At 58.5% G+C, this 57,671-nt stretch carries 52 protein-coding genes and 4 pseudogenes (1 of these 56 running past the window's edge); 32 read left to right on the top strand and 24 right to left on the bottom strand.

The genetic code is table 11. The features are described from left to right. Positions 1-134: biotin carboxylase N-terminal domain-containing protein (locus tag AC3WL8_RS30015; RefSeq protein ID WP_492379494.1), on the bottom strand; the 134-nt coding region annotated here is incomplete at its 3' end. Between the two features lie 291 nt (positions 135-425). Here AC3WL8_RS30015 and AC3WL8_RS30020 point away from each other — a divergent pair. Further along, entirely contained in the window at positions 426-608 is a 183-nt protein-coding gene (locus AC3WL8_RS30020; protein ID WP_492379433.1) for a hypothetical protein, read from the top strand. A gap of 97 nt (positions 609-705) precedes the next feature. Here the strand turns inward: AC3WL8_RS30020 and AC3WL8_RS30025 are convergent, their stop codons facing one another. Next, positions 706-1,683 (bottom strand): Bug family tripartite tricarboxylate transporter substrate binding protein, encoded by a 978-nt coding sequence (locus AC3WL8_RS30025; protein ID WP_492379434.1) that lies wholly within the window; start codon positions 1,681-1,683, stop codon positions 706-708. A 716-nt stretch (positions 1,684-2,399) separates the two neighbouring features. Between AC3WL8_RS30025 and AC3WL8_RS30030 the strand changes: the two are divergent. Beyond that, positions 2,400-3,486: pseudogene (locus AC3WL8_RS30030) on the top strand (IS630 family transposase). A gap of 64 nt (positions 3,487-3,550) precedes the next feature. On the opposite strand, the gene AC3WL8_RS30035 reads toward AC3WL8_RS30030, so the two are convergent. The 5 genes from AC3WL8_RS30035 to AC3WL8_RS30055 all read right to left on the bottom strand — a co-directional run bounded on the left by AC3WL8_RS30035 (position 3,551) and on the right by AC3WL8_RS30055 (position 8,824). Further along, the gene (locus AC3WL8_RS30035) at positions 3,551-4,873 is read right to left on the bottom strand and encodes an MFS transporter (protein ID WP_492379435.1); all 1,323 of its coding nucleotides are present in this window, start codon (positions 4,871-4,873) and stop codon (positions 3,551-3,553) included. A 200-nt stretch (positions 4,874-5,073) separates the two neighbouring features. Further along, complete coding sequence (locus AC3WL8_RS30040) at positions 5,074-6,708, bottom strand: acyl-CoA synthetase (protein ID WP_492379436.1); 1,635 nt, start codon at positions 6,706-6,708, stop codon at positions 5,074-5,076. A gap of 142 nt (positions 6,709-6,850) precedes the next feature. Next, complete coding sequence (locus tag AC3WL8_RS30045; protein WP_492379437.1) at positions 6,851-8,476, bottom strand: xanthine dehydrogenase family protein molybdopterin-binding subunit; 1,626 nt, start codon at positions 8,474-8,476, stop codon at positions 6,851-6,853. A 37-nt stretch (positions 8,477-8,513) separates the two neighbouring features. Continuing rightward, positions 8,514-8,687, bottom strand: a complete 174-nt coding sequence (locus tag AC3WL8_RS30050; protein WP_492379438.1) for a hypothetical protein — start codon at positions 8,685-8,687, stop codon at positions 8,514-8,516. After that, positions 8,678-8,824, bottom strand: coding sequence for an NAD(P)-binding protein (locus AC3WL8_RS30055; protein ID WP_492379439.1), 147 nt, complete (start codon positions 8,822-8,824; stop codon positions 8,678-8,680). Before AC3WL8_RS30055 ends, AC3WL8_RS30050 begins: the two co-directional genes overlap by 10 nt. 291 nt (positions 8,825-9,115) lie before the next feature. On the opposite strand from AC3WL8_RS30055, the gene AC3WL8_RS30060 reads away from it, so the two are divergent. From AC3WL8_RS30060 to leuD, 6 genes are all read left to right on the top strand, one after another. Further along, entirely contained in the window at positions 9,116-9,277 is a 162-nt protein-coding gene (locus AC3WL8_RS30060) for a hypothetical protein (protein ID WP_492379440.1), read from the top strand. An 83-nt stretch (positions 9,278-9,360) separates the two neighbouring features. Further along, positions 9,361-9,648 (top strand): isochorismatase family protein, encoded by a 288-nt coding sequence (locus tag AC3WL8_RS30065; RefSeq protein ID WP_492379495.1) that lies wholly within the window; start codon positions 9,361-9,363, stop codon positions 9,646-9,648. A 46-nt stretch (positions 9,649-9,694) separates the two neighbouring features. Beyond that, on the top strand, positions 9,695-10,735 hold the full coding sequence (locus AC3WL8_RS30070; RefSeq protein WP_492379441.1) for a 2,5-dihydroxypyridine 5,6-dioxygenase NicX family protein: 1,041 nt from the start codon (positions 9,695-9,697) through the stop codon (positions 10,733-10,735). Between the two features lie 222 nt (positions 10,736-10,957). Next, positions 10,958-11,752 (top strand): isocitrate lyase/PEP mutase family protein, encoded by a 795-nt coding sequence (locus AC3WL8_RS30075; RefSeq protein WP_492379496.1) that lies wholly within the window; start codon positions 10,958-10,960, stop codon positions 11,750-11,752. Positions 11,753-11,764: 12 nt separating this feature from the next. Further along, positions 11,765-13,201 (top strand): 3-isopropylmalate dehydratase large subunit, encoded by a 1,437-nt coding sequence (gene leuC, locus AC3WL8_RS30080; RefSeq protein ID WP_492379442.1) that lies wholly within the window; start codon positions 11,765-11,767, stop codon positions 13,199-13,201. 2 nt (positions 13,202-13,203) lie between these two features. Further along, the gene (gene leuD, locus AC3WL8_RS30085) at positions 13,204-13,812 is read left to right on the top strand and encodes a 3-isopropylmalate dehydratase small subunit (protein WP_492379497.1); all 609 of its coding nucleotides are present in this window, start codon (positions 13,204-13,206) and stop codon (positions 13,810-13,812) included. Between the two features lie 305 nt (positions 13,813-14,117). On the opposite strand, the gene AC3WL8_RS30090 is transcribed toward leuD, so the two are convergent. Next, positions 14,118-15,002, bottom strand: a complete 885-nt coding sequence (locus AC3WL8_RS30090) for a LysR family transcriptional regulator (protein WP_492379443.1) — start codon at positions 15,000-15,002, stop codon at positions 14,118-14,120. 344 nt (positions 15,003-15,346) lie between these two features. Here AC3WL8_RS30090 and AC3WL8_RS30095 point away from each other — a divergent pair, with 344 nt between their 5' ends. From AC3WL8_RS30095 to AC3WL8_RS30115, 5 genes are all read left to right on the top strand, one after another. Beyond that, the gene (locus AC3WL8_RS30095; RefSeq protein WP_492379444.1) at positions 15,347-16,108 is read left to right on the top strand and encodes an isochorismatase family protein; all 762 of its coding nucleotides are present in this window, start codon (positions 15,347-15,349) and stop codon (positions 16,106-16,108) included. A gap of 1,647 nt (positions 16,109-17,755) precedes the next feature. Continuing rightward, positions 17,756-17,932 (top strand): cyclase family protein, encoded by a 177-nt coding sequence (locus AC3WL8_RS30100; RefSeq protein WP_492379498.1) that lies wholly within the window; start codon positions 17,756-17,758, stop codon positions 17,930-17,932. Positions 17,933-18,029: 97 nt separating this feature from the next. Next, a complete protein-coding gene (locus tag AC3WL8_RS30105; RefSeq protein ID WP_492379445.1) occupies positions 18,030-18,176 on the top strand; it encodes a hypothetical protein in 147 nt (48 codons plus the stop codon). A gap of 41 nt (positions 18,177-18,217) precedes the next feature. Next, entirely contained in the window at positions 18,218-18,601 is a 384-nt protein-coding gene (locus AC3WL8_RS30110) for a transporter (RefSeq protein WP_492379446.1), read from the top strand. After that, complete coding sequence (locus tag AC3WL8_RS30115; protein WP_492379447.1) at positions 18,573-19,811, top strand: adenylate/guanylate cyclase domain-containing protein; 1,239 nt, start codon at positions 18,573-18,575, stop codon at positions 19,809-19,811. Before AC3WL8_RS30110 ends, AC3WL8_RS30115 begins: the two co-directional genes overlap by 29 nt. A 67-nt stretch (positions 19,812-19,878) precedes the next feature. Here the strand turns inward: AC3WL8_RS30115 and AC3WL8_RS30120 are convergent. Next, positions 19,879-20,046 (bottom strand): annotated as a pseudogene (locus AC3WL8_RS30120) (acyl-CoA dehydrogenase family protein); the annotation flags it as partial. A gap of 287 nt (positions 20,047-20,333) precedes the next feature. Here AC3WL8_RS30120 and AC3WL8_RS30125 point away from each other — a divergent pair. The 3 genes and pseudogenes from AC3WL8_RS30125 to AC3WL8_RS30135 form a co-directional block, all read left to right on the top strand. Beyond that, positions 20,334-20,573 (top strand): annotated as a pseudogene (locus tag AC3WL8_RS30125) (3-alpha,7-alpha,12-alpha-trihydroxy-5-beta-cholest-24-enoyl-CoA hydratase); the annotation flags it as partial. A gap of 134 nt (positions 20,574-20,707) precedes the next feature. After that, positions 20,708-21,289 (top strand): DUF2889 domain-containing protein, encoded by a 582-nt coding sequence (locus tag AC3WL8_RS30130; protein WP_492379448.1) that lies wholly within the window; start codon positions 20,708-20,710, stop codon positions 21,287-21,289. 399 nt (positions 21,290-21,688) lie between these two features. Then, the gene (locus tag AC3WL8_RS30135; RefSeq protein WP_492379449.1) at positions 21,689-22,906 is read left to right on the top strand and encodes an MFS transporter; all 1,218 of its coding nucleotides are present in this window, start codon (positions 21,689-21,691) and stop codon (positions 22,904-22,906) included. Positions 22,907-23,203: 297 nt separating this feature from the next. Here AC3WL8_RS30135 and AC3WL8_RS30140 read toward each other — a convergent pair. From AC3WL8_RS30140 to AC3WL8_RS30155, 4 genes and pseudogenes are all read right to left on the bottom strand, one after another. Further along, positions 23,204-24,172, bottom strand: a pseudogene (locus AC3WL8_RS30140) (IS630 family transposase); the annotation flags it as partial. A gap of 35 nt (positions 24,173-24,207) precedes the next feature. Beyond that, the gene (locus tag AC3WL8_RS30145) at positions 24,208-24,894 is read right to left on the bottom strand and encodes a nitroreductase (RefSeq protein ID WP_492379450.1); all 687 of its coding nucleotides are present in this window, start codon (positions 24,892-24,894) and stop codon (positions 24,208-24,210) included. A gap of 245 nt (positions 24,895-25,139) precedes the next feature. After that, positions 25,140-26,369: a CaiB/BaiF CoA transferase family protein gene (locus AC3WL8_RS30150; RefSeq protein ID WP_492379451.1), complete on the bottom strand. Its 1,230-nt coding sequence runs from the start codon at positions 26,367-26,369 to the stop codon at positions 25,140-25,142. Positions 26,370-26,428: 59 nt separating this feature from the next. Further along, positions 26,429-27,379 (bottom strand): Bug family tripartite tricarboxylate transporter substrate binding protein, encoded by a 951-nt coding sequence (locus tag AC3WL8_RS30155; protein ID WP_492379499.1) that lies wholly within the window; start codon positions 27,377-27,379, stop codon positions 26,429-26,431. A gap of 749 nt (positions 27,380-28,128) precedes the next feature. On the opposite strand from AC3WL8_RS30155, the gene AC3WL8_RS30160 reads away from it, so the two are divergent. Beyond that, positions 28,129-29,184, top strand: a complete 1,056-nt coding sequence (locus AC3WL8_RS30160; protein WP_492379452.1) for a Bug family tripartite tricarboxylate transporter substrate binding protein — start codon at positions 28,129-28,131, stop codon at positions 29,182-29,184. 642 nt (positions 29,185-29,826) lie between these two features. After that, positions 29,827-30,909 (top strand): porin, encoded by a 1,083-nt coding sequence (locus AC3WL8_RS30165; protein WP_492379453.1) that lies wholly within the window; start codon positions 29,827-29,829, stop codon positions 30,907-30,909. A gap of 316 nt (positions 30,910-31,225) precedes the next feature. On the opposite strand, the gene AC3WL8_RS30170 is transcribed toward AC3WL8_RS30165, so the two are convergent. Continuing rightward, on the bottom strand, positions 31,226-32,044 hold the full coding sequence (locus AC3WL8_RS30170) for a FadR/GntR family transcriptional regulator (protein WP_492379454.1): 819 nt from the start codon (positions 32,042-32,044) through the stop codon (positions 31,226-31,228). Positions 32,045-32,340: 296 nt separating this feature from the next. Here AC3WL8_RS30170 and AC3WL8_RS30175 point away from each other — a divergent pair, with 296 nt between their 5' ends. From AC3WL8_RS30175 to AC3WL8_RS30235, 13 genes are all read left to right on the top strand, one after another. Next, positions 32,341-33,501 (top strand): acyl-CoA dehydrogenase family protein, encoded by a 1,161-nt coding sequence (locus AC3WL8_RS30175; protein WP_492379455.1) that lies wholly within the window; start codon positions 32,341-32,343, stop codon positions 33,499-33,501. 122 nt (positions 33,502-33,623) lie between these two features. Continuing rightward, entirely contained in the window at positions 33,624-34,556 is a 933-nt protein-coding gene (kce, locus tag AC3WL8_RS30180) for a 3,5-dioxohexanoate:acetyl-CoA acetone transferase (protein ID WP_492379456.1), read from the top strand. A gap of 69 nt (positions 34,557-34,625) precedes the next feature. Beyond that, on the top strand, positions 34,626-35,747 hold the full coding sequence (locus AC3WL8_RS30185; RefSeq protein WP_492379457.1) for a CaiB/BaiF CoA transferase family protein: 1,122 nt from the start codon (positions 34,626-34,628) through the stop codon (positions 35,745-35,747). Positions 35,748-35,791: 44 nt separating this feature from the next. Continuing rightward, positions 35,792-36,577 carry an enoyl-CoA hydratase/isomerase family protein gene (locus tag AC3WL8_RS30190; protein WP_492379458.1) on the top strand — a complete coding sequence of 262 codons (786 nt, stop codon included), beginning with the start codon at positions 35,792-35,794 and terminating at the stop codon, positions 36,575-36,577. Between the two features lie 12 nt (positions 36,578-36,589). After that, a complete protein-coding gene (locus AC3WL8_RS30195; protein ID WP_492379459.1) occupies positions 36,590-37,564 on the top strand; it encodes a hydroxymethylglutaryl-CoA lyase in 975 nt (324 codons plus the stop codon). A 69-nt stretch (positions 37,565-37,633) separates the two neighbouring features. Then, a complete protein-coding gene (locus AC3WL8_RS30200; RefSeq protein ID WP_492379460.1) occupies positions 37,634-38,407 on the top strand; it encodes an enoyl-CoA hydratase/isomerase family protein in 774 nt (257 codons plus the stop codon). A 9-nt stretch (positions 38,408-38,416) separates the two neighbouring features. Beyond that, on the top strand, positions 38,417-40,036 hold the full coding sequence (locus AC3WL8_RS30205) for an AMP-binding protein (RefSeq protein ID WP_492379461.1): 1,620 nt from the start codon (positions 38,417-38,419) through the stop codon (positions 40,034-40,036). 27 nt (positions 40,037-40,063) lie between these two features. Then, positions 40,064-41,416 (top strand): acetyl-CoA hydrolase/transferase family protein, encoded by a 1,353-nt coding sequence (locus AC3WL8_RS30210; protein WP_492379462.1) that lies wholly within the window; start codon positions 40,064-40,066, stop codon positions 41,414-41,416. Between the two features lie 133 nt (positions 41,417-41,549). After that, the gene (locus AC3WL8_RS30215; RefSeq protein ID WP_492379463.1) at positions 41,550-42,740 is read left to right on the top strand and encodes an acyl-CoA dehydrogenase family protein; all 1,191 of its coding nucleotides are present in this window, start codon (positions 41,550-41,552) and stop codon (positions 42,738-42,740) included. Then, positions 42,737-43,519, top strand: a complete 783-nt coding sequence (locus tag AC3WL8_RS30220) for an SDR family NAD(P)-dependent oxidoreductase (RefSeq protein WP_492379464.1) — start codon at positions 42,737-42,739, stop codon at positions 43,517-43,519. The genes AC3WL8_RS30215 and AC3WL8_RS30220 overlap by 4 nt, the downstream gene beginning before the upstream one ends. Beyond that, positions 43,516-44,562 (top strand): phosphotransferase family protein, encoded by a 1,047-nt coding sequence (locus AC3WL8_RS30225; RefSeq protein ID WP_492379465.1) that lies wholly within the window; start codon positions 43,516-43,518, stop codon positions 44,560-44,562. Before AC3WL8_RS30220 ends, AC3WL8_RS30225 begins: the two co-directional genes overlap by 4 nt. Before the next feature lie 182 nt (positions 44,563-44,744). Beyond that, positions 44,745-45,386, top strand: a complete 642-nt coding sequence (locus tag AC3WL8_RS30230) for a hypothetical protein (protein ID WP_492379466.1) — start codon at positions 44,745-44,747, stop codon at positions 45,384-45,386. A gap of 144 nt (positions 45,387-45,530) precedes the next feature. Next, the gene (locus AC3WL8_RS30235) at positions 45,531-46,142 is read left to right on the top strand and encodes a hotdog family protein (RefSeq protein WP_492379467.1); all 612 of its coding nucleotides are present in this window, start codon (positions 45,531-45,533) and stop codon (positions 46,140-46,142) included. A 152-nt stretch (positions 46,143-46,294) separates the two neighbouring features. On the opposite strand, the gene AC3WL8_RS30240 is transcribed toward AC3WL8_RS30235, so the two are convergent. From AC3WL8_RS30240 to AC3WL8_RS30255, 4 genes are all read right to left on the bottom strand, one after another. Then, positions 46,295-46,594, bottom strand: coding sequence for a tripartite tricarboxylate transporter substrate-binding protein (locus tag AC3WL8_RS30240; protein WP_492379500.1), 300 nt, complete (start codon positions 46,592-46,594; stop codon positions 46,295-46,297). 318 nt (positions 46,595-46,912) lie between these two features. Beyond that, on the bottom strand, positions 46,913-47,473 hold the full coding sequence (locus tag AC3WL8_RS30245) for a hypothetical protein (protein ID WP_492379468.1): 561 nt from the start codon (positions 47,471-47,473) through the stop codon (positions 46,913-46,915). A 284-nt stretch (positions 47,474-47,757) separates the two neighbouring features. After that, a complete protein-coding gene (locus AC3WL8_RS30250; RefSeq protein WP_492379469.1) occupies positions 47,758-48,813 on the bottom strand; it encodes a tripartite tricarboxylate transporter substrate binding protein in 1,056 nt (351 codons plus the stop codon). Between the two features lie 78 nt (positions 48,814-48,891). Continuing rightward, a complete protein-coding gene (locus AC3WL8_RS30255; protein WP_492379470.1) occupies positions 48,892-50,316 on the bottom strand; it encodes an MmgE/PrpD family protein in 1,425 nt (474 codons plus the stop codon). Positions 50,317-50,571: 255 nt separating this feature from the next. On the opposite strand from AC3WL8_RS30255, the gene AC3WL8_RS30260 reads away from it, so the two are divergent. Next, complete coding sequence (locus AC3WL8_RS30260; RefSeq protein WP_492379471.1) at positions 50,572-51,531, top strand: LysR substrate-binding domain-containing protein; 960 nt, start codon at positions 50,572-50,574, stop codon at positions 51,529-51,531. 164 nt (positions 51,532-51,695) lie between these two features. On the opposite strand, the gene AC3WL8_RS30265 is transcribed toward AC3WL8_RS30260, so the two are convergent. From AC3WL8_RS30265 to AC3WL8_RS30290, 6 genes are all read right to left on the bottom strand, one after another. Further along, the gene (locus AC3WL8_RS30265) at positions 51,696-52,172 is read right to left on the bottom strand and encodes a tyrosine-type recombinase/integrase (RefSeq protein ID WP_492379472.1); all 477 of its coding nucleotides are present in this window, start codon (positions 52,170-52,172) and stop codon (positions 51,696-51,698) included. After that, positions 52,173-52,436, bottom strand: a complete 264-nt coding sequence (locus AC3WL8_RS30270) for a hypothetical protein (RefSeq protein WP_492379473.1) — start codon at positions 52,434-52,436, stop codon at positions 52,173-52,175. Positions 52,437-52,608: 172 nt separating this feature from the next. Further along, complete coding sequence (locus AC3WL8_RS30275; protein WP_492379474.1) at positions 52,609-53,862, bottom strand: MFS transporter; 1,254 nt, start codon at positions 53,860-53,862, stop codon at positions 52,609-52,611. 445 nt (positions 53,863-54,307) lie between these two features. Beyond that, a complete protein-coding gene (locus AC3WL8_RS30280) occupies positions 54,308-55,456 on the bottom strand; it encodes an IclR family transcriptional regulator (RefSeq protein WP_492379475.1) in 1,149 nt (382 codons plus the stop codon). A 20-nt stretch (positions 55,457-55,476) separates the two neighbouring features. After that, a complete protein-coding gene (locus AC3WL8_RS30285; protein WP_492379501.1) occupies positions 55,477-56,079 on the bottom strand; it encodes a helix-turn-helix domain-containing protein in 603 nt (200 codons plus the stop codon). A 295-nt stretch (positions 56,080-56,374) separates the two neighbouring features. Further along, on the bottom strand, positions 56,375-57,671 hold the 3' portion of the coding sequence (locus tag AC3WL8_RS30290) for an MmgE/PrpD family protein (protein WP_492379502.1). It continues 119 nt past the right edge of the window; the window shows 1,297 of its 1,416 coding nt (coding positions 120-1,416); its start codon lies off the right edge, out of view; its stop codon occupies positions 56,375-56,377.

The following is a 57,671-nucleotide window of genomic DNA, read 5'->3' on the forward strand; positions in this document are numbered from 1 at the left end:
TGGAGCGCGAGGCGGTCTTCCTTCGAATAGATCGCCACCGTGCGCACATTCATCTCGGCGGCGGCGCGCATCACGCGAATGGCGATCTCGGAACGGTTGGCAATCAGCAGTGATTTGATCGGGGCGTAGTCCATGGGGCATACAGGAGAGCGGGCCGCCCGCGCGCGGGTGCGCATAGCGTGGCCGGAGAATCGGAAATTCGGTGCCAGGCGTGGGCTCACGCCTGGCCGCTAGTCGTAATGGGAAACGGGGGGGCGAATCCATCCAGTTGTCATGCCGGCTCACGGCGTCCGGTGCTCACGTTTCATACGATATCTGGGCTGATCGAGGGCCTCTTGCGCCTAGCATTACGCCATATGTGTTCGTTGCAGCCGGTCGTTCCAGTAAATTCAGCATTCTGCAATCGCAGTTCAAATGAAAAGATCTTGACAAAAAAAAATCCCAACGCAAGCTGGGATGTGAAGGCCTGGCGCCGCCCCAATAGCATAGGCCAGGCTGGAGACTTCGCGCGGCAAGAATCGGTGACGGACCCCAACCGCTGCACCGAACTGATTGTCGCTGCCTGGCGCAAGGAAGTAACCGCTGGCAAAGCCGTTTGCCGGATGTAAGGGAGTGCTCTCGCGAAATGCGGAGCAATTGCACTCACCCCTGGATCCATTGGCAGAATCACGCCCCAAGAGTGATACACCAATGCGCGCCTAGTGGTTACTCCGCCGTGATGCCCATCGCTTTGATGATTCTTCCGAAATGCTCTACATCCGAGGCGTTCATCTTGCTCAAGGTATCCGGGGTGCCTCCAATCGGGGACGCACCCTGCACAGCCATGCGCGCGATAACATCGGGCATCTTCAAAATTTCATTCAATTGATCATTTAGCCTCTTCACGACATCTGCCGGCAGCCCTTTGGGACCGAAGATCCCATACCCAGAGCCCAAGTCGACATTTTTGTAGCCGAGTTCGCTCAACGTGGGGACATCCGGCGCGAGTGGCGTGCGGCTACGACTCGAGACAGCCAACATAACCAGCTTGCCGCTGGCCAAAAATGGCTTGATTGTACTCAGTGAGGCATAGGCGAACGGAATTTGCCCCCCCAGCACGTCAGCGACCGCTTGCGAGACGCCTTTGTAAGGAACGTGCAAGAGATTGGCACCGGTCTCTTTGTTGACGACTTCACCGATGATGTGGAGGATGGATCCGGAACCAGCGCTGCCGTACTCCAGCTTCCGGCTCTTGCCCGCCGTAACCACGTCCTTGAAAGTCTTGAAGCCACCATTGGAACCCGTGACCAAGAAAACAGGCACATTTCCAACGGCGATGACCGGTGTGAAGTCCTTCAACGGATCATAGGCAACATTCGGGCCTAGCTTGCTCACCATGTGCGCGAACGAAATGCTATTTGGCACAAAGAGCAGGGTGTAGCCTGTAGGTGCTGCCTTTGCAACGTAGCTCGTGCCGATATTACCGGCGGCACCAGGTCTGTTTTCAACGACAACGGGCTGCCCTATGCGGGGAGTTAGCTTCTCTGCCAGCATGCGGGCAATGAGATCGGTGCCCGCTCCCGCAGCAAACGGCACGACGATTGAAATGGGCTTACTAGGATAGGGTTCGGCCAAGGCTGCGCCGGAGAAAAACGCTGTGGCAAAGGCTGCTGCCACAGCAAGCTTGCGTCGGATGCCGTTCATGATCGTGCACTCAAAAAAATGAAGCGAAAACGAGACTGCCGCAAAGCAACTCGCCAAAGTCACTGCCGGTGTGATTGCGCAGACCCCAGTCTGCGATGGGCGCACTCTCTCCCGCGCCGATCTAACATTAGCTACGTTTCGTAGTCATGTCAATACACATTGTATCTATTTTTGAGGTGTCGCGTCCTGACACAGACGTCGACCATCGCACGACACAATTCCATTAGATGCAGACCCTGGGCGATCTGGAAATGGACAACTTCTCCTGCCCCTACAACGCCTCCAGCGGCCGTGCTCGTTTAGAACCTGAGAGACTTCGCATGACACGCCCACCCTCCCGTCGCACCCGAAGACATGTACTACGGATCAACGCCGCATCGTTCAGGCAGTCTCCAAGCGGCGGAGGCCGTCGGCATCGCCCGAAAGCCGTATGTGTTGGGAGCAGAATCGCGACGCAACTCCCCGGTCCGACGATTTGCGATGCAGAGCGCACGCCGGCACCGCTTTGATGCCAGACAGGCAGCTTCACGAGTTATTGACGGCTGAATTGGCTCCTTAAGGCCGTCAGTTCCTCGAGGCAACTGGCATCGGATCCGGTGTCGACTGCAATCGATATACATCTCCAATCCCTGGCTAGTGTCATGAGTCTGAAATTCATTGCATTATTTGGCTCGCGTTGTACTCTGCATTGAAGGCACGCACAGGGCGAGGTAGCGATGAGGGGAAGACCAAAGGCGGAACTAATCTTGAGTGAGGCTGAACGCGAGCAGCTCAAGGCGCTGACGATGCGGCGCAAGACGGCACAGGCGTTGGCTTTGCGCGCGCGCATTGTGCTGGCCAGTGCTGAAGGCCTGGACAACAAGACCGTTGCCGCAAAGCAGCGTGTCGACGTGCATACGGTTTCCAAGTGGCGCTCGCGATTCGTCGCGGATCGCCTGGATGGGCTGCTGGATGCTCCGCGCCCAGGGGCGCCGAGGACCATCGCTGACGCACAGGTCGATGCGATTATTGCCAAGACGCTCGAATCCGTGCCAGCCGGGGCTACTCACTGGAGCACGCGCAGCATGGCTCGCGCGGCAGATCTGTCGCAGTCGACCGTGACGCGTATCTGGCGCGCCTTTGGGCTGCAGCCGCATAGACAGGAGACCTTCAAGCTGTCCAGCGACCCATTGTTCGTGGAGAAGGTGCGAGATATCGTGGGGTTGTACCTCGACCCACCGCTCAAGGCCATGGTGTTGTGCGTTGACGAGAAGAGCCAGATTCAAGCGCTGGACCGCACGCAGCCTATTTTGCCGATGGCGCCAGGCATCCCCGAGCGACGCACGCATGACTACATGCGCCATGGCACGACAACGTTGTTCGCCGCGCTGGACATCGCCACAGGAAAAGTTATCGGTGAATTGCATCGCAGACATCGCAGCAGTGAGTTCCTGCAGTTTCTACGCACGATCGAAGCCAACGTGCCACCCAAGCTCGATGTGCATCTCGTCATGGACAACTACGGCACGCACAAGACGGCGTCGATCAAGGCTTGGTTCGCTCGCCATCCACGCTTCCATGTTCATTTCACACCGACCTCCGCCTCGTGGATCAATCAGGTGGAGCGCTGGTTTGCAACCATTCACCGAACAATACATCCGCCGCGGCACGCATCGCTCAACCCGACAACTTGAGCAAGCTATCCGCCAATACCTTGACCTGAACAACGCCAACCCCACGCCTTTCGTGTGGACAAAGTCCGCCGATGACATCCTCGCCAGCATCAAGCGATTTTGTCTACGAATTTCTGACTCGGGACACTAGCGTAGCATTCCGAATGCTACGCCCGTCCGCGAGAACGGGCGCCGTATGTGTCGAACTCTTACGCTCAACCGGCCTTACCCGAAGAAGGCAATGGCTGGGACTGAGGCTGTATGTTGCCTAGATACAGGCGCATGGTACGTACCTTCAAGCCAAGGTAGCCAGTAACGAATGCGGCGACGACAACCGGGTAAAGCGGCACGCCGGGGCCATACTCGCGCACCAGCCACGCCAGCGTTAGTGGAGCAAGCCCGGCAAACACTGCCATACCGATGTTGTAAGGGAAAGCATAGCCGCTTTGCCGTACATTGGTGGGAAACAAGGATGACAAGAGGCCTGGTGTTAGTGCGCTGACGCTGGCGACGGCGACCCCCGGCATCACGAACATCAGGCCGAGATTCCCATGCGCCGCTACCGTGCTAGGAAGCAAATGGAAGAAGCCCGCGCCGGCGGCAAGCATTGCGATAGCGCCAATTCCGAGCGTGCGAGCCCAGCCCAGCGTATCGCTGATGCGGCCCCAGAGCGGCATCGATACAGCATATGCAAAGGTGCCCCACATACTTGCCTGGAGCGCGTCGTGTTTAGTCACACCGTACTCAGTTATTAGCAGCGTTGGCAGGTACTGAAAGAAGAGGGCACTGCCGCATGCCATGACAAACGCCAGAGCCAATCCGAATAAGCAGGCACCGACATGTTCCGTAAGGACGACCTTGAGTGGCGTTGCCTTTGCGAGTTGTCGGGACTGCTGGATTTGCGCGTAGAGCGGAGATTCCTCCAGGTGGCGCCGCAAGTAGGCGGCCGCCATGCCGAATACCCCTCCCAGCAAAAAAGGAAGGCGCCAGGCGAGCGAAGGAAGGCCGGTCTTTGCAGCGATCAGCGCGGAAATGGCGGCTGCACCGGCGCCGAGCAATAGGCCCACTCCCACCACGCCATGTAAGACACCGCCTGAGGTGCCCAATCGTGATTGAGAGGAATGTTCCGAGACGAAGACCGCTGCACTGGGAAACTCCCCTCCCACTGCGCAGCCCTGTAGCGTGCGCAGTACGAGAAGGGCGACTGGAGCAAATACACCAATCTGTTCGTACGTAGGCAGCACGCCAATCAAGAAAGTCGGCACTGCCATCAGAATGAGAAGGAAAATGAACATCTTTTTTCGGCCGATCATGTCGCCGAAGTGCGAAAGCACGATTCCGGCGATGGGCCGCACCAGGTAACCAACTGCGAAGATGCCGAAAGTCTGCATCTGGCTCACCCATGGCGAGGCACCGGGAGGACTGAATACCTCACTGATCGAGGCAGCGACGAACAGGAAGACAACGAAGTCATAGTACTCAAGCATTGCGCCCAGTGCGGCTAGACCGACTGTACGCATTTCTTTTCGGTTCAGCATCTCAGTTTTCCTTGTTAGCACCACCGTATGGGTGCTGTGGCTACGATTTGTGATACGCCGACGAACAAACCGAAGCTGTCGCAGTGGTCTGCTCCAGTCGTCGTGCAGTCCGGTCCCTTCATAGCAGAATCGCTCGCCCGTCTCACTATTAGTTGCTGAGATCTATGCAGTAGCAACCCGCCGGCACCATGACCTATCGGCTAAACGTCAATGGCCGCCTTTGCGCCAACCTGCCGGCGGAGTTCGAATTTTTGTATCTTTCCAGTCGACGTCTTAGGTAATGAACCGAAAACAATCGAACGAGGTACCTTGAAGCCGGCAAGTATCGTCTTGCAGTGAGCGATAAGCTCGCCCTCGGTCACGCTTGCGCCCTCTTTGAGTTCAACAAACGCGCAAGGTGCCTCACCCCACTTTGGATCCGGTCTCGCAACAACGGCAGCGGCCAGCACGGCTGGATGCAAGTACAACGCGTCCTCCACCTCCACGCTTGAGATGTTTTCCCCACCCGAAATAATGATGTCCTTGCTTCTGTCCTTGATCTTGATGTACCCGTCCGGAAGGCATACACCAAGGTCGCCGGTTCGAAACCACCCGCCCTTAAAGGCCTCTTGTGTTGCCTTCTCGTTCTTCAGATACCCCTTCATGCAGATATTGCCGCGAAACATGATCTCACCCATGGTTTCGCCGTCCGCCGGCACCGGGAGCATTGTGTCCGGGTCAAGTACTGCGACCCGGGACTGGAGGTGATAGCGAACCCCTTGGCGGGCTTTTCGTGTCGCGCGCTCGCGCTCCGGCAAGGCTGCCCAGCTTTCCTGCTCAGCACACACGGCGGCGGGTCCGTAGACTTCGGTCAAGCCATAGACATGGGTGAGACTGAAGCCCATAGCCTCCATCTGTGCAAGCACGGCCGCCGGCGGTGGGGCACCAGCGACCATGCCGCGCACTGGATATCGCAGGCCCTCGTGCCAGGATGATGGAGTGTTGGCTAGTGCCGAATGAACAATTGGCGCCGCGCAATAGTGAGTCACCTGTTCGTCGCGCATCAGGTCGAATACGACTTTGGGTTCAAACTTTCGCAGACAGACATTGACGCCAGCGCGTGCAGCGATGCTCCAGGGAAAGCACCACCCATTGCAGTGAAACAATGGCAGCGTCCAAAGGTAGATAGGATGCTTCGGCAAGTCCCATTCCAAAATATTGGAAATAGCATTCATCGCAGCGCCACGGTGGTGATAGACCACGCCCTTCGGATCGCCGGTGGTGCCGGAGGTGTAATTAAGCGCAATAGCATCCCATTCGTCAGCCGGTAGTTGCCATTCGTATTCAGGATCACCGGAGGCGAGGAAGCACTCATAGTCAGTAACGCCAACTCGCTCCGCGCGAGGCCCGAGGACATCTTCCACCGCAATAATCTTTAGTCCTGGAATTTCCCTCCTGATGCTCCGAGCCGCTTCTGCGAATTCGGTATCCACCATGAGCAGCCGCGCTTCACTGTGACGCAACATGTAGACAAGGCTCGCAACGTCCAAACGAGTATTGAGAGCGCTGAGGACCGCGCCGGCCATCGGTACACCGAAATGGGCCTCCACCATCGCAGGGATGTTGGGCAGAAGTGCGGCTACGACATCACCTTTGCCTATGCCAACCAGGCTCAACGCGCTTGCCAATCGGCGCGAGCGCGCGTAGGTATCTCGCCAGTTCTGGCGTATCGGCCCGTGGACAATGGCAAGAGAATCTCCGTAAACTTCAGCAGCGCGGACCAAGAAGTCCAGTGGCGTGAACGGCACAAAATTGGCTGGGTTGCGGCTCAAACCGCTTTCGAAATCTGTTGGCATAGCTATTTGTCTCCCCTTCGGGCAGGACAACGCTTCTGCGGGACCTGCCTACCTGAGATAATTTCTTAACCGTCTTGCCCAATAACTGTCTGACGATGTCGAGGCTGCGAAACGGTTCACAGTTAATACATCGATTGTTCTGTTAGATCCCCATGATTTTCATCACGTTATTTGGCGTGAGCGGCATCGTGGTGATCCATGGGCGGTAAGCACACAGCGCATCGGAAACAGCGAGAATGATCGCCGGCACAACACCAACGGCTCCACTTTCTCCTGCACCTTTCATCCCACCCAGCGTGAACTTGGAGGGCGTTTCGATGTGATCCACAATGATTTCCGGCACATCGAGCATGGTAGGAATCGTGTAATCGAGCAGCGTTGTAGCGACTGGCTGCCCATCCTCGCTGTAGCGTGCACCTTCCATCAACACAGCGCCGATACCTTGAACTACCGCACCAACAATTTGACCATCGACGATCTGTGGATTAAGTACCCGGCCGCAATCGTGCACAATGAAGTACTTCTCCACCGTAACAAGTCCTGTTACCGGGTCGACCGCGACCTGCGCCACATGCGATGCCATTGCATAGGTGGATGACGGCGGATCGTAGAACTCCAATGCATCCAGACCAATCGTTTCATCCTTGGGCATCTGACCCATGCCGATCATGTATGCGGTTTGCGCGATCTTTTCGAGCGGAATGCAACATTCCGGAATGCCGGCGACAAACGCCTTCCCTTCGGCAAGGACAATATCCTTAGGACTGACTTCGAGCTGATATCCGGCGATTCGCTTCATCTTCTCCGCGATGTGGGTACACGCCTTGATCACAGCACCGCCACCAACCACCGCTCCACGACTGGCGCCCGCCCCGGTGCCAAAAGGAACACTTGCAGTGTCAGAAGCCTCCACCGTAACATCTTCGATGTTGAGCCCGAGAGTGTCCGCGGCAAGCTGCGCAAACACGGTCGCATGACCTTGGCCCTGGGAGCTGACACTCACATGGACGCTCGCTTTTCCATCCGGCTCGATCTTGACGAGCGCTCCGTCGTACCCGGGCCACCTTGATGCTTGTCCCCGCGACCTGGTGATCGACGTACCCTGCCCTGTGTGATCGGCCATACAGGCGAGCCCAATACCTCTCAACTTCCCATCTTCACCCACCTTTCCAGATCGCTCTTGCCGGAACTGGAAGTACTGGGATTGCTCGAGCACGCGGTCCAGACACTCCGTGTGACTTGCCGTGTCATGGGTAACACCCACAGCATTCGTGTATGGGCGATCCTCTTTCTTGATGAGATTCCGGCGTCGCAATTCTACAGCGTCAATCTTGAGCTTCTCGGCAGCCTTGGTCAAAAGGCTTTCCATCGCGAATGTGCAAATTGGCGAAGCAACGCCGCGATACGAGGCTGTGGGCGCCGTGTTGGTTACCACCGATATAGCGTGATAGGCGTAATGCGGTACCTTGTATGGCCCCATCATGTGGTGGCCCGCTCCCGCAGCATCAAGACCAGCGGTAGTGACCCACAACGGGTAAGCCCCAAGGTTGACGACCGGCGTGTTGCGAACACCTAGGATCAACCCTTCATCGTCCATTGCTACTTCGGCATGAAATTGGAAGTCCCGACCATGCAGCAATGCAAGGTCTTCCTGCCGATCCTGCAACCGGTGCCGGGTAAAATCGGCCAATAGCATCCGTGGCTCCGCATCCGCGCCCACCCGGGTACCGTTGATCGACATCTCGATATGGATTACTTCGTCGCTCATCGCGCCTCCTCGGTGCTTGCCTTCTGTAGAGCTTGCTTCAGCAACGCGCAATCACGTGCTTCCGATAGGCGTCACTGGCATAGAGATCCGACATCGGATTGATCTCGCCGGCAGCGAGACTGGCGATGTCATCCAGATTTACCGCTAGACCACGAGCGGTCAACTCAGCTTCCGCACGAGTCAAGCGCACCGGCGCAGCATCTACGCCCATCGCCGCGATTGACGCATGCCGAATCCCTCCTTGGCTTGCTCATACACGGTCACATCAAAGCCTGCCTTCTGGAGCAGGACACCAGCGGTGAGGCCTCCCATCCCGCCCCCCCCAATGGCAATCCTTTGCCTTGTCATTGCTTCTCCTTGTAGCGTCTCGCGTGCCAGATCGCTGACTCATCAGCGTTGGCGAAGCAGGGCACTACGGTCTTTGTATGCTAGCACCAAAATGTACGATAGGTATAGATTTTTGCTACGACATGTAGTTAAATGCAGGGGTGGAAGATTGCCTTTCACGGAAGACACGGGAGCAAGCAATGGACAAGACCGAGCTGGATACGAACTACGCGAATACCGGATTCAACACACGGCTCGGTTTCGGTAGGAAACCCTGCCCTCGTACTGATTGACCTCGTACAAGCGTACTTTGTGGAGAACTCGCTGCTTTATCAGCCGCTGTTCGGGCCCAGCCTAGATGCGTCTATCCGCCTTCAGGCCGCAGCACGTGCTGCAGGGATTCCTGTGGTCATCACCCGTCTCGAGGTGCAAAAAGGCGGCGTCGGTGGAGGCGTCTTCTTCGAGAAGATTTAGAAGAGCCTGGAGTCATTTGAAGCCGGAAACCCGCTTGGGGATTTGGCGCCGGTTCTGGACGTGCTCCCAGCTGATATCGTCATCTGGAAGCGGTACGCCAGTGCGTTTTCGGAACGACGCTTTCCTCTGCGCTGACCGGTTTGGGCGTGGATACCGTCCTTCTAGCGGGAGTCTCGACCAGTGGGTGTGTACGGGCCACATGTGTCGATGCGATTTCCCACGGGTTCCGTCCAATGGTCGTGCGGGAAGCTGTGGGAGATCGTCACCCGAGCATTCAAGAGGCCAACTTGTACGACATGAATTCCAAGTACGCGGACGTCATCAACGAGCACGAGGCTATAGCCTACCTCGAGAACCTCACCTCGTTTTGAAGTAGGACGCTTTCATCGTATTGCTAAGATCAGGGAGATACCTCGTATGGATCAGGAGAAACTTGTTGCGCTTTTTCAGCTCGAATTTGAGCGCTGTAAGCTGAAGGAATCCGAAACGGCAATTGTGTTGTCAGGTGATAGGACCCCGGCAGCTTTTGCGCAAGCGGCATTGCAAGCGGTACGAAATCTCGGTGCCCAAGGATTCCAAATGCATATGCCTGCACCTATTGCCAAGCGCCGGCCGCGAGCAAAAGTCGGTTCGTACGTTGGACTGACACCGGTGACCGGGCAGCGCCTTGCCGTGGAAACCCTCAAGAAGGCGGACTTCGTAGTTGACTTGCTCCTGTTGCTCCATTCTCAGGAACAAGTCGAGATACTTAACGCCGGGACGCGGATGCTGCTAATTGTCGAACCGCCGGAAATCCTTGAAGCCAGGTATCCAACCGACGAATTGCGGCGCCAAATTGAGGAAAGTAGCGAAGTGCTGAAGCGAGCACGGACGCTACGTGTCACCTCGCCGGCCGGGACGGACGTGTCAATGGAACTGGGCGAATATCCAGTAATCACCCAGTACGGGCTGACGGACACGCCCGGACGCTGGGACCACTGGCCTTCGGCTTTCCTCTATACATGGCCAAACGAGGGGAGCACAAATGGCCGGGTGGTACTAAACACCGGTGACTTCGTCTGGCCACTGAACCGGTATCTCGAAACTCCTGTGACGCTCACCATCCGGGACGGATACATACGGAACATCGAGGGTGAAGGGGATGCGCAGATTCTACGGGATCAGATGGCCAGTTTCGAGGATCCCGAAGCATACGCTGTCTCCCATATTGGGTGGGGGGTGGACAAACGTGCGGAGTGGGACTCACTCAAGAAATTTCCGTCGAGCGTCGGGAATGACGTACGGTCTTTCGCCGGCAATGTCCAGTTCTCGACTGGACCGAATATCGAGGCAGGTGGCAATCGGCACACCATCGGCCATTTCGACATGCCAATGCTTGGCTGCACGCTGACGCTCGACGGTCACGCCGTCGTGCGTGATGGCGTCGTGGTCGAGCGGTTGCCTGCTTCCACGGAATAAGGCCTAACCACCCGGCGCCTTCCTTCCGCTAAGGTGACTCCGCCTCCCGGCGCCACAGGCTTGTACGCATTCATATGGCTGTGTCGCTTCCATGCTCTATTACCTAGGCCTATCAAGATGATGCAACGATTTTCCTCTCAACCCAGTGCCGCCGATCGTCGCGCCAAGTTTGCTTCGAGGCTGCGTGAGAAACGGCTGCTTTCCGCTCCAGGTGTCTTTGAAATGGTGTCTGCGAAGATGGCAGACTCGATGGGCTTCGAGGCACTCTACATGACGGGTTATGGCACCGTGGCCTCCTACCTTGGACTGCCCGATGCCGGCTTGGCGAGTTATGCTGACATGGTCAATCGAGTGCAACAGTTTGCCAGTATCACGTCGACGCCCATGATCTGCGACGCAGACACAGGCTACGGTGGTCTCTTGAATGTTATGCATACGGTTCGCGGATACGAGGCTGCTGGTGCCTGCGCGCTGCAACTAGAGGACCAGGACTTCCCGAAGAAGTGTGGTCATATGCTCGGCCGGCGGGTGATCCCGGCAGAGGCCATGGTGGAAAAGATTCGCGTTGCCGTTGAAAGCCGCGACGACCCGAATTTGCTAGTGATTGCTCGAACTGACGCGCGCACCACGCTCGGGCTGGATGAGGCATTGCGGCGAGGGGAGCTTTACGCTAAGGCCGGTGCGGATCTGCTGTTCATCGAAAGCCCGGAATCGGTGGAAGAAATGGAGCGCATTGGTCGCGCTTTCGATGTGCCGCTCATCGCCAATATGGTCGAAGGTGGTCGCACACCGGTACTTACGCGTGACGAACTGGAATCGCTGGGATATCGGCTGGCGATCTTTCCCGCGACAGCCTTCCTTGCCGCGGCAGCGGCGATGGAAAGTGTATTCCAGACCATCCTGCGTGATGGAGGTACGACGACTCTGGACACGCCGCTCTATGAGTTCCAACGGTTCTCCAAGCTGATGGGCTTCGATTGGGTTAGCGAGTTCGACCGTAAGTATGCTGCGGAGTAGCGGAGGCGGATCATGATGCGACGAACTCTCTTTGACAAGATCTGGGATTCCCACGTTGTAAGCGACCTGGGGGATGGTTGGGCATTGCTACACGTAGATCGGCACTTGGTCCACGAGCTCACCGGTGCTGCCCCACTAGTGGACCTGGAGCGCCGCAACTTGGCGGTGCATAATCCGGAGCTGGCGTTCGCGACTCCGGATCACACGGTCTCAAGTCAGCCCGGGCGTACCGGCAACACATATTCAGAAGGCAGCAAGCTTTATAACGATTTAAAGAATTCGGCCACTAACAGTGGCATCGAGTTCTTCGACATTGGGCAGCCTGGCCAAGGAATCGTGCACGTAATGGCACCGGAGTTAGGCTTGGTGTTGCCGGGACTTACCGTGATTTGCGGTGATAGCCACACCTGCACCAATGGTGGACTGGGCGCATTGGCCTTTGGCGTTGGATCCTCCGAAGTGGCGCACGCACTTGCCACCCAAACTCTGCGCCAGCAGAAGCCCAAGCGTATGCGGATCCTATGCGATGGCGAACTTGGGGTCGGCGTTACGGCCAAGGATTTGGCGCTCCATATTGTCAGAACCCTCGGAGCCATGGCAGGTGTTGGCTACGCAATTGAGTTCGCGGGTAGCACGGTGCGAGCGCTGGATATTGAAGCAAGACTTACGCTGTGTAACCTTAGCGTCGAGTTGGGCGCCCGCAGCGGCGTCGTGGCGCCCGATGAAAAGACGATTGAGTGGCTGCGTGGTCGGAGATTTTCGCCACAAGGCGACGACTTTGATGCCGCTGCCACCCAGTGGCGGTCTCTGGTGTCGGATGAAGGTGCCGTATTCGATCGCGAGGTACGCCTTGATGCGTCCGAGGTTGCGCCAACAATTACCTGGGGGGTGAGTCCTGATCAGGCCTTGGCCATCGACGGGCTGATTCCGAAACCAGAGAGTGCGCCGGAGGGGGAGCGCGAATCGTACGCTATGGCGCTCGAGTACATGGGGCTGAGAGGAAATGATCCAATTGCGGGGACGCCTGTGGACTGGGTATTTATCGGCTCGTGCGCAAATTCCCGTCTCTCCGATCTACGCGCCGCCGCAGATGTCGTGCGCGGTAGAAAAGTGGCCCAAGGCGTAAATGCGTGGGTCGTTCCCGGCTCGGAGCTTACTCGTCGTGCTGCGGAGGCAGAAGGCTTGCGCGATGTCTTTGAGGCAGCTGGGTTTCAGTGGCGTGAGCCCGGGTGCAGCATGTGCGTGGCGGCAAATGGAGAGCAAGTTCCCCCGGGCGAACGATCCGTTTCCACTTCTAACCGAAACTTCGTCGGCCGCCAAGGACCGCGTGCGCGTACCCATTTGGCGAGCCCTGCGATGGCTGCTGCTGCGGCAGTTGCGGGATACATCATTGATGTTCGAACGATGCAAGATAGGCCAATCTTTCAGCCTGGAGGAGACTCCGCATGACCATACAGCCGTTTACCGTGGTCGAAGGGCCAGCGGCGTCTTTGCTTCGTGCAAACGTAGACACCGATGTCATTATTCGTATTGAGCATCTACGGAGGTCGTCTAGGGGCGAGCTCGGGCGCTATGCGTTCGAGGTCCTGCGATATCGGCCAGATGGTACCGATGATCCAGATTTCACTCTGAATCAGCCGGCTTTTCGCGGCGCACCGATTCTACTTTCAGGCCCAAACTTTGGTTGTGGCTCATCGCGTGAACATGCTGTATGGGCATTGCAGGGGCTGGGCATACGCTGTGTGATCGCACCGAGCTTCGGTGACATCTTTTATGCGAATTGCTTTCAGAATGGTCTGCTTCCGCTGCGCATCCCCATGGATGTGGTGCAAAGCCTCGCCGAAAAATGTTCTGATGGCGCGCATTTGACGGTAGATCTTCGAACTCTCTCGATAGTGGCTCCGGACGGTAGTCTGAGCGCTTTTGAGGTGGACTCTCGTCGTCGTGAGATGCTCATTCTGGGGCTGGATGACATCGGCCTCACGCTTCAGGCCGATGCAAGGACTCGCGAATGGCAGGCTATGGACAGGGACAGGCGACCGTGGGCATGGCCCCGTTAGTCGATTCGAGATTCGAGGGAGTATTTCTTGTTCGACGAGGTCGTGAGAGTCCCGAGTGATCCGGGTTGACCCCGTTACGCCAGGCGGTAGCGCGAGGCTCGCAATTCGATGCGGCGATAGCAAAGCTATCGCTATCGCCTGGACACAGTAGAAGGAAGTAGCGAGTCAGGGACGCTCCCTCTACATGTTGACTGCACCGAACCGCTACCCCACCCTCTCCACGCGAACGCTGATGGACTTCATCCGACATCTTGAGCGCCAGGCTGAGAACTGGCAGCGCCGGAATCCGGCCGCTGTCTCGACGCTCAATCGTCCCAGTTGACGCCTTCGAAGCGCTCGGCAAGAAAATTGATCAGCGCTCGAACCTTTGGTGCCAGATGCTTGCGCGAAGGGTACACAACGTAGATGCCCAGTTCGACGGATCGATACTGCGGCAGGATTTCCTCCAGATCCCCTCGTCGCAAATCTTCATAAAGCATGAAGCTTGGCTGCAGCAGGATGCCACCCCCGCTGAGTCCAATCACCCTGCACGTATCGCCGTTGTTGCAGCGTACCGTTGCGCGCGTCTGAACCGTGCTCACTTCCCCATTTGGCCCCGTGAAACTCCATTCGTTACGCGAGGCGAAGTTGCTGTAAGCAATGACGTGATGGGCAACCAGGTCGTCGGGGGTGAGCAATGGCGCGTGGCGCGACAGGTATGCCGGTGCGGCGCACAGCCGCATTCGCGTGCTGGCCAGGCGTCGCCCGATCAGCGACGAGCTTTCCATGCGCGCGATGCGCACCGCGACGTCGAAGCCCTCCTCGACAAGATCGACCACCCGGTCGTTCAAGCTGATATCCAGCTCGATCTTCGGGTAGGCGGCCATGAAGCCGGCCCATAACGGCGCGAGATGCTGAACCCCAAAACTAAGCGGCGCATTGACACGCAATACACCCACCGGTTCGTCCGACCCAGACGCCGCCGCGTTCTCCGCGACTTCCATCAACGCCAGGATTTCTCGCACCTGCTGATAGAAATCGCGCCCTTCCTCGGTCAAGGACAGGCGTCGCGTGGTCCGGTGCAATAACCGCACGCCAAGCCGTGATTCCAGCGCATTGACGTAGCGCGACACCGCTGCCTTGGACATCTCCAGTGGTTCCACGGCAGCGATGAAGCTGCCTTTCTCCACCACCGTGCAAAAGACCTGCATCTCAAGTGCTCGATCCATATCATCCCACTAATCGGAACTATATATGATGGCACCATGGATCACGAATGGTTGTTCTGGGACAACCAGGACTTCATGCAGCAGATTGGAGTAGGCAAATAGCTCAACCTCAAGCGTCGACACCCCGGGTCAGCCGCAGCCACAGGAGCCTTCCTGACGCCAGTTTGCCGCTATCACTGGGGGTCGGCGTCCCGGCGCGCCCCATCAGCTTGAATTCCTGCCCAGCAGCCCTAGCATCTAAAGGGCGCGCGCCGGTTCTTGTGCAGGAAGCAATTCGCTGGCGCCCGCATCCCGTCGATGCAGTCACCAACGCCAGGGAGACCAACATGTCAGAGCGTCCCGCAGATGTGGTGAGCCCCATATCCAACCAGATCATCCCGCCAAAAGTTTCGGCTGACGAGGCAAGACGCGCAGGCCGCGTGCCTTATGACAAGCCGACAGCGGACAATGCGATGATGCTGTTCATCGACCACCAGATCGGCTTGATGGCCGGGCTGCGTGATTTCCCATCACTGTCCGCCATCAAGAGCAACGTGCTTGGCCTCGCGCTAACTGCTAAGGCGATGAAGTTGCCTGTTCTGATCTCCTCGTCGAACGCCCAATGGCAGAACGGTGATACCTTGCCCGAACTCAAGGAGATCTTCTCGGAGGAGCCAATTTATCGCCGGACCGGCATTATCAACTGCTATGAGGATCCGACCTTTCGCCAGGCATTTGAAGACCTTGTGGCAAAGACGGGACGGCGGCACATCATCATCTCGGGCGTCACGATCGGAACCTGCTGCACCTTCCCGACACTCTCGATGCTGCAAGACGGCTACGCCGTTTTCCCAGTCGTGGACGCCTGCGGCGCGTGGAACGCATACGAGGCACAAACTGCGATGTCCCGTATGGCCAATGCTGGTGCTTCACTGGTATCGACTTTCGCCCTCGCATGCGAACTACAGGCCGATTGGAAGCGCGAGACCGCGAATGACATGTTGGCGCCGTTTATTCAGAACCTGCCCGAATATGGCTTCGTGCTGCAGAACTTCTGGAACAACGCAAATCAGCATGTGGTGCCAGATCCCTTCGGCATGGTCAAGTAACCAATCATGGGCGCGATCTTCGAAGATGGCCATGCCCGGCTCGTTGCGATTCTTGAAGGCCGGCAGAAGTGCCCGCCTTGGGAGCATCTTCTCCCCCGCTTGCGCGCCTGCATGCATTGGTTCGGCGAGAAAGTCCGACGATACTGTCGGTGCAAAAAGAAGCTAACGGCCTGCGTCGCAGCGGCTCGCGTTCCGCTTTTAGCGGCGATACACAACCATGTCAATCGCGCCCAACGTTATCGAAGGCGGTGTCGTCCCGTAAATGTCCCGGCGGCGAAGGGCTCTCACGCGAAGCGCTGGTGGGGGCGGTCCTTCCATTGGTTGAATATGTGCCTCGCAGCCCTACTATGTACAAGGTCTCAGACATACCCAACCGGCCCAACACCAGACTGCGCGTTGGACCGATGCATCAACCGACACTGGGGACCGCTCTGTTAAAGAGTTGATCATTCCGCTGAATTGCACCACGCTGGGCGCTTTCGGGATCGCTTACGCACAGGGCGCGACTTCTCCGCGCGACCTGTATTCGCAAGGCGCAGACACTGGCGCCCGGGATCCGTATTCACAAGGGGCTCGCGCAGACAAATCCGACCCTTACACGGAGGGCGCGGCTAAGTCCACGAAACAGGAATTGGCGCCGAGTACAAGCGCGCCGCGCGATCCCTATACGCAGGGCGCAAATACTGGGGCACGCGATCCCTATACCGAGGGCGCTCGCACTATCAATCGCGATTTTCCATTCGACACATCCAGCCACGTGTGGGACCGCCGTAACCCGTTCTTCCAGGGAAATTGATCCAGTTGCCCGTTCTAGTCGCCAGCGACACTTGTTGAACCTCTGAGCAAGTCGCCCTCGGAGACGTCGGGGGCGGCCTTACTGGTCCGCCACTACCTCGGCAGCCTCCAGCGTGCTGGCTGGCACAGCGTACAGTCTCAGGTGCTGCATCTCGACGAGGTGTTCGTGAAGGAACCTGCGAGGAGAATACAACTCCCCCAAGGGTGGCCATGGCGAGAGGCAAGCCCCTGGTGAGCATAAGCTCTGTAGGGGGAGAGCCGGCAGCAGCACTTCGATAGACGCGCCCAGATAGACGCGCCCTCCATCATTCGTTGCGAGAGCAGCCACGCGGAAGCCGCGAACAGCAGGTAGCCGAATGCGACGTAACGTCGGGTGCCGACCAGCAGAGACCTCCCGTAGGTGAACGCCATGGCGCCGGCGAACCCAGTCGTGGTGAGCACCGCTCCGGTCGTCTGAAAGGTGAAGCCCAACCGGCCTTGCAACATGGTGGCGACAACGTAGGTCCAGAGACCTCCCAAAATGGTAATAGATGGCATAGAAAGCCGGTCCGACCAGGAAGCGACGGCCCAGAAGGAGCCGCGGATTGAGCCACGGGTCCGGGTGTCGGTGCAGATACGCAAAGGCGGCGACGACAAATACCAGTTGCCACTCCGCACTCTCGACGAGTTGCGCTGTGATCCCCGGGGCCAGGGCGACCAGCCACATGGAGCCGATGTTGAAGCCGATGAACAGTGGGCGACGCTCATCCGGGACCGGCCGGACAATACGACTGATACGATCCCGGTCGATAAATTCTTCGCCACCGCCTGCGTCATCGACTGCTCCCGGGAGCCGCAGAGGACCGGGACTTCCTGCTCACTGTCGACGTCGTCAAGGCATGGGAAGCCCAGCATGGGCGAATTCCACCCCGCTCCTGGGTGCTGATGCGTACCGACTGGTCAAAGCGCGCCAGCGCCGACGCGTACGTGAATGCGCGCGAAGACGCATGCACACGCTGGGTCCCGATCAGAAAGTTGTCCAGTGGATGATCGAAGAGCGCGACGGCCATGGATTTGGCGTCGAGGCAATCGCACCGATGCCGGCCAGGCCTGTGGCTGGGAGCTGCCTTTCCCGTGCGATTACCTGATGCATGGCAACAACCGCTATGGGCTTCAATGCCTGACCAACCTGGACCAGCTTCCCCCGCAAGGCTCGGTGATTGTCGCTGCCCCGCTGAAGATCAAGGATGACTCCGGCGGCACGCTACGCGTGCTCGCCTTGAGTCCGGGCTGATAGCCATCGATCGATTACGCCGTTGGCAAGCATATCTGCCCGTGGAGGGCGGCTTGAGTGGCTATTATCTGAAGCAGGTCACGGACGACAAGTTCAATAGCGCCGTGGTACCGGAATCGCCCGGCGTCTGGAGCCGGGGCCGACGTGGCGAGGTACTTGCAATCGGCCCGAGTGTGTCTTATACGAGTGCTAGGGAAACCAGCTCCTTTCCCCCAATGGCAGCACGAGGCGTAGGACCGGTTTGGCGACGACAAGCTATGGTTCAAGGTGGTCACGGCTTTCTCATGGAATGGGCCCGTGCTCGGCGTGCGCCGGCCACATGGGGCGCGAGCTGTGCCCGCATCGCCGTCAGAGCCGGCCCCAGTGGCGCTGCCACGAGACACCAGGAGGTGAAGCATGGCTTCCATTGGCCTAGTGTTCCCTGATTCCCGGCAACTCCGGGTGCGCGATGTCACGCTTTGCACGAGCGACGATTTCCAGACCCAGCGGGACAAGCTCGCGCGCATCATGCTGGACGCGATGTACCAGTTCGTGGGTCTGCTGGACGTGCACGGCACCATGCTCGAGATCAACCGTGCCGCGCTCGAGGCGATTGGCATTCGGCTGGACGACATTCGAGGGAAGCCGTTCTGGGAGGCCCGCTGGTGGGTGGTCTCGCCGGAGACCCAGGCGTTGCTGCGGGAACTGATCCAGCGTGCAAGCCAGGGTGAATTTGTCCGTTGCGACTTCGAAAACTACGGCCAAGCCGAGGGCGAGGAGAAGATCATTGTCGATTTCTCCCTCCTGCCGATCAGGGATTCGAATGGGAACGTCGTATTCCTGCTCCCGGAAGGCCGCAATATCACGGAGAAGAAGCGCGCCGAGGCCGCGCTAGCGCGGAAGAACGAAGAACTGCAGGCAAGCTGGGAATTGATCCGCCGCCAGCACGACGAGCTCCAGAGCCTCTATGACAGGATTCTCGCCGAGCAGAAATTGTCGGAGCGGCTGCTGCTCAATCTGCTGCCCTACCCGATCGCTGAACGGCTGAAAGCGCGTCCGGACCTGATCGCGAGCGGCGTTCCGGAACTCATCGCCGACAGCTTTCCGGACGTGACGGTTCTGTTCGCGGACATCGTGGCGTTCACACGTTTCTCTGCAGACATGAGCCCCGAGCAGTTGGTTGCCATCCTCAATGAGATCTTCTTCGAATTCGACACCATTGCCGACTATCGCGGCCTTGAGAAGATCAAGACCATCGGCGACGCCTACATGGCAGCCGCGGGGCTGCCGGAGCCGGCGCCTGACCACGCGATGCGGGCCGCGCATATGGCGTTGGACATGAGCGACGCGCTCACGCATTTCAACCAGCGCACCGGCTTCAACCTGCAGATGCGCATTGGCATCAACAGCGGCCCAGTGGTCGCCGGCGTCATCGGGAAACGCAAATTCATCTACGACTTGTGGGGGGCGGCGGTCAACACCGCCAGCCGGATGGAATCGCACGGCGTGGCCGGTCGGGTGCAGGTCACCGACGCGACTAGGCGGCTACTGGGTGAGTCGTTCCTGTTCGAAGAGCGCGGTGCAATCGAGGCGAAGGGGATAGGCGCGCTGCACACGTGGTTCCTAACAGGCAGGAATGATGCAGTTTCCGCATAATCCGCTCTTTTCCCACTACAAAGCAAAGCGTGCAACTCGTGCGAATTCGCTGCCTCGGCGCGTCCGCGACCAGGGCCGCCAGCCAGCCGGCCTCCGTCAGCGCATTGACGAAGGCCTCGGGATAAGCGCGCTGCTCGTCCACCTTGCGGAAGTACTCGTCGGGAAACTCTGCGCAAAGCGCGCGGATGGCGTCGCGGATTTCATGGAAGTTGTTCGATTGGGTCTGTTCGATCATGGCGCGTCGTTGGCTTGGGCCGACGGAGTTTGCGGCGCTTCGGTCCCACGGGATGGCCATGGCGACCGAGGCTGTCTTGGCCGCAATACTCGCTGCGATTGCTCCCTCGGGCAATCAGCCATTGCGAAAGCGCGCCTTCCACAGCGCTTAAGGCCGGCATCCCGCGGCCACGGGGGTGCCGGTTTTGCAATCGCCAAAGCCGGCCATTGGCATTGTCAAATAGCGCAAAACCCACTTTGGCGACATGCTCACGGCTATCTCCTGATGAAGACATAGGAACCCACCACATGGCAGTGAGCTACCAGCACCTCAAGCAGCGACCGTTCGCCCCCGTACGCCAGCGCTATACCGAGCGCGACACCATGCTGTACGGACTCAGCCTGGGGCTGGGGAACGATCCCCTGGACGCGGCCACCCTGCCCTTCGTGTTCGAGGGTGCCGCGGGAGGGCTACGCACGCTGCCGTCGCAGGCGGTGGTGCTAGGCTATCCCGGCTTCTGGGCGCGCGAGGCCGATACCCGCATTGAACTACTTGCCGATGATCTCACTATTGAACCGATACGTCAGGAGGGAAAGAAGCTGTTCGCTTCGGATGCGCCTGGTCTGGGAGTTACCCTCGACGAAGGAAAAGTGAACCGGATGCGGATGGATCGCGAATAGCTATGTCAAACTCGAAAACCAAAACCCTGGAATCTCAACGCGAAGAGCTTCACTTTCGCCGGATCGATATGCGGGCATACCGCCGCAGCGACGGACTGTTTGAGGTGGAAGGTTGGGTCACTGACCGAAAAGGCCATGATTTTGCCCCGCCAGGAGCTCGAGAGAATACCGTAAGAGCTGGTGATCCGATTCATGACATGGGGCTGCGGATAGTCTTTGATGAATCGCTGCTGGTTCACGACATTGAAACGTTCACCAGCACCGCGCCTTACGAATCTTGCCCTATGGGCGGGTACGCACTGAAGAGACTCAAAGGATTGCATATGACGAGCGGCTGGAACAAGGAGATTCGAGCGAAACTGAGCCCACCGGACAGGTGCACTCACCTCATGGAGCTTCTCGGTCCTCTCGCTACCACGGCATTCCAATCCCTCGCATACTTACGTGTACGCGTCATCGAAGCTCCTCAAGGTGAGGGACGATCCTCGAAGATCGATAGCTGCTACGCATACGCTGCCGATGGGGAGCTCGTGCAGCGCCTCTGGCCAGCGTTCCAACTGACAGAAGCCAAAGCTCCCAAGTAAATCGAGATTTAGGGAGCCACAGCCCAAGGAAGAACATCCGCTTCCTTCGGCTACGATGCGCCCGAACTCCAGCGCCGGCAGACCAGCCGTCGGTCTCAGTGGCTTAAGAGCCATCGATCAAAAGTGCTATATCGCACCTGTGCGAGGCAACTTCAGATGCTGGGGGCAAAAAGGCACTCTGGCTTGGGCAGAGGGCACATGGCTTGACTTCATAAATTATCCGCCATATATTTGGCCGACCAAATATATGGTTTAACAGATGGATTGGTTTGCCGAGGGCAATTCATCCGGGGCGCCAAACCATCCACATATGCGACGTCAGGAAGGCGCTCGCTGGCCTGGAGCACGCTTTCCAAAGAACACACTGTGTATTTCGTGACGCTACCTGAGGTTCAGCCAATGGACATCAAACCCCGCCCTTGGCTGGCTATGGGCACCATCTTTGTATCTCAGGTGCTGATCTCGTTCGTGCCAGCGATCGCGCCGGTAATGGCTCCCGACATGGCACCTCGGCTAGGCGTCAGTGCGGACAGCGTGGGCATCTTTTCGGCCCTGACCTATGTGTCGGCTATTGGCGGCGGTCTCGTCGTCGCGCCTTGGATTCCCTGGCTCGGTCCAGTTCGTTCGATGCAGATCATGCTGCTGGTGACAGTTATTGCAGCCTCGCTCGCGGCATTCAACACGCTGCTTGGTGTCATTCTGTCTGCGCTGGTGTTGGGAGTCTCATTAGGTATTCCTCATCCCGCCTTTACGGCGATTCTGGGCCGGCACACCCCGAGCGGGTCGATGGGGCTATTTCTGTCTCTGCGGTTCGCTGCGGCTCCGATCGGAATTGCCCTAGCGGCACTGGTTGTGCCTGCAACCACCGCCTCGATAGGCGAGCGGGGAACGATCGTTGCGGCGGCAGTGGCTTGCGCCATTGCTGCACTTGCTGTTGGACGGACGGTTGCGGCGCTGGATTGGCGCTACGGCAAGCGCCCTCCCAGCGTTGACCTGACCTCTGCAGTCCGAATGGTTCTTGAACACCCTGCTTTGCGCCGTCTGGCCTTTGTCTGCATGATTTTTGCCATGGTCCAACAAGGATTTCAGGCCTATGCAGTGTTGCTACTGGTTGGACTAGGACTGCCGCTAAAGACGTCCGCGGGGCTACTTGCAATGTCGCAGTTTGTGGCGGTCATCGGAAGGATTGCGATCGGTCATGCGTCTGACCGGTGGGTGCGCCCCCGAGCGATGCTTGCGGTCTATGGTCTCGCCATGAGTGGAGCTTTTATGGCAGTGAGCGCGCTCCCGCACGCCCCGTCCCAGGTACAAGCAGGCGCCGTCATGAGCATGATCGCTGTAACGGCGATGGGCTGGCCAGGCTTGATGACCTCCGAGTTGCTGCGGCTTGTACCCCTGGCGCGGATCGCGCAATGCTCGAGCGGCAATCAGGTTTTCACCTTCGGCGGCGCTGTCATCGGCCCTTTCATGCTTGCCACCGTGCTGGAGCAGGGAGTCGGTTACGCCGTGGCCTTTGTCGGGCTAGGAGGGCTGGCCTTTGTAGCAGGTGTGCTTATGCTGGCCCCCACTCACGCTCGATTGAAAAATAGTACCAACCGGGAAACCTCCATCGAGTAAACGTCCGAGTCGGCGGCGTGATTGAGAGAGATCCTATGAAGGGCCGCGGACCCAAACTGAAGTAAAGCACTCTCGTCTCTCCAATGGGGCACTCAAGTAGCCGTGCCTGACACAGCGCTGCATGGGCAGATACGCCGATGACGCCCCACAACCCAGATAGTGGCCTTTCTCGAGCGCAAGAAGTATAGCGTACGCCTGCTCCACCCCACCACGCGCCGCCTCAGCCTGGCAGACGTCGGCCGGGCGTTTCCCGAGCGCGCGCGCACTATCCCGACGGACATCCACTAGTACACTGCGTCAGTTAAATGGCACCGGGCGAATTCGCCGAGATAGGTCGTTGTACTTCCACTTGATGGGTGCCGGATTCTCGTTGTGCTGACGGATATAGCGCATCAGTTTCCGGTCCATGTCCTTCACGGAAGTAAAGATGCCGCGACTAATTGCGTTACGCTGTATACGAGAGAACCAATTCTCCACCTGGTTCAGCCACGAAAAGTATGTGGGCGTGAAGTGCATGTGCACGTGCCGATGGGCCCGCAGGAATTCCTGGACGCGCAACGTCTTGTGGCTGCTCACGTTGTCACAGATCACGTGGATCTCCTGACCATCGGGCTGGTGGACCACGATATCGGTCAGAAACGCCACGAACTGCTCGTTGGCGTGGCGCGCCGCGGTCTTGCCTAGCACTTCTCCGGTGGCCGTGTTCACCGCGGCAAACAGGCTCCAGGTGCCGTTGCGCTTGTACTCGAATCCATGGCTTTCGGCACGCCCGGGCGACAGTGGCAACATGCGGTCTTTGCGATCCAATGCCTGGATCGCGGTCTTCTCATCCACGCAGAACACCACCGCATGCGCCGGCGGGTTCAGGTACAAGCCAATGACGTCGGCAACCTTGGTCTCGAAGTCCGGATCGTTGGAGATCATGTGCTGCGCCAGTCGATGGGGGCGCGGACCATGTTTGCGCCAGATACGTTGCACGGTCGAGACCGACACGTTGCCCAACTCTGCGGCCAGCTTGTAACTACTCCAATGCGTCGACCCGTCGGCCGGCTTGCGCTTGAGCGTGGTGTTCAACACACGCGCCTCAAGCTTCTCCGGTGCGCGCGCTGGGGCTCTGCCGGGATGGCGTGCATACAGGCCCGCCAGCCGCTCGGCCAGAAACCGGCGCGACCAACGTGCGATAGAGCGCGAATCGAAACCGAGCCGCTGCATGATCGCGTCACGCGATTCCCCGTCTTCGAGCATCAGGATCAATCTGGCTTGGCGTTACACTCCCAGTGCTGACTTCTCTCCTCGCTTTCTTAAGCGCTTCCTTGCCATTGTACGGCGGTCGCCGCGTCCGCTCGTCGGGTGCGAAAGGAATTCGCAGGATGAGTCTGGTCAGCATAGCCTAAGGAAATGCCACATACGACCAAGCGGTCGGGTGGCAAGCCAAAAAAGTCACGCACTCGCTGCGGTCGAGCGGCAAGCGCTGCCTGAGGGATTGTAGCAACGCCCATGCTTGCGGCTGCAAGCAAGAAGTTCGCAACGTATGCGCCACAGTCAACAGCTCCGTACACTCCCAGCGCTTCGTCTGTGGTGATCATCGCCACATGCGGAGCACCAAAGAGCTGAAAATTCCTATGAGCCTGGTGTGCGGATGCGGCTCGGTCACCTCGGGCAATACCCACGCTTTCGTAAAGCGCCAGGCCGCACTCACGTCGCCGCTCGCGATAAACGCCGCGAAACTCCCGCGGCCAAGGAAAGTCCGGGCCTTTCTCGTCAGGCTGTGGCGGTGCCACCATGACCGCACGGAACTGATCCGTCGCTTCACCTTGCGAAATGTGTACTTGCCATGGTTGCGCGTTGCACCAGGATGCCGTTCGCTGTGCCAACTCAACGATGCGCTGCAGAATGGCCCGGGATACAGGCTCTGGTCGGAAGCCGCGGCAACTAAAACGCTGCAACAGAAGGTTCTGCAATACTTCTGCGTTGAGCTCGTCATTCATGAAAGTAGTATCTCGTTTGGAAACGTCATGTTCGGGTGTCTGCTTTTGCGCCGTGGCTCGTGTCCCGGATTGGTTATCCATACGGCGTGCAACTTCGCCATTGACGACTAGATTGCGACCCCAGTGCTCGAGTTGATGGGGCGCGGACGCCAGAGGCGTTGGCACGGGTAGACAGCGCAGCGCATTGAACAACTCAGCGTCCTCGGGGTGCACTTTGTTCCATCCCGGGTAGGGGGCGAGGATGTCTATTGAGTTACACCCGTGCGCAGCATTTCATCGATCTCCTCTTGGGCGAAACCTGCTTGCGAAAGAATCTCACGGCTGTTCTCACCTAGCAGCGGTGCAGGTCGATAGCTTGTCGGAGGCGTGTACAGCCATTCGCTCGGCACCTTCATCTCGCGAATAGTCCCGACATGAGGATGGGTTACTTCGTGAAAAAATCCAATGTCGCGCAGGTGCTCGTCGTCCAACAGACCCTCGAAGGTGTGCATTGGAAAAACAGGGATATCTGCTACCTTAAGTGCTTCTTGCCATTCCGCGGTCGTCCGATTCTGCAGTTCCCGTTCGACGAACGCGCCGAGTTCCTCTGCGTGAACTGTCCGAGTCGTCATGTTGGCAAGGCGCGGGTCAGTTCCCCAAAGATGCGACTTCCCTATTACATCCAGAAAGGCAATCCAATGGTGGTCGTGATATATGGCGCAGCAGACGTATGCATCCTTCGTCCGGTATGGACGCCGAGATTTGGCCAGTATGCGGGGGTACCCGAAATCATCTTTCGGTGGAACGAACCTCTCTCCATGAAAATGATCGCCAAGCACGTATGGCACCATCGTTTCGAACATCGGCACGTCGACTTGCTGTCCTTTGCCTGTTTTCTCGCGGCTGTAAAGGGCGGCGAGGATAACGCCGAAGGCATACAGGCCAACCGAGCGGTCTGCCAGGTTTAGCGGAACGTAGCGCGGCTCACCATCTGTGTTCTGGGCAACCGCCCAGGGCAATGCGACGGCCGCCTGTATGAGGTCGTCGAAGGCCGGAGAGCGCGCGTAACGGCCGCGCTGTGAGAAGCCAACCATGCTCACGAAGACAAGCCTCGGGTTGACCGCAGCCATGTCGTCATAGGTCAGGCCCAGACGCTCCATGCCGTTCGGGCGTACGTTGGTTGCAACGACATCTGCCGTGCTGACCAGACGGAGAAACGCCTTACGACCCTGCAGTTTCTTCAAGTCCAGCACGATGCTGCGCTTGTTTCGGTTAAGCCCTAGAAAGAAGGGCCCCATCCGTTGTTCGCCACAAGGGCCGATTTTTCGCGTTGAATCGCCACCGGGGGTTTCCACCTTGATGACATCGGCGCCTAGGTCGCCGAGCGTTTGCGTCGCGAGCGGCCCCATCAGCACGGTCGTCAGGTCGATGACTTTCAAACCCGCCAGTGGGCCAGTGCGCTCACCTCTGGGCGCGGAGTTGTCAGCACTACTCATATGACGAGATCCAGAAAAGAAGTTGGGAAACGAGCATCTTCCAGCGGTACCGAGCCAATTCACTCGGCCTTGATCTTGTTCGATGCGATCACCTGTTTCCACATCGCCGCGTCCTCGCTCAAGCGCCTGCTGAGGATGTCTGGCGAGCCGGGTGCCGGCGTTGCCCCAACTTTGCGGAGTTGGTCGACCACAGCAGGCATACCTAGCGCGGTGTTCAACGCGGTGTTGTAGGCTTGCGCGACGGCATGCGGCGTCTTTGCAGGAAGAAGGACGGCATACCAGCCGTCGTTCACAAAGCCCTGGAACCCGACCTCCGTCACCGTTGGGGTGTCCGGGAACTCAGGCATGCGATGCGGGCTTGTGACAGCAAGCGCCTTTAACTTCCCCGCCTTGACTTGCGCTTCCGCCGACGAGACGGTGAGCAAGCTGAAATCAACATGACCCGCGATAACGTCTGGGACCAGATTCGCCACGCCCTTGTAATGAATCATGCGAATGTCAACGCCGGTCTGCGACCTGAGCCTTTCCAGCATAAGGTGCTGCGGAGTGCCTATGCCGAGCGTGGCGAATGAAGGAGATCGACCCTGGGCCTTGGCCAGGGCAAGCATCTCCTTGAGGTTAGCTCCCGCCAGGGCCTGGTTGGACACAACCACATAAGGTGTCGTCGCGATCATCCCTACCGCTAGGAAATCTTTCACGGGATCGAAGGGAAGACGCGGATGCAACGCGCCGGCTATGGGGTGAACGTTAAAGGTCACCAGGACGGTGTTGCCGTCCGGGGCCGCCTTGGCAACGATATTGGCTGCAATGTTATAGGACGCACCTGGCTTGTTCTCGATGATGACGGTCTTCCCGAGGAGCGAACCCATTGGCCCCGCAAGTACGCGCGCCACGACATCCACTCCCCCTCCGGGAGCACTGCCAGTGACGAATCGCACGACCTGCTGCCCGTAGGTGGATGTGCTTAGGGCAGCTAGAGCCACAACGCCCGATCTAAATATCAAGTTCATTAGCTTCACTCTTCGCCTCCAAGAAGAAGTCTTGCCCGGACCCGTCTGCCGCGGTTTCACGAGGACCACCAGCCTGCGTTGCCTCGACCTCGAACCGCCCGAAAACAGCAGAGGTTGGCGGTGAGGAAATGGCGGAGCATTTTTGGTTTACCAAACTATATGTCTACCATATTATTGTGTCAATAAGGTTCCTCGAGAAGCGTCTACCTCAAAAAATTGCGCGCTCCTGGGCTCCGTGATGCGGGAAGCACAGGGCGGCCTTGTACCTGCACGCCACCCGTCATAGAAATCAGTTGACACCCTGTAATGGTCGACCTAAAGTTTGGACAACCAATATTGATCAGCTTTTGTTGAGTCTGCGGGACATGCATTGGAGACGCCATGAGTTTCACGGGATGCCGTCAATCGCACTTGGCTTTAAAGGCGGATGCAGGACGCTCGCCGTGCTGCGTCGGTTTGAGAAGTTCGCTTGATGGTAAGCGCTAGATCCAGCTAGTTTAATTTCGCGCTTACGGGCTTATTAAAGCCCATCATGATTTTGTAGCTACCGTACGACCTTTGAAGACTTATTGCCGGTCATGACAATCAGAAATCCTGGAAGCGCGATGGGCGCAGACGCCATCCCTGCCATGCGTCGCAAGGAAGCTCACGATTTAGGCGCGAACAGGGGATCAAGCTCGCAAACTGCCACCCCCCAAGGTTCGAGTCATAACAGTTTGATTCTTACAAGCAATCCAAGGAGACCAGCAGTGCACCGTCTATTGATTCTGATGCGCCAACGACTATCGTATCTTCGCTTCAGCGCCGTTCAGTTGCGATGCAGCGGACTGACCGAACTCAAGCCGATGCGCTGGCTTGTGTTCTGCTTGGCACTGTCCATCGCTTGGCCTGCAGTCGCGCAAGGCTATCCGGAGAAAGGCCGACCAATCAAGATCGTCGTGCCGAGCGGCCCGGGCAGCGCGCTTGACTTGCTGGCTCGGGCATATGCAAAGGCCACGGGAGAAACGCAGGGCCTGACCGTCTATGTGGAGAACAAGCCGGGCGCAGACGGCACTGTCGGCATTCAGTCCTTTCTCGGGTCCCCCGCGGACGGATACACCCTGTTGCTCGGAAGCAGTTCGTGGACGGTGTTGAACCCGATCATGATGGCAAAGCTACCCTATGATTCACAGAAGGATTTGCTTCCCCTGGCGACGATTAGCAAGACCGGGATGGTAATGAGTATTGGTGGGACGGCACTGTTTAAGACACTTCACGAGTTCGTCAAGGCGGCCCGCGCGCAGCCCGGCAAGTACACCTGCGCGAGCGCCTCGCCTTCGCTGCGGATGGCATGCGAGTTTCTGCAAGCCAGCGCAGGCATCAAGTTGCTAGTCGTGCCCTACAAGACGACGGCTGCTGCGATGCTCGCCGTGGCGTCAGGCGAAGCCGACGCGGTCTTCGCCGATGCTAGTTCTTCCCTGACCTTTTGGCAAACCGGACGACTCAAGGGCGTGGCGTTTGCCACCCCTGAGCGCACTCCCGCGTTCCCGCAGATTCCAATAACGCGCGAGGAGGACTTGCCGGATTTCCTCATGGGCGTGTGGTATGGCTTTTATTTCAAGGCTGGAACGCCCCCTGCCGTTGCAGCAACCATGCGTGAATTCTTGCACAAGGCGGCTGCCACCGCGGCTGTAAAGGACGCGCTGAAGACATTTGCCCATGAGCCTTTAAATCTCACACCTGAGCAGATGGCTGATCTAACGCGCAAGGAAACTGAGCGATGGTCGAAGCTCGTACGAGATCACGGGATCAAGTTCAACAACTGATGCCACGCGAGGCCCTGGGGAATTACATCTCCCCAGGGAAAAGCGCATGGCGAGGATGCAAACCAGACATCCTTTGTCGTTGATTCTTGCATGTCCCGTTGGAGGGGCTGGCATTGGGATATATGGCCGCCAAGTCGGTCGTGGCATGGCTTCCCAACGCAAAGGGGAACGCGGTTATCCCGGTCACATTGCCCATCGCAGGTGCTCCGCCTTTATGGCGCGGCGTCAATGAGCCAGGTATTCCAACGGCTACCGTGCGACTGGCATACCATTTCCTATGACGTCGTCGTCGCCGTCTTCGGCAGGACTGCACCTTTCATTCCGTCCTGCGGCAAGGCAGTCAACACGCTGCGTGCGCAGCATCCCCACGGATGGAAATGGGCCCCCGTGCTTCCGTTAGCCGACGCGCGATGAGAGCCCACTTCCCCGCTGCCACTGTCGTTAACTTTTTGCGCCCATTGCTTGTTCGTCCTGCAGGATGCCGCACGTCAGTGGGTGTCGCCGAAGATCTTAGTTGACATGGCACTTTGGTGGATATACATTTTGGTCGCCCATAATCTTCGGTCAATAGTAGCCGAGCAAGCATAGGGTCGCTACCAGAGACTGAAAAGCACAAGTCGAGATATGAACAGGAGGAGACGAATGAACAAGCACTACGCCGCCGCACTGCTGGCTGTTGCCGCGCCCTTTGCCGTGCCGATTGCCAGCGCGCAGAGTTCAGTCACCCTATACGGGGTGGCGGACATCGGGGTCGAGTTTCTCAATCACGCCAATGCGAACGGCAATTCCGTGACACGCATGAATTCGGGCAACGTATCGGGTTCACGCTGGGGTTTGCGCGGCACGGAAGATCTGGGCGGTGGCCTGAAGGGACTGTTTGTATTGGAGAGTGGCTTCGATCTCGACACCGGCGTGATGAGCCAGGGGGGGCGCTTGTTCGGCCGGCAAGCGTTCATCGGCGTGGAACACCAATGGGGCAGGCTGACGCTGGGCCGCCAGCAGAATTCCCTGTATGACCTGCTGATCAACTACGAACCGATGGTGATGGCGGCGCGCTATTCGGCGCTTGGCCTGGATTCCACGCTGGTGGGCCGCTACGATAACACTGCCAAGTACACCGGCAAGTTTGGGCCGGTCACCGCGACCGCCTTCTATAGCTTCGCGCGCGGCACCACCGTGACAACCGCAACTGGCAGCACCATCTCCGGCGAGACGCCAGGCGACGTCAAGAGCGATCGGGCTTTCGGCGGCGGCGTGGAGTATGCAAGCGGCCCGTTCGGCGCGACGGTCGTCTACGACCAGCAGCAAGGCACGCGCGGCATCACCGGTCAGAACTCGGCACAGGCCGACCGTCGCATCGCCGCGGCGGCGAATTTCTCTTTCGGGAAGTCGACGATCCTGGCAGGATATCGCTGGTTCAATGGCGACATCGGCGGGGCGCGTCGCAACGACCTGTATTGGCTGGGCTACCGCTACGCGGTAACGTCGGCCCTCACCCTGACCGGCGCGGGCTACTACTTCAACAACAAGCGCAACGGCCAGGATCCCTGGGAACTGGTGGCATCGGCCAATTACGCCTTGTCCAAGCGTACGGACGCCTTCTTTACCGTTGGCTACGTCCGCAATAAGGACAACTCAAATCTCGGCTTGAATGGCTTCGGGAGCGCGATTACGCCGGGTGCCAGCCAAACGGGCGTGTCCATGAGTATTCGTCACAAATTCTGAGTCCGCGTGAAGCTCCGGATGACCCCGCAGGGACTCCATCCGGGGCAGGCGATTACACGGAAATCATGCCCCGGCCCGAAACGCTCGGGGCTTCGTTGGTTCATGGCCGATCCGATCTGCGTGACCGTTTGGCGAACTAAAAAGGCTGCAAAGCGTGCTGATATCTGGACAGTGATCCACCAGGCACGCGACGACGTGGTCAACACTTGGGAGACGGTTCGCTCGGCGCGGGCGTAACCTTGGTGCCCGCCATCGCAGCACGGGCAGGACTTACCTAAGCCGGGTGTTAAGGGACCTGTAGCGGCACGAACAGTCCCTAGTTCTTGCCTGCTCGGGCATTCCGGGAAGACCTCGAAGACGGCCGAGATGACCCAGGCGACTCCGAAAGCAGGACCTCCGCTGACGGTTGCGCGAGCGAGTGAACGCGCGACGCTGCCATGTGTTTGCGCATGGCGTTTTCTGCAACGTCGGGTTGGCGCGTTTCGATCGCTTCGTTGACTCGTGCGTGAATCTCAATCACCTGCCTCCTGGTGTCGGGGTTGTCGTACTCCTCCGCCATGGATGCAAGCTGCACGCCGTGTGAGATCGAGTACAAAAGCGTTGCAAGCAATTCGTTGCCGCTGGCCTGTGCAACCGCGTTATGCCATTTGAGGTTCGCCAGCGTGAAGGCTTGAAAATTGTTCACACTACTTACGAGTTCTTCATGCAGAGTTTTCAGCTCCTGCACGTGCGCCTCAGTGCGCCGTTCCGCGGCAAGTCGCGCCAAGAAGGGCTCCAACAGTTCCCGGGTTTCCAGCAGACTCCTTATAGAGATTCTGCGCCCTTGGACAAACCTAAAGATCGCTGAGGCCATCGCCTCATGACTCGGAAGCGTCACAACACTTCCGCCAGCGCGACCAGGCTTCGTTTCAATCAACCCTTCGGCCGATAGCATGCGAAGCGCATCGCGTACCACGGTACGCGTAAGCCCAGTTTGCTCGACCATTTCACGCTCGGGAGGAAGCGATTCGCCCTCCGGAATTTCCCGCTTCAATATGCGGTCTCGCAATTGGCTCGCCAACACTTCATGTGCGCGAGGGACCACAACTGGGCTAACCGTGATCGGCTTCTTAAGTTCCCGCGGATCGCTCTGCATAGAGTAAGTGATATTTGTCAACCAAAGATTAGTTTACCACCAAAAGATTCTACGGTCGATATTTTGACCATTTGATAGGACCGTGCCGCGTTGGGACCGCACATTAAAGAGTATGTCCCGATCTTTTTCCCACAGTCCAGCGGACTGCGCGGCCCAGTGATTCGAGCGAGGTGTTGATCATGCGCCCCACCCCACGCGCCCCGTCGCCACCCCTTGACATCCATAAATATTCAACCTATATTTTGGTCAACCAATAACGGTTGCGACCATAAGTTGATATGCAAATAGGAGATCGCATGGGCGAACTTGACTCAAATCACCGCGCTATTGAGGACGGAGTGACCGCGGTATGCAAGCGATTCGGGGATGACTATTGGGCGGAATGCGACCGCACCGAGCGCTTTCCTGTGGAATTCCACCGCGCGATGGCGGCTGACGGATGGCTGGGCGTGACCATGCCAGAGGAATTCGGCGGCGCTGGATTGGGAGTCACCGAGGCCGCGATCGTCATGAACACCGTCGCCAAGCATGGGGCACAGACGGCCGCTTCTTCCATTCACATCAATATGTTTGGTCCACACCCCGTGGTGGTTCACGGTTCGGCCGAACAGAAGGCGCAGTGGCTGCCACGCCTGGTTCGCGGTGAAGACCAGGTTTGCTTTGGAGTTACCGAGCCCGACGCGGGTCTGGACACTACCAGTATCAAGACCTTTGCCAAGAAGGTCGATGGTGGCTACAGCGTTACCGGGCGCAAGATGTGGACCAGCACGGCGCAAGTAGCCAACAAGATCCTCCTGCTGACTCGCACGGCACCTAAATCAGACGGTGCCAAGTCCACAGACGGGATCACCCTTTTCTATACAGACCTAGACCGCTCCAAAGTCGAGGTTCGCCGAATTCCGAAGCACGGTCGCAATGCCGTCGAATCCAACGCCGTGTTCATCGATGATCTGTTCATCCCTGACGAGCATCGCATCGGCGAGGAAGGCAAGGGTTTTAAGTATCTGCTCGATGGACTGAATCCCGAACGCATTCTGGTGGCCTCCGAAGCCATCGGCATCGGTGAAGACGCTCTTCGCCGCGCTACAGACTACGCACGCGATCGGGTGGTTTTCAATCGCCCCATTGGCATGAATCAATCCATTCAGCATCCCCTCGCAGAATGCTGGGTGAATTTGAAAGCTGCACGGTTGATGGCGGATCACGCCGCGGCTTTGTACGACTCGGGCAAGCCGTGCGGCGCCGAGGCCAACAGCGCCAAGCTGCTTGGCGCACGTGCTGGATACCAAGCGGCGCTGCAGGCTGTCATGACGCACGGTGGTATGGGTTACGCCAAGGAATATCACGTGGAGCGACTGCTGCGCGAAGTGCTGATCTCTCGCCTGGCACCGGTCTCGGAGCAGATGATCCTCTGTTTCATCGCGGAACGCGTACTGGACCTGCCTAAATCGTACTGATCGAGCCATCGGCGGGCAGATCCGCCGCAATTTTATGGCGGGCCCGCCGTAGACATCATGCCCGGCGGCCCCGTCGCCGCCGAGCTCCTCACCGCACGACAACCAATCATTCGGAGAAGTCAGTGCCCAAGTCACGCAAAGTCATCATCACGTGTGCCGTCACAGGATCGATCCACACGCCCAGCATGTCGCCGCATTTGCCGGTGACCACCAAAGAGATCGAAGAGGCAGCTGTCGGCGCCGTGGAGGCCGGGGCTGCCGTCGTGCACTTGCACGCGCGAGATCCGATCGATGGTCGCCCGTCGCAAGACGTTTCGCTGTTCCGAGAGTTTGTCGGCAACATCAAGCGCCGAACCAACGGCGTTATCAACCTGACGACGGGCGGCGCTCAAACCATGACGGTGGAGGAGCGCCTGCAGCCTGCGCTGCAACTCAAGCCGGAACTGGCGTCCCTCAACATGGGGTCGATGAACTTTGCGTTGCACCCGATGCTGACGAAGTACAAGCAATTCAAGCATGCCTGGGAACCGCAGTATCTGGAATCCACCCGCGACTCAGTGTTTCGAAACACCTTCAAGGACATCGAATACATCCTGCAATCCTGTGCCGACAACGGAACGCGTTTCGAGTTTGAATGCTATGACACGGCGCATCTGTACAACCTGGCGCACTTTGTCGATCGTGGCCTGGTGAAAGGGCCGCTGTTCGTGCAGACGGTATTTGGCATCCTTGGCGGTATCGGCACCCATGCGGACGACGTCGCGCACATGAAGCGCACGGCAGATCGCCTGTTCGGGGATCAGTACGTCTGGTCGGTGCTGGGCGCCGGCCGCTTCCAGATGCCGATTGCTGCGCGATCGGCTGCTGCAGGTGGCAATGTGCGCGTGGGACTTGAGGACTCGCTGTGGGATGGCCCGGGGCAACTGGCCGAGACCAATGCCGCGCAGGTCCGACGGGTCCGTTCCATCCTCGAAGGACTGTCGCTGGACATCGCCACGCCTGACGAAGCGCGAGACATCCTCGCCCTGAAAGGCCACAACAATGTCGCCTTTTAAAGCGCCCCGTCGTCGTGCAGGCGCGGCGTATCACGGTGGCAAATGTAACCGCAATATGCGAGGACTGACATGGCAGGACCATTGACTGGATTAACCGTTCTTGAGCTGGCCGGGATGGGGCCTGGCCCGTTTTGCGCGATGATGCTGGCTGACATGGGCGCCGACGTCCTGCGGGTCCAACGTCCCATGGCGAAGCCACCACAAGGCCGACCCAATCCAGTCGTAGGCCGCGGTATGCGCTCCATCGAGCTGGATCTGAAGTCTGAGGCGGGCCTCCTTGCCGTGCTGAGGCTGGTAGGAAAGTCGGATGCCCTGATCGAGGGCTTCCGGCCAGGCGTGATGGAGCGACTGGGATTAGGCCCCGATGCCTGTCTGGACCGCAATCCGCGCCTGGTCTACGGCCGCATGACTGGTTGGGGTCAGGATGGGCCTCTGGCCGATCTTGCTGGTCATGACATCAACTACATCGCACTGACGGGAGCGCTGGCCGCAATCGGCACGTCAGGCAGCGGCCCCATTCCGCCGCTCAATCTTGTGGGTGACTTTGGCGGAGGTGGCATGCTGCTGGCATTCGGCATCGCCTGCGGACTTATCGAAGCCGCCAAGTCGGGCAAGGGGCAAGTCGTGGATGCGGCGATGAGCGATGGCGCCGCCTTGCTGATGGCCACTACGTATGGATACTTCGCTGCGGGTAGCTGGCAAGTCGAACGCGGTAGCAACCTGCTCGACGGCGCAGCCCACTTTTACACGACGTACCGCTGCGCCGACGACAGGTGGGTTGCGGTCGGTGCGATCGAACCGCAGTTCTATGCCAGCCTTCTGCAACGGATGGGGCTGAACCAGGCGGATTTTGAGCCGCAGCACGACCGGGGCCGTTGGCCCGAATGGAAGGCGCGCCTGGCACAGAAATTCGCGACCCGAACTCGGGACGAATGGTGTGCAATGATGGAGGGTGCCGACGCCTGCTTCACGCCGGTTCTAGACATGCGTGAAGCGCCCTCACATCCACACAACGCGGCGCGCAATACCTTCATCCACCGCGAAGCCGCTATGCAACCGGCCCCTGCGCCACGTTTCTCCCGCACTTCGCCAGAGGTTCGGCCTCGCGCCACGGAATCGATGGAAGCAATTCTGGCCGAGTTCGGGTTCAGCTATGCGGAAATCGCGGAGCTTGCGCCCATCGCTAGCTAAACCCGACTCGGTTCCCCACCATCTCAGCCACACACACGAAGACCATGAATCCTTCCGCCCAATGCGTTGAGGTCGAGGTACGTAACGATGTCTGCTGGATCACCATCAATCGCCCGGAACTTCGCAATGCCATCAACGAGGACGTTATCGCAGGCATCTCGTCTGGACTGACACTGGCCGGAAGCACTCCTGCCATGCGCGCGGTTGTCCTGACCGGTGCAGGTGAGCGCGCGTTCTGCGCCGGCGCAGACCTTCGTCCAAACTCGAACATCTTTGACTTTGACTTCTCTCAACCCCGCACGGTCTATGCAGACCTCTTGCGTCAGGCCGTGGCGTTCGACAGCCCGTTAATCGCCCGTGTGAACGGCGCGTGCATGGCGGGCGGGATGGGGCTTCTGACTATGTGTGATATGGCGGTTGCGAGCACCAAAGCCCAGTTCGGCCTGCCCGAAGTGAAGGTTGGTATGTTCCCCATGCAGGTCGCGAGCGTCATGCAGCATCTCATTCCACGTCGCAAGTTCGCCGAGATGTGTATCACCGGCGAGCCTCTGACCGCGCAAGAAGCGCTCGACATCGGGCTTGTCAACTATGTCGTCGAACCGTCCGAGCTGGACGGCAAGGTAGATTGGCTCCTGGGGCGAATCACGGACAAGTCTCCTACTGCTATCCGACGCGGCAAGAACGCGCTGCGGGCCATCGCGGACATGACCTTCGCGCAATCCATCGCGTTTATGGAAGCGCAGCTCGGCAGCCTGCGTATGACAGAAGACGCAGCGGAAGGCTTGGCCGCCTTCGCTGAAAAGCGCAAGCCGGCATGGACCGGTAAGTAAAGTGAGGTTCACATGTCGACCTATCAACTCCCCTCCCGCGTCATTCTGCAAGAGGAAGGTCCCCGCGAGGGCTTCCAAAGTGAAGGGCTCATCCCAGTTGAGGCGAAGTTGCGCCTGATCCATGGCCTCGCTGAAACCGGCCTCGAAGTGATCAACTGCGTTTCCTTTGTGGACGTCCGAAGAGTGCCTCAGATGGCTGACGCAGAAGAGGTCGCCGCGCGCATCCGCCGACGCGATGGGGTGAGGTATACCGGGATTTGGCTAAATGCTAAAGGCTTCGAGCGCGCGCTGGCCTCAGGTTTGGACTTGGTGCCCAATGTATTCACCAGCGTGTCAGATACCTTTGCGCGCAATAATACCGGTCGCACTGCGACGGCCTTGCTGCAAGTCCAATCCGGCTTGATCGAACGCTACAAGTCAGCTGGAATGCGGGTGAATGCTGCTCATATCTTCACGGCGTTCGGCTGTCCGTACGAAGGTGTAGTCAGTCCGGATCGTTGTCTCGACGCCGTGGATGCCCTGTTGAGAACCTGCGCAGAGCATGGCGAAACACCGGACGTTGTCTACCTTTGCGACACCGTCGGCGCCGCCAACCCCTCGAGCGTCAGGAAGATGGTCGATCTCGTGCGCAACCGCTGGCCGACGACCGAATTCGCACTTCACCTTCACGATACACGTGGCATGGGCTTGAGCAACGTCCTCGCGGGTCTTCAAAGCGGTGTCTATCGCTTTGACACCTCCGTTGCTGGACTGGGGGGCTGCCCCTTCGCAGGAAACAAGTCGGCTGCCGGCAACGTCTGCACCGAAGACGTCGCATTGATGTGCGAAGAGATGGGTATCAGCACCGGCCTGGACCTGGATCGACTGGCGGAAGTTGCGCGCATGGCCGAAGAGATCGTGGGTCATTCGCTTCCGGGAAAGTTCATGAAAGCCGGCCGTATTCCCTCTGCCGCAACCAGTAGAACGGAAAAGTTATATTGCGGATAGCAGAATCCCGAAAGCTGCATCATTCACAGCAGAGTCACTTTGAGACTTTGTACTTACTGGAGACTAGATATGTCAAAAGAATTCTTTACGTTCGAGCAGCTTGAGTACAAGGTACTCGACTCAGCTGCGTACATCCGGCTGAATCGTCCGGAAGTGCTGAACTCGTTCACGACTAAGCTTTACTGTGAAGTAAAAAATGCAGTTCGGCTGGCGAACTCAGATCCGAGCGTTGATATTATTGTCATCACAGGTACGGGTCGCGCATTTGCAACCGGTGGCGATCTTGAGGAAGTGCTGTCAAGAATGGAGGACGAGAATCCACTCGCCTTGTATGCGTATGACGACAACATGCCATTCGACGCGGTGAAATATTCCAGCAAGACAACCATCGCGGCAGTCAATGGCATCTGCGTAGCTGGGGGTCTGGCAATCGCGTCGGCCTGTGATATTCAGATCGCTGTGCGCAGCGCCGTTTTCGGTGCGCCCGAAGCAAGAATTGGTCTGGCCAGCTCAATGATGCCGAGCTTGCTCATGAGCAAGATCAGCCTCTCCAAGCTCAAGTACCTCTTGTATACGGCCAAATCGATTTCCGCCACAGAAGCAGAGCGGATTGGCCTGATCACGGAAGTGGTCGAGGATGGTGCTTTGGACGCGAGAGTTCAGGAGATGATCAAAGAAATACGTAGAACCTCTCCCAACGCCAGAAGCCTGTACGCGGAGTACATCAACCGACTCTTGCCAACTGCACCCAACGCCGACTTGCAACGAGGGTTCCGCTCTGAAGAATGCAGAGAGGGTCTGCGCTCATTCAAGGAAAAGCGCAAACCAGGCTATGAGCGGTAAGGAACAATCATGAAGAACATTCCGTTGCACGAAAGAACGCTGGCGAAGCTGCTGCGTGAGCAAGCCCGTGCTTATGGCGATAAGACTTTCCTGATGTACTACGGGCGTACGTATTCTTACACCGAAGCGTATGAGTTGAGCCGGCGTATTGCCGGCGGATTGGCCGCAGCGGGCATAGGCCCCAAACAGCATGTGGCCATCATGATGGAGAATTGCCCCGAGGTCGTTTGGCTGAACTTCGCGCTGGCGTTGATCGGGGCTGTGGCCGTGCCGATCAACAATGCCTCTCGCGGAGATATGCTTGCCTACTATGCGCGTCAATCCGATGCGGTGGCATTGGTGCTCGATGAGGCGTTTGTAGATCGTTTCGCCGCCGTTCAATCGCAATGTCCATTGCTCAAGCATCTTTTCGTCTTTCCCGATGAGACGTCCACGGGGAAGATGGAATGTTCGTTCGATGATGCCCAGGTAATTGCATGGGAAGCGATTGTCAACGCCCCGGGGTTGCCGGACGACACCGCTGGCCCCGCGTATAGCGATATCCTTCAGATCCTCTACAGTTCGGGCACTACCGGTGTCTCGAAAGGCAGCATGATCGCAAATGCGACGGCGATCAGGGCCGCTCAAAAGCATGTGGAGGTCTTTGGATATACGAGCGAGGACGTGATGTACACGTGCTTGCCGATGTTCCACGGCAATGCGTTGAACTGCACGGTATTGCCTGCACTGATGGCTGGGGCTACTGTGGCCTTGTCACGACGATTTTCCACAAGTTTGTTCTGGCGCGAAATTAATGAATGCGGAGCAACCAGGACCTCGCTGCTGAGTGCCATGATCAACTTTCTGTGGCTGAAGGAGCGGTCGGAGGAAGAACGAAGCCATCGCTTGAAAACGTGCCTGGTCGTACCTGCGCCAGAGTTTGCGTTGGAGTTTGAAGAGCGCTTTGGGGTGAAAATTACATCGCTCTATGCATTGGGTGATTTTGGCTACGCCACTATGTACGGGCCTGATGATCCGCGCGAGAAGATTCGTTCGGCTGGCCGGTCTCTGCCGGAAGTCGCGCTGGCAATCCTGGACGAGGACGACCAGCCGGTAATGCCTGGACAAGTCGGCCAGATTTGTGTGAGAACCAATGAAGCCTGGTTCGCGCGCCAAGGGTACTACAACCTGCCCGAGATATGGGCCCAATCCATTCGAAACTACTGGCTGCACACCGGTGACATGGGTAGACTCGACGAGGACGGGTACCTGTACTTCGCAGGACGTAACAAGGAACTCATCCGCAGGCGGGGCGAGAACATCTCTGCTATCCAGGTCGAGGAGGCCATCAGGCGACATCCATCGGTGGCAGACGTGGCCGTATTCGCCGTACGCGCAGAGTTCCTCGAAGACGAAGTGATGGCCAGCGTTGTCTGCAAGGAAGGATGCGAAATCAACTTTACCGAGCTCATCCGTTTCTGCGCGCCTCAGATGGCGTATTTCATGGTTCCACGCTTCGTGGAGTTGCTACCGGAGCTTCCTCTGACGGCGACTGGCAAGGTCGAGAAATACAAATTGCGTGAGGCGGCAGAAAATCGGATGAATCAGGTTTGGGACCGCGAGCGGTATGACATCAAACTGGAAAAGTGATGGGCGAGAATTAATGGTATCGGTCCCATGAGAAGCCAAAATCGACAAGTCTTCGCGAACCCTCTCAAGGGTACCGAAGGCTTCCCATTCGAATCCGTCCTGCGTCGTGGTGACCGAATATGCTTTGGTCAAGCCTGCTCCGAGCCGACAGGACTTCTCAGTGAGCTGCTGAGTCAGGGCGAACGCCTGCACGCAAAGCTGGGACGACTCAAACTCTTCGTTTGTGGCAGCTACTCTGGGTTGATAAAGCCCGAGCATGGCGCCTGGTTCGATTTCGAGGGGTACGGCGCGATCGGCGATACGGCTGCGCTGGCCCGCACGGGATTGCTGGACGTGTATCCCATCCACTACTCTGCACTTCCAGCGCTGCTGGGAGGCACTGTGCGACCAGACGTCATGTTGCTCCAGCTCAGCAGCGCCGACCGCCTAGGACAGTACAGCCTCGGTGTCGCGAATGACTTCCAGTTGACAGCCGCCCGCAACGCACGTGTCGTCATTGCCGAGTTGACCTCCCATGCGCCCTTCTCCCCAAGCGCCCTGCTTCCCGAGGATGTGCGCGTGGATTATGTTGTTCGGACAGATCTCCCGTTGGTGGAGGCACCGCAGTCGGCGCGCGACGCTACGAGCGATCGGATTGCAGCCCACGTTGCAGGATTGATTGATGACGGCGCAACGCTCCAGATGGGTGTCGGGAGTGTGATGGACGCCGTTTGCCGTGCACTGGCAAGCCACAAAGACCTCGGTGTACACAGCGGCATCCTGACTGATGGACTGGCTGATCTGATGACGCAGGGTGTCATCACCAATACACGGAAAGGATCGCATACGGGACGAAGCGTTGTCGGCTCTTTGCTCGGAACGCAGCGATTGTTCGATTTCGCCCACAACAACGTCGCGATATGCCTTTCGGAAACGCATGTCACGCACGGTCCCGAGTCATTGGCCAAGCAGATTCGACTCTGTTCGATCAACTCCGCAGTTGAAGTCGACCTTACGGGGCAAGTGAATGCGGAAGTGAACCGTGGCCACTACATAGGGGCCGTTGGCGGCCAGGTCGATTTCGTTCGCGCTGCAGTCCGCTCTCCGGGTGGAGCGTCGATTCTTGCGTTGCCTTCCAGTGCACGCGGAGGGAGCCTCAGTCGTATCGTATCCAGTCTCAATGGACCTGTTACCACGCCCCGCTCAGACGTCGACTATGTCGTGACGGAATGGGGCGTGGCTCACCTGAGAGATCGCTCTCTCACTGAAAGGATGCGGGCCATGTTAACTATCGCCCACCCAGATCATAGGGACGCATTGGCTGAGGCGACGGAAGCGCTTGAGAGGAAAGCCTCCCATAATGCGCGACAAGGTCAATCTAAGGCCGACGTCGCCCGGTAAACCCGGCCGACGCAGGCCCTCCCGCATCAGAGGTGAAGATCGCCAATAATATGGCTGCGATGCAAAACGTAAATGCGCTAAAGACCGTAGCGTGCATGATTATGTTGGACTCATTATTAGGCGGTACTTGAAGATGAACTTTCAACTTTCCACGGAACTGCAAAAGCTGCAAGAAGCCACCCGTGCATTCATTCATGACGTGATCATTCCGATGGAGGGTGATCCGCGTCAGGATGCCCATGGTCCGCACGAAGCTTTGCGTCTCGACTTGGTCGATCGTGCACGGGGAGCCGGTCTGCTCACGCCTCATGCTTCCATTGAAATGGGCGGAATGGGACTATCGCATATCGCAAAAGCGGTCATGTTCGAGGAGGCAGGATATTCAAGACTCGGTCCGACAGCGCTGAATATTCATGCGCCGGATGAGGGAAATATTCACCTAATGGACGAAGTTGCGTCGCCGGCCCAGAAGGAGCGTTGGCTTCGCCCCCAAGTCGCGGGAAAGATCCGTTCTTGCTTCGCAATGACGGAGCCTTCACCCGGCGCTGGTGCCGATCCCAGCATGCTTGCAACCACGGCCACCAAGGACGGGAAAGGCTATCGCGTCAGTGGCAGGAAGTGGTTCATTACCGGTGCTGATGGTGCAAGCTATGTCATCGTGATGGCGCGCATGGACGACGGAACCGCGACCATGTTCCTGGCGGACATGGACCAGCCGGGTATCACGCTGGAGCGGAACATGGATGCGATGGACAGTTGCTTCACCGGTGGACATGGTGTACTGCGATTCGACGATCTCTATGTGCCCGAGGAAGACATTCTTGGCGAGCCGGGGATGGGCTTTCGCTATGCACAAGTACGACTGGCGCCTGCACGGCTAACGCATTGCATGCGCTGGCTTGGCCAGGCTCGGCGGGCCCACGACGTCGCCGTCGACTATGCCAGACGGCGCCATGCGTTCGGCAAGCCCCTTGCCGAACATGAAGGCGTCGGCTTCATGCTTGCAGACAACGATATGGATTTGCAAACTGCGCGTCTGCACATCTGGCACACAGCGTGGTTGCTCGATCAGGGCAATCGGTGCAACTTCGAGTCCAGTAGAGCCAAAGTGGTGTGTTCCGAAGCGCAGTGGCGCGTGGTGGACCGCTGCGTGCAGATATTGGGAGGCCAGGGTGTCACCGGTGAGAGGGAAGTGATGCGTATTTTTATGGATATGCGGGCGTTCCGAATATACGACGGCCCGAGCGAAGTCCATCGCTGGAGCATGGCGCGAAAAATCGTGCATGCAGCCAACGTCGACGGTCAGGAGGGCACGGCAGCATGAGCAGCGCGTCGGCTTTCAATCGGTTTCGCATGGACGGCCAGGTCGTTCTTGTAACAGGCGCATCCAGTGGTCTGGGACAGCATTTCGGGCGTCTTTTTGCCAGCGCGGGAGCGCGAGTGGTGCTCGCTGGCAGACGGGCTGACAAGCTCGCCGCCACCGTGCAGGCGATCCAGGCGGCCGGGGGTCAGGCGCGTACATTAGCGCTGGATGTAACGCTGGCAAAAAGCGTCTCAAGTGCATTTGACGAGCTGGTCCTGGCGTGGGGTGTGCCAGACGTGGTTGTCAACAATGCGGGCGTCACAGTCACCCGCCCGCTACTCGCACAGACAGAAGAAGACTGGGACCAGGTCATGACAACGAACCTCAAAGGCGCGTGGCTGGTCGCGACGGAGGCTGCCCGGCGCCTTGTCGAGGTTGGCAAAAAGGGGGCGATTGTCAACATCGCTTCTATCCTGGGAGAGCGAGTCGCCGGCGGCGTGGCGCCTTACGCAATCAGCAAGGCAGGCATTGTTCAAGCGACAAAGTCGATGGCCCTGGAACTCGCACGCCACGGTATCCGGGTGAATGCCCTGCTGCCGGGCTACGTCGTCACGGACCTCAACCGCGAGTTTCTCGAGAGTGAAGCCGGTGAGAAGCTTCGCTCCCGGGTACCCAGCAGGCGCTTCGTTCAACTGACGGATTTGGACGGTCCAATCTTGTTATTGGCCAGTAGTGCCAGCAGTGCAATGACCGGTTCGTGCCTGGCTGTGGATGGTGGCCACCTGGTGAGCTCCCTATGAGCCAACCCACTCAAGCTTCGAATGCAACGTTCAATGTGCAGCGGTTGAGTGACTACTTGCGAAGTCACGGGCTGACCGATACTGCGGACATTGGCATTGAATCACTGTCTGGGGGACAGTCGAACCCCACGTTTCTCCTTCGCGTTGGCACAGAGCGGTACGTGCTCCGGAAGAAGCCGGCAGGTGCGACACTTCCCGGCGCCCATGCGATCGATCGAGAGTACCGCGTGATGGCTGCACTGCACGGAACGGATGTTCCTGTGCCGCGTGTCCATGCTTACTGCGACGATCCAGAGGTCATTGGTACCCCGTTTTACCTCATGGATTGGCTCGATGGGCGCGTGCTCGTGGATCAGTCGCTCCCCGGCATGTCAGCAACTGAACGTGCGGAAATCTACGCCGATATGAACCGTGTGATGGCGCAACTGCATGCGGTCGACCTGGCGGCTGTCGGCCTTTCCGATTATGGCCGGATGGGCAACTACTTTGCGCGACAGATTGCTCGCTGGTCTCGCCAAAGCACGGAATCGTCATTGCCGATGGGTAATGCAATGCGCGCTCTGATGGATTGGTTGCCAGAACATATCCCTCCAGGAGATGAATCCACCCTCGTTCACGGAGATTTTCGGCTCGACAACCTGATATTCCATCCGACGAAGCCCGAGGTCCTCGGTGTACTCGATTGGGAGTTGTCGACACTGGGTGACCCCCTTGCCGATTTTGCGTATCACTGTATGAGTTGGCACATTCCCGCGTCGTTGTGGCGAGGCATCGGCGGCTTGGATTTGGAACGTTTGGGTATTCCAACTGCATCGCGCTATGTGAACGCATATGCGGAGGCTACCGGACGCAGGCCAGAAGATCATTGGGATTTCTACATGGCATACAACCTGTTTCGTATGGCCGCGATCCTGCGTGGAATTGGTCAACGAGCCGCCGATGGCACCGCCGCAGCGGCGGATGCAGTTGACATTTCGCTTAAGGCCGATCCACTTGCCGAAATTGGATGGAACTGCGCCTTGAGGTATGAAGCCAGTTTGTAGACGGTAACTTGAGGGCACTCAGTCTTATTGAAAACGGTTGAGAACAGGATAGGCGCCAGAATGAAGCGATTTACAGTATGTTTCCGGCGGACATGTAGATCGCCTCGCAGTCCCTCGATGGCGGCGGGAGCCATCGGGTAGCTATCATGCGTAGCCAGAGCAAATCGTTCCGAGCGCTTTCCATGGCGTTTTCCAAACTGAAAAAAGAGGTTCGGGCGGTAACGAAGGTGGTGCATGGGGACGCCATGAAACAGGTAAGCAATGGTGATGAAAATTACCTGGTGCACGTTTCAGTCCTTATCAACGAGCTCATCGAAAAGGCTGATGCACGTGGTCAGGTCATATGCTTCGCATCTGCCGCAGAATTCGGGCTGTCGCTTTACCCGCAAGGAGAGCGTTACAGACAGGCTGCGGTGGACACGGGATCGGACTCCGTCCTCGCTCTTTACTGGGCAGCAATTCGTCGCATGCATAAGCAGAGAAGCGAACCAGGCAAGAAAATGGATACTGGCGCTGCGCGGTCGGACAACAGCCTTGCTTCCTTTGCCGCCGCCGACCGCTCGGTCAACGGACAGGGCGGGAGTGGTCCAATGTGGCCCACCACTGAGTTGTGCCGACTCTGCGAGCATCTTAGAGTCGATTCGCGCTGCGCCAATGGTCACGATGCGTTGCATCCGATCTCGGGCAAGTATTTTCGCAGGGTTGGGCAGAGCTTGTTCTTTGAAGCACAGGGATACCAATGCAGTGCTTGCAAAGCGATGTGGACGCAGTACAAGCATTCTTCGGACCTCTTTGCGATGTGGGCTATCAAGAAAGGCCAATAGTACATTCTTGAGGCTCCCCGTTTGACGAAGGGCATTGCCTCATCGGTCGGTGGGCGTTGATTCGCACAGATTCCTCGCCCTCGCACAGCAGAGACAACGCGTGAGCGCCGCTAGCGTCTCACAATGATTACCGAAGGACTTCCAATGCCAGTTGCTGCTGCCGGCCGATACTTCGAGGATTTCGGCGTCGGATACACTTACCTGCACGTCACCAGAAAAGTTGTCAGCGATGCCGATATCGCCTCGTTCACCGCCATTCCGGAACAGTTTCAATCGCGCGGCCAGAACGCCTTGCATGGCCAGCCACAGGCGATCCACAGCTTTTTTCCTGTGCACTGGGCATGCCACGTCGGCATCGGTGTTCTGACACGCGGGACGAGTCTGGGTGAACTCAAAATCAGCGACGTGAGGATAAAGCGTGCTTTATGCTACGCGGACACGTTGAGCGCAGAAAGCGAGGTGCTAGATCTGCGAGGAGCAGACGGCCGTTCCGATGCCGGCTTCATCGAATTCGAAGTCCGCGCTTATAACCAGCGGCGCCAGCTGGTGGCCAAGTTTCGTTGTACTGCACTGGTCAAGAAGAGGGCGATGGGAAATTTGATTTCATTGCGGCCTAAAATAGCACGGACCGCCGGCGTCGTGGGCGCGCGGGCAGTAACGGTCTTGGACGAGATATCGCTATTGTTGATTGGAAGCGACGGCACCTGCCGCGCGTCGCGCAGTAGCCATAGCGATGATCCTTTGCCACGCTCGTAACTGGCGGCGACGCAAGCATTTCCCATCGGATGGCCCGGCCCTGTAGTGTTCTCACCAATCAGCGTTTTGACCTTTTCGTTCACGGCCTTGTTCTACGTCCGAATTTCGCTGCGGGTCATTTCATTGGTCTGCTTTGGCGTCAGGTTCCGCCTCTACACGGAAAAAACTGGACATGGCATCGTAAGCGGCTGTGAGCCGGCAGCCTCGCGCACAATGTCGCGGATGGTCGTCACCACCGCGGGCGTCGTCTGATTCGGGATGTAGACCGCGTACCAGGCGGTCATGTTGAACTCTGGTATGCCTTCTTCCCGTAGCGTTGGCAGTATAGGAATCCGGCGCTCGCTCGTGACCGCAGCGCCGCGTACGCGCCCGCTCTGCCATTGGGCCTTCGCGGTACCTGCATCGACGAAAATCAGCCGACTTCGCCAGATGCCAACGCGGTCATTGCCGATGCCGTGGCCTTGTAAGGCACGGTGAGATGCTTGATTCCGGCCTTGGCGTTCAACATCTCGCACGCCATGCGCCGCGTTGTGCAGTCTATTGCGCAGTGTACTTTCCGAGACTCTTGCGTGCTGCCTCGATGAGCTCGCGTCCAGACATGGATCCTGTGCTGGCGCCGGGATTCATCACGAGTGCGGTCTTGGTTAGCCCAGCCACAGGGGCGAAGTCGTTCAGTGGAAGGTACTTCAGATACAGAATGATGACTGGATTCAGAGTCTACGACGAGCTGCTCGTCACCATCAGGGTGTAACCATCGGGCTGGGACGACATCAGCGCACGTCCACGATGGATATCTCGGCGCCGGGCTTGTTCTCCACCACCACGTTAAGTCCCGCGTCATCCGCCATGCCCTTTCCCGACGCGCGCGCCAGCATGTCGACGGCACTGGCGGCGCCCGTGCCGACCATCCTCTTGATCGGGTTGCTTTTGTCGGGGTAGCATTGCGCCGCTGCGCCAACAGCACTCGCCACCGCTAGCACACAGCCGAGCAGTAGCCGCCTTGCGCGTCTGCTGCGATGGGCGCATCGCCAACGTTCCGCCCGCACACCTTGTCGTTTGCTGCCGACGGCTATTGCTCCGTTCAGCTTGGCGACGTCGCCCGCGGCGGCGAAGGCGGCAAGGGACGATGGCGCTGACGCGCGGTCAGCGTAGCAGAGGGTTGTGGTGCGGTGGCTTGTGTAGCGCTCATTCCCGCGGGCTCCTGAGTGTATGGGGCGGCGGCTCATAGCCGAGGACAAACCTAGGGCCACGGCAAGTACGCCTGCCCGGCGTATCTTCTGCGGATTGGCGTGCGTTGTATTGCGCTCGGTGATTTTCTCAAGCACTGGCATGGCGTCGCGCCGCTGACCGCGATGACTCATCTCGCGGTCAGCGGCACCGTGGAACTCTGGTTGGACACCAGGCCACGTCGCCGGGACGGATTGCCTGTACCGGCTTGGCCCACGCCAGTTGCTACGCCCGACGCACGCCAGCGCTGTGGTAGCCATGTAGCGGGGGCGACCCGGCACGGCAATCGTTATCAGCGCCATCTGCTGAAGAATGGTGTCATGCCCGCCATAGCACCGGGGTTTTGGTCGTCAGGTGAGCCCGCGTTGGGCCGGCGTCCGCTCACGGATCAGTTGGCTAACCTGACGTTTTCGTTCACAGCCTTGGTCCAGGCCTGGATCTCGCTGCGGGTCATGTCGTTGATCTGCTCCGGCGTCAGGTCGAGCCTTTCCATGGCGTAGTTGGACATGGCCTCTGCGAACTGCTGTGACTTTGCGGACTTGCGTACGATGTCGCGGATCGTTGCCACCACCGCGGGAGGCGTCTGGTTCGGGATGTAGACCGCGTACCAGGCTGACATGTTGAAATTGGCCACACCCTCTTCCCGCAGCGTCGGCAGGCCGGGCAGGGCCGGAGTCCGGCGTTCGCTCGTGACTGCCGCGCCACGCACGCGCCCACTCTGCCACTGAGCCTTGGCCGAGCCCGCGTCGACGAAGATCACGTCGACCTCGCCGGAAGCCAGCGCGGTCATTGCCGCGGCAGTTGCCTTGTAGGGAACGGTAAGAAGTTTGATACCGGCCGTGGTATTTAACATCTCGCAGGCCATCCGCTGTGTCGTGGAACCGGTCGCGCAGGTGTACTTCCCCGGGCTCCTGCGTGCGGCGTCGACAAACTCGCGTGCAGACATGGCGCCGGTGCTCGCGCCGAGATTCATGACGAGCGCCGTCTTGGCTAGGGTCGCCACCGGCATGTAATCTTTGACCGGGTCATACTTGAGATGCGGGATGATGACGGGATTCAGCGTCTGCGACGAACTGCTGGTGACCATCAGGGTGTAGCCGTCTGGCGGCGACGACATGAGGGCGCGCACCCCGATGGACAGTTCGGCACCAGGCTTGTTCTCGACCACCACGTTGAGTCCTGCTTCATCCGACATGCTCTTGCCCAGCGCACGCGCCAGCATGTCGACCGCACTGGCGGCACCGGTGCCGACGATCATCTTAATCGGCCTGCCCTTGTCCGGGTAGCCTTCCGCCCAAGCGGCTCCTGCCGCGCTCGCTAAGGCCAGCACACAGCCAAACATGATTTCCCTCGCGCCCGGACTGCGCCGGAAGCCGCGCGAGGATGCCGCCGGTATGCCTTGCCGCTTCCTGATGACGGCTGAAGTGAAGCTCTTTGCCCTCATGATTCTGTCTCCTTTGGTTTGATTAATTTTTCGATGAGTTGGACTCGCGGCACACTGGCGAGTGAATTGAGCCCTCCCCTATTGCTTCGCCAGAAGCTGGACGAGTTCGCCGACGTCCGTCATCGATTCAATCCTCCATAAGCGGTTGACGAACTGGTCGACATTCCGCTCCGAAATGACGCCCTCGGCGTTGCGTGCAAACTTGGCAATGAGTTCCTCGTTCGTCATCGTCGTCGCCGGCTCGGGAGACGGGCTGCCTTTGGGATAGCGCCGTTCCGCCACAAAGGTCTTGCCGCGCGCTCGCACTTCAATGCGTGTGGGGCGGCTGGCCGCGTTGCTGGTCAGCAGCGTCTCATAGTCTGGATGGACCGCGCATTCGATCTTGTCCATCAGTGCCACCACGGAAGGATCGAATACCACCTCCGGCGATTGCCACGCCTTGCCGGGCGGAATCCGGTGCGCGCCGACCGACAGTCCATGCGCGATGCTGAATTGCGCCTGCGTCACGTGCTCGATCTTTCGATTCAGCCATAGCGGCTGCATCACAAAGCCCTCCACCCATGCCGTGATTCCTTCGATCTCCGCCGGCCGGATATCGTTGCCTTCCAGGATCTCGGCCAGCGCGTCGAGCGGCGCATGCAGGATGCGACAGTGTGGATATGGCTTATAGGCCTGCTCGGCGGGGAATCGCCACGCACTGCCCAACTCGGCGGTGATGTGCTCGGGCGCCCAGCGCGAGCTTCCGATCATCCTGCGCCAGCCACACTCGGGATCGTCGAGCAGCTGCACATCACCGGTATGGCCGAGTTCAGCGAGCCATGCGCCGGTCATTGCAGTCTGCACCAGCGCGCCGGCGACGGCGTATTTCACCGATGCCGTCGGCATGTGTACCGACCACGACCACTGCGCATTGACCGGCGACATGCTGCCTGTGATCCCGATGGCATTGGCCAGCGTCTCGCTCGAATAGCCTTTCACTCTGCCGATCGCCGCGGCCGCGCCGAACACCGTGCTAGAAAAGCCGTTCACCGGCGGCGGGCAGATCTTGCCGTCCTTGATATCGCGCAGGTAGTCCAGCGCCTTGCCGATGCGATTCGAGATCTCATGCCCGATCGCGACGGCACAGAGCAGGTCCTTGCCCGAGCGCCCTTGCGCCTCCGCCTCGGCTAGCGCACCAGGAATCACGTAGGGACTGACATGCCCCGGCGGGAGAATGGCGTCAAAGTCCAGTGCGTTAGTCAGCTCTGCATTGGCAAACCCGGCTGCAACGGACGACACGCGCTCGCTGGTCCCGATGATCGTGGCCTGCGAGCCCGGCGTCCCGGCGCCCATCCTGCGGGCGAAGGCGACGCCGATGGTTCCCTTGGAATGGCTGTGACCAGCCAGCGCGCATCCGGCAGCGTCAAGCAGCAGGCGCTTGCTTTCCTCGATGACGGGGCCCGGAAGGTCTTCGACGCGGGTCTCGGAGGCAAAGGCCGCCAGCTTTTCCACAATGGTGTTCATGGTTTCTCCTGAGCCGTGGCACGGCTCTTATTGTTCAGGATGTATCGATCGAAGCATGCGCCGCGACAGTCCGCTTATCGCTGGCGGCCAACCAGAAGCCACCGCAGCATAGGCTTGAATGCCTGTTTTCCCTAGGGAAAATCCCCATCCGCCGCGCTTTCGAAGAATTGTGTAGACTGGCGTCTGACCAGTCCAATCGCAAATTTCCATCGGACGATCACTTTTTCTTATCGTCGATTTGCCGAGGCGATCCATATGGAATTCAGACAACTGCGCCACTTTGTCGCCTTAGCGGAAGACATGCATTTCGGACGCGCCGCGGAGCGGCTGTGCATCAGCCAGCCCGCCTTGAGCTCGAGTATTGCAAGGCTGGAAGAGCACTTCGGTGTTCGGCTGTTCGACCGCGACAGCAAGAAGGTTCGCATCACGCTCGCCGGCGAACTGATGCTGAAATCCGCGCGCGAGATGCTGAGCCACGCGTCGCGCACAGAGAGCTTTTCGCGTTCACTGGCCGAAGGAAAAGCGGGCCGTATCGAAGTGGGGTTCTCGGGTCCGGTGCTGCAAGGCGGTTTGGATCAGGTCATCCTGGACTGTCGCCACGACCATCCCGAGATCGAGATCGTCATGCGGGAGACGACATCGCAAAGCCAGACCGATCTCGTCCGCTCCGGCAGGCTCGACGCAGGCCTGTTGAACTTCCCGGTACCTCCCACAGGACTGGAGTATATCCAGCTGTTCGAGGACCGCTTCGTCCTATGCCTGCCCATTGGACATCCCTTGACCCGCCGCATGACGATCGACATCGAGCTGTTGCGCGACGAGTGCTTTGTCATACCCACCCGCGATCGAGCTCCGAATACCCATGATCAGCTGATCGGGGCGTGCGCCATGGCGGGCTTCTATCCGCATATCTCGTTTGAATCGGAAGGCGCAATGAGCACGCTGCATCTCGTCTCGCGCGGGTTGGGCATCGGCTTCGTGCTTGAGTCGCTCGCGCATATCCCGTTGCCGGGCGTCGTCTTCGTGCCATTGAGCCAGATCCTGCCACGCCGCTACGCGTATTTCGTCTGGGATGCCGAACGCATGCCCCCGGGGCTGGAGGCCTTGCTGGGTGGCATCCGGCGCTTTGCTTCGTCGCGACCTGCGTCTCGCAGAAGCGAGCCGCTCCCTGATGCCACTTCCAGTATGCGGAACGCTTCGGCATGGTCAGAGTGAACTGGCGTCGAAGATCACCATTCGTGCGAGCCGCGCTCATCATTCATGCGACCGTCACTGCCGAGGATAATCAATCGTGCGACGGTGGCCTTTCAGTGCGAAACAACGTTCCGGTGGGGCGTTGCGTACGCTCTTCGAAGCAGCTGAATAAAATTTTCAAGCGCTTATAGAGGTGCCAGCAGCAGGTCGTTTCGAGCTTGCCGGGATGTTGGACGTACAGTGAAAAGGTCGGATCCAGCCACTCGCGGCCGATGAGAGCGCAGAAACAAACCCGTTCGACCGCGGGCAACCGGCCTGACGAACTTCAGATAACGTTTGAGTATGCGGGTGGCCTGAATGGACAACGGAAGGAGAAGCTCCGAATGGGTCTTGCGTTGCTGCACGCGCAAAGTCCTTTGCGCCCAGTCGATCGAGTCCAGCTGAAATGCGGCGATCTCCGCAGGTCGCAAGCCGTAGTGCGCCATCAGATAGAGAATCGCATGGTCGCGGCAGCCAATCATGCTTGCCCGATCGATGGAACGAAGTGGTGCGAGGACGTCGTTCCAGGGGAGTGCGCGTGGTGGCAGTTCGTCGCTATACGCACGCGGGATGTCGATCGTTCGGGTGCGCTCGTGGATATAGCCACAGGTGTACAAGACCAATCAGAATGACCGCAGATGCGCGGCCACCTGTTGCAAGCTCTGCCCGCTCATGTGCTCACCCGAAACCGCCACAAAACGATCCACGGTTTGGATCGACAGTTCCGCAAGAGGAGTCTCCGGGGAAACCGCGTCGAGCAAAAAGGCCATGGCCGTACGCATGTGGTTGCGGACGGCCGAAGCCGACATGCCGCGTTGATCGACCAGCGAGCCGCGGTATGCATCCAGTACCGCGTCGAAGCGCCCAGTGCAAGAAGAGGGTAACAAGTCACCTCGCGTCAAAAGGAAACGCTCGAAGCGGTGCTGAGTCCCATAGGGGACCCCCCCCTTCGGACTGCGGAGATATCGTGGACCTGAGGCAACTGAGCTTGTCTCTCAGCAGGGATGCACCGGCCTCCTCAGTACACGTCTCGCTATGGGCTTGGTGGAAAAACTGCCCTCAGCCGCTATGACCCAGTTGCCGGGAATATCGGGCTTTCATCCAGATGTTGTATCCCGCGCCGCAGGCTAGCAGAACGGCCGTACCCAGAAAAACGGCCTGCATGCCCAGCGCCCCTCCTACAACGCCTCCGACAAGCGGACCGGCAACTTGACCGGCGCATTGGGCGGATGTCGAGTAACCGAGCATATTGCCGGCTATTTTGTCCGGAACACTATTCCGGATGACGCTCGCCACGCAAGGCAATAGTCCGCCTAGGGCGATGCCCATCAGGAAGCGTAGAACAACCAACTGCCAGGCCGAGTTGACGAATGCTTGCGGAACGAGAAGCACTGCAGCGACACTTAGGGACCCGATGATTACAGTCCAGTGCCCAACCCGGTCAGCCACTTGGCCCAGACGTGCTGCTGAGAGAATGCTGCCCAGTGCCGTAGCGGACATTGCGAAACCCGAAACAATGGTGACCTGGTCCGCGCGATGCACGAGCTGCGCGACATATACCGTGATGATGGGCTCGATGGACATATTGGCGAACATCAGGAGGAGCCCAGTTGCGAGCATCGCGCACAGCGGTCCTCTGGCAGGTATGGCAGCCCAGCCGCCCTCCGCCTTCTTCTGCATGTTCGTCTCATGAGTGATATCTTCACGGATTAAAAAAGCCGTGCCAAGGAAGGCGACGAAGATAATAGCGCCCGCCGCGAGAAAGGTCTGCCGTATGCCCATAAGAGGGGCTAACGCTCCTCCGACCAACGGTCCAACTAGATTGCCAGCCATGACGCCTGAGGCAAGCATGCCCAGCGCCCACCCCACGCGTGCCTTGGGAGTTTGTGTCGCAACAATAATGGTCGAGCCCGATGAATAGCCGCCGAGCAGGCCAGCCAGGAGTCGCAGCGCAACCAGTTGCCAGATGTCGTGAGCCATCCCGATTAGGGACATCGCGATGGCCATGCCAAGGCTTGCTCGCATCATCATCAGCTTGCGTCCATACTTGTCTGCCAGACGTCCCCACAGGGGCGCCACCAGAGCAGCCGTAAAGAACGTAGAGCCGTATGCGACTCCCGACCATCTAACAATCGAGGCGTCGTCGTGGACTCCAAGCTGTTCCACGTACAGCGGCAGGAACGGCAATAGTATTGTCATCGCCACGACGGTGGTGAATGAACCGACGATGCAAACAGCAAGGTTCTGTCGCCAGTGAGGATTGAACGTATCGTCTTCGTCGAATTTGACTGCTGATTTTGTTTTCGTGAGCATTCTTGTCGTTACCTACCAATGGCAAGGCCTTGTGGCTAGCCTCTCGCCATCAACCACGGTAGAATCGCGGGATTTTCCATAGTCGGATGACCACCTTGCCAAGCGCTTGGCGCATGTAGCGCTTCATACGGCAAATCTTCAGGGTAATTTGCAGACTCACTTGCTCCAAGTGGTATTCCGCGAGGCCGCCCTTCGCTAATGACGCTTTGCCTTTCAGCGCTACGCTCTGGCGGCGTCGCCATCGTCCTGCTTAAAGCAACCTTAACGGTAATGAGCACGAGCGCGATGCGTCCTTTCGACATGTTATCCCTCCGCTACGCGTATTTCAGGGCGCTGACAGTCTTCGCATGCTCGGACAAGAGCTTGACCGACTTGGGTGCAAGCGAGCCCTGATTGTCTGCGGGCCCACCCTAGGTCGTGACGGCAAGGTCCTGACCTTGTCCAGTCAGGGGCAGAACAAAGATTCGCGGGAGTGTATGCGGGTGTCTGGCCGCATAGCCCGCTTGCGGCTGTGGAGGAAGCTGCGCTGGAGATTTCGCGCGTCGACGCTGACGCCGTTATCGCCGTCGGAGGACGGCTCCGCCATAGTAACGGCTAGAGCCGCGAGCATCCTGATGGCGGAACAGCAACCGGCGAGAGCCCTTTGTACGCAGCGGAATGACGCTGGCGAAATGGATAGTCCGAAGCTTCTCGTACCGAAGTTACCGCAACTTGTCATTCCGACCACTCCAACGACGACCACGTCGACACGCTCAGGGTAAAACTCCCGTGCCGGCATACCACAAGCCAAAACGAAAATTTCCTCGCTTCCTGGTGTGACAACGGGCACGGCGACTGCACCCACATCACGCGCCAAGATACACACTGAGGCGCAGTATCCCTTGCTCAAGTATTCGAGCCTGGTCTTTTGCAGGTGCCGCTCAAACGAAGACCATCGGACTCCGTAGTGCAATTGCAGTCGTTGCATCAGTGGCGATGCCTCGCTCGCGCTGAGTGCGCAAACGAGGGCAAGACCGGAGGCAGACCTGCAGATTGGAAGTTGTCCGCCGACGTCCATATGAACTGCGTTAGGATGGTACGGACTGATGACGTTCTGAACGATTTGAAGCCTATCGCCGGCCCGAACACTGAGAGCCGCGTAGACATCTAACTCGCTCGCAAGTCGAGCCAATTGTGGCTTTGCCGCGCGAACTGGAACCCTGGCAAATGCGCTCGCAACTCCCAAGTTCATCGTCAGCGCGGTAAGTCGCAGTCTTCCCCGATGACGCTCGCGCACGAGATAGCCGCGCTCGAGGAGCACAGCGGAGAGCCTGGTGACATTTTGGCGAGTCAGTCCGGACCGCTCTGATAGTTCAGCATTAGTCAGCCATGTGTCGGTAGTCCTCCAACATTCCGGCAACGTGAGGCCATGAGCAAAGGCATCAACGAAATCCGAGCCGGGCTGCTGGCGCGCGGGAGCCGATTTGCGCACGGAACCGGTATTAAGTTCCGTTGCCCCTGCAGCTGAGCGGCGCGAAACAATTCCCGAGAGGCGTGAGTCGGCTACCGAGGGACCTGATATTTTCCAAATGCTTTGAAGCGGCTTGGCATCCATGACGCCTGCCCTCCTGATAGCTAGTGGTTTGGAAGGGCAGCCGCTAACCGGACTAGGTGTGCTCCTAGGCTATGCAACTCGTCCATATTCGGTGGACTCGTTTTGGGCACCTTCAACGTGAGCACAAAGTCCCCAACGTGTTCGAACCGTACACTCATGGATGCCGACAATTGGTGGGCAGATTCTCTCCAACGATAGCACCAACCTGCCGTAACCAATTGCCTGTGCCATGTGTCGTCAACGGGCGTCCCATTACCGTGAGCGAACTCAAAGCAAGCATTTGATGGAGACAATCCAGGATGAACGGTGTCTTCGGTTCCGTGCATCGGGGCGGCGCTGCCGGCGGTGGACCAACGAAGAACTGAGGCCATTCTGCTTCCGATTTTCGCTTCGAGCACGGCCTCACCGTCCGTTTCGGCGAAGAATTTCTGGAAGAGCGGTGTGTGCCGGTTTAGGCCCAGCCCTGCTAACATAGCTCGACCCGGGCCTGCACTCGAAAATGCTGGCACGTAACTGCCATTGTCCGTGCGGCTCAGATAACCCATCGCCTCGAGCGTATTCGTCAGTCGCGAGACAGTTGCCTTAGGCAATCCAGTGCTTGCGACGACATCTTGGTTGCGCAGGGGGGCGACCGGCGGTGCCCAACGTTTTCAGCACTGCCAATCCGCGCTCGAGTGAGGTAGCTCTGTAGGGTTTCGATGGCATGGCGGAATCCGAAAAGAGGCTTACCTCGTGCAACGCTCACAGGCAACGCCTACAACGACGCAACAGCGACATGCGGGTGTCAACTGGCGCCGAGGAACGACTTGCTAAAGAAAAGCATGGCGAGACCGGACTTCTGTAACCAATGGCGACGTCGGGCGCTATAAGACACATATCGCGCTCGACACCGTCACCGTCACACCGTTCTACTTACGGTCAAGTCCGTGCAACAAGCTTCATGACGTTCGTGAAGCTCGACACCCTCTCCAGTGCCAGTACTTCATTTACAACGCCATCGGCGGCCCCTTCAGTAATCACTCCACTGGCGTTGTGGCGGAATTTCTGAACCAGTTCCTCCGTGGTCATCCGACTCACCGGGTCGGGAGAGGGGCTGCCCTTCGGATAAAGTCGTTCGGCAACAAAAGTCTTCCCACGTGCGCGTACTTCGACCTTTGACGGTCGAGCGGAACCATGTGCAATCAGTTCCTTGACGTAATCAGGGTGCACTTCGTGCGTGACCTTCTCCATCAACTCCATAACCGAATGGCTGAATACGTTCTCCGGTTCTTGCCATGCACGCCCCAGCGGCAATCGATGAGCACCCATTGCAATGCCGTGGGCGATGCTGAATTGCGCGTCGTGCACATGTTGAATGTCTCGTGTAAGCCATACTGGCTGTTCAACGAAACCTTCAACGAATACCTTGATACCCTCAATCTCTTCGGGACGGATATCGTTATTCTCTACAATTTCCCTGACACAATCCAACGGGCCGTGGAGAATTCGGCAGTGGGGATAGGGCTTGTAGATTTGCTCGTTGATGAATCCCCAGCGCGTTCCTAGTTCAGCGGTGATTTTCTCTGGCTCCCACTTGCGAGTGCCGATAAACTTGGCGAACCCGACTTCACTGTCGTCCAGGATTTCCAAGTCGCCGCGATGCCCCAGCTGTCCCATATGCGCCGCAGTCATCGCTGACTGGACCAGCGTACCCGCCATCAGGTACTTGATGGTAGTACTAGGCGCATGGCGGAAGTAGGACATCATGGATTGCGCCGGTGGAATACTTCCGGCAATCCCTAGCGAATGAGCTAAGCATTCGACCGATTGACCTTGCAGCATGCCGATTGCGGCTGTTGCGCCGAAAATCGTACTGCTGTAGCCGAAGACCGGCGGAGGAGAGACTTTGCCGTCCTTGGTGTCCCGCAAGTAGTCCATCGCCTTTCCCATGCGCCACGACATTTCGTGCGCCACGGCGACAGAGCGGATGACGTCTTCCCCGGAGCTTCCGAGTGTTTCACCAAGTGCGAGAGAGCCGGGTAGGACGTACGGTGTGACATGGCCGGGAGGCACCACAGCGTCCATGTCAAGTGCGTTAATCAGTTCACCGTTGGCAAACGCCGCACCGAAGATGGAGACCCGGTGTGGCGTGCCGATAATGGTTGCGTCTCCGGACACGCCCATCAGTCGTCCGTATTCAATGCCGATGCGACCCTTAGGATTGTCAATCCCGGCC

The sequence above is a fragment of the Cupriavidus sp. FW305-F7 genome (genome assembly GCF_058782875.1).

What these genes read in the sequence shown, in the direction of transcription:
- AC3WL8_RS30025 (WP_492379434.1), bottom strand. Translation starts at nt 1,683, where the DNA reads ATGAACGGCATCCGACGCAAGCTTGCTGTGGCAGCAGCCTTTGCCACA.
- AC3WL8_RS30035 (WP_492379435.1), bottom strand. Translation starts at nt 4,873, where the DNA reads ATGCTGAACCGAAAAGAAATGCGTACAGTCGGTCTAGCCGCACTGGGC.
- AC3WL8_RS30040 (WP_492379436.1), bottom strand. Translation starts at nt 6,708, where the DNA reads ATGCCAACAGATTTCGAAAGCGGTTTGAGCCGCAACCCAGCCAATTTT.
- AC3WL8_RS30045 (WP_492379437.1), bottom strand. Translation starts at nt 8,476, where the DNA reads ATGAGCGACGAAGTAATCCATATCGAGATGTCGATCAACGGTACCCGG.
- AC3WL8_RS30050 (WP_492379438.1), bottom strand. Translation starts at nt 8,687, where the DNA reads ATGGGCGTAGATGCTGCGCCGGTGCGCTTGACTCGTGCGGAAGCTGAG.
- AC3WL8_RS30055 (WP_492379439.1), bottom strand. Translation starts at nt 8,824, where the DNA reads ATGACAAGGCAAAGGATTGCCATTGGGGGGGGCGGGATGGGAGGCCTC.
- AC3WL8_RS30070 (WP_492379441.1), top strand. Translation starts at nt 9,695, where the DNA reads ATGGATCAGGAGAAACTTGTTGCGCTTTTTCAGCTCGAATTTGAGCGC.
- AC3WL8_RS30075 (WP_492379496.1), top strand. Translation starts at nt 10,958, where the DNA reads ATGGTGTCTGCGAAGATGGCAGACTCGATGGGCTTCGAGGCACTCTAC.
- leuC (WP_492379442.1), top strand. Translation starts at nt 11,765, where the DNA reads ATGATGCGACGAACTCTCTTTGACAAGATCTGGGATTCCCACGTTGTA.
- AC3WL8_RS30090 (WP_492379443.1), bottom strand. Translation starts at nt 15,002, where the DNA reads ATGCAGGTCTTTTGCACGGTGGTGGAGAAAGGCAGCTTCATCGCTGCC.
- AC3WL8_RS30095 (WP_492379444.1), top strand. Translation starts at nt 15,347, where the DNA reads ATGTCAGAGCGTCCCGCAGATGTGGTGAGCCCCATATCCAACCAGATC.
- AC3WL8_RS30105 (WP_492379445.1), top strand. Translation starts at nt 18,030, where the DNA reads ATGCATGGCAACAACCGCTATGGGCTTCAATGCCTGACCAACCTGGAC.
- AC3WL8_RS30115 (WP_492379447.1), top strand. Translation starts at nt 18,573, where the DNA reads ATGGCTTCCATTGGCCTAGTGTTCCCTGATTCCCGGCAACTCCGGGTG.
- AC3WL8_RS30130 (WP_492379448.1), top strand. Translation starts at nt 20,708, where the DNA reads ATGTCAAACTCGAAAACCAAAACCCTGGAATCTCAACGCGAAGAGCTT.
- AC3WL8_RS30135 (WP_492379449.1), top strand. Translation starts at nt 21,689, where the DNA reads ATGGACATCAAACCCCGCCCTTGGCTGGCTATGGGCACCATCTTTGTA.
- AC3WL8_RS30145 (WP_492379450.1), bottom strand. Translation starts at nt 24,894, where the DNA reads ATGAATGACGAGCTCAACGCAGAAGTATTGCAGAACCTTCTGTTGCAG.
- AC3WL8_RS30150 (WP_492379451.1), bottom strand. Translation starts at nt 26,369, where the DNA reads ATGAGTAGTGCTGACAACTCCGCGCCCAGAGGTGAGCGCACTGGCCCA.
- AC3WL8_RS30155 (WP_492379499.1), bottom strand. Translation starts at nt 27,379, where the DNA reads ATGAACTTGATATTTAGATCGGGCGTTGTGGCTCTAGCTGCCCTAAGC.
- AC3WL8_RS30165 (WP_492379453.1), top strand. Translation starts at nt 29,827, where the DNA reads ATGAACAAGCACTACGCCGCCGCACTGCTGGCTGTTGCCGCGCCCTTT.
- AC3WL8_RS30170 (WP_492379454.1), bottom strand. Translation starts at nt 32,044, where the DNA reads ATGCAGAGCGATCCGCGGGAACTTAAGAAGCCGATCACGGTTAGCCCA.
- AC3WL8_RS30175 (WP_492379455.1), top strand. Translation starts at nt 32,341, where the DNA reads ATGGGCGAACTTGACTCAAATCACCGCGCTATTGAGGACGGAGTGACC.
- AC3WL8_RS30185 (WP_492379457.1), top strand. Translation starts at nt 34,626, where the DNA reads ATGGCAGGACCATTGACTGGATTAACCGTTCTTGAGCTGGCCGGGATG.
- AC3WL8_RS30190 (WP_492379458.1), top strand. Translation starts at nt 35,792, where the DNA reads ATGAATCCTTCCGCCCAATGCGTTGAGGTCGAGGTACGTAACGATGTC.
- AC3WL8_RS30195 (WP_492379459.1), top strand. Translation starts at nt 36,590, where the DNA reads ATGTCGACCTATCAACTCCCCTCCCGCGTCATTCTGCAAGAGGAAGGT.
- AC3WL8_RS30200 (WP_492379460.1), top strand. Translation starts at nt 37,634, where the DNA reads ATGTCAAAAGAATTCTTTACGTTCGAGCAGCTTGAGTACAAGGTACTC.
- AC3WL8_RS30205 (WP_492379461.1), top strand. Translation starts at nt 38,417, where the DNA reads ATGAAGAACATTCCGTTGCACGAAAGAACGCTGGCGAAGCTGCTGCGT.
- AC3WL8_RS30210 (WP_492379462.1), top strand. Translation starts at nt 40,064, where the DNA reads ATGAGAAGCCAAAATCGACAAGTCTTCGCGAACCCTCTCAAGGGTACC.
- AC3WL8_RS30215 (WP_492379463.1), top strand. Translation starts at nt 41,550, where the DNA reads ATGAACTTTCAACTTTCCACGGAACTGCAAAAGCTGCAAGAAGCCACC.
- AC3WL8_RS30220 (WP_492379464.1), top strand. Translation starts at nt 42,737, where the DNA reads ATGAGCAGCGCGTCGGCTTTCAATCGGTTTCGCATGGACGGCCAGGTC.
- AC3WL8_RS30225 (WP_492379465.1), top strand. Translation starts at nt 43,516, where the DNA reads ATGAGCCAACCCACTCAAGCTTCGAATGCAACGTTCAATGTGCAGCGG.
- AC3WL8_RS30230 (WP_492379466.1), top strand. Translation starts at nt 44,745, where the DNA reads ATGGCGTTTTCCAAACTGAAAAAAGAGGTTCGGGCGGTAACGAAGGTG.
- AC3WL8_RS30235 (WP_492379467.1), top strand. Translation starts at nt 45,531, where the DNA reads ATGCCAGTTGCTGCTGCCGGCCGATACTTCGAGGATTTCGGCGTCGGA.
- AC3WL8_RS30245 (WP_492379468.1), bottom strand. Translation starts at nt 47,473, where the DNA reads ATGCCAGTGCTTGAGAAAATCACCGAGCGCAATACAACGCACGCCAAT.
- AC3WL8_RS30250 (WP_492379469.1), bottom strand. Translation starts at nt 48,813, where the DNA reads ATGAGGGCAAAGAGCTTCACTTCAGCCGTCATCAGGAAGCGGCAAGGC.
- AC3WL8_RS30255 (WP_492379470.1), bottom strand. Translation starts at nt 50,316, where the DNA reads ATGAACACCATTGTGGAAAAGCTGGCGGCCTTTGCCTCCGAGACCCGC.
- AC3WL8_RS30260 (WP_492379471.1), top strand. Translation starts at nt 50,572, where the DNA reads ATGGAATTCAGACAACTGCGCCACTTTGTCGCCTTAGCGGAAGACATG.
- AC3WL8_RS30275 (WP_492379474.1), bottom strand. Translation starts at nt 53,862, where the DNA reads ATGCTCACGAAAACAAAATCAGCAGTCAAATTCGACGAAGACGATACG.
- AC3WL8_RS30280 (WP_492379475.1), bottom strand. Translation starts at nt 55,456, where the DNA reads ATGGATGCCAAGCCGCTTCAAAGCATTTGGAAAATATCAGGTCCCTCG.